The organism is Bacillus paranthracis (assembly GCF_001883995.1).
Lineage (GTDB): Bacteria > Bacillota > Bacilli > Bacillales > Bacillaceae_G > Bacillus_A > Bacillus_A paranthracis.
In genome coordinates, this window is sequence record NZ_MACE01000083.1 from 1 (window position 1) to 57,671 (window position 57,671).

66 protein-coding genes, 3 pseudogenes and 1 riboswitch (1 of these 70 running past the window's edge) are annotated in these 57,671 nt (G+C 34.4%); of the genes and pseudogenes, 14 read left to right on the forward strand and 55 right to left on the reverse strand.

The window, feature by feature from the left end:
- Positions 1-261: 261 nt before the first annotated feature.
- From BAQ46_RS27540 to BAQ46_RS27600, 14 genes and pseudogenes are all read right to left on the reverse strand, one after another.
- On the reverse strand, positions 262-807 hold the full coding sequence (locus BAQ46_RS27540; RefSeq protein ID WP_071743245.1) for a SecY-interacting protein Syd: 546 nt from the start codon (positions 805-807) through the stop codon (positions 262-264).
- A gap of 18 nt (positions 808-825) precedes the next feature.
- The gene (locus tag BAQ46_RS27545) at positions 826-1,497 is read right to left on the reverse strand and encodes a hypothetical protein (protein WP_071743247.1); all 672 of its coding nucleotides are present in this window, start codon (positions 1,495-1,497) and stop codon (positions 826-828) included.
- 274 nt (positions 1,498-1,771) lie between these two features.
- Positions 1,772-2,263, reverse strand: coding sequence for an immunity protein YezG family protein (locus tag BAQ46_RS27550; protein ID WP_016124921.1), 492 nt, complete (start codon positions 2,261-2,263; stop codon positions 1,772-1,774).
- A gap of 7 nt (positions 2,264-2,270) precedes the next feature.
- Positions 2,271-2,825: a DNA/RNA non-specific endonuclease gene (locus tag BAQ46_RS27555; protein ID WP_061130286.1), complete on the reverse strand. Its 555-nt coding sequence runs from the start codon at positions 2,823-2,825 to the stop codon at positions 2,271-2,273.
- 427 nt (positions 2,826-3,252) lie between these two features.
- On the reverse strand, positions 3,253-3,762 hold the full coding sequence (locus BAQ46_RS27560) for an Imm6 family immunity protein (RefSeq protein WP_000526867.1): 510 nt from the start codon (positions 3,760-3,762) through the stop codon (positions 3,253-3,255).
- 15 nt (positions 3,763-3,777) lie between these two features.
- Positions 3,778-4,290, reverse strand: coding sequence for a hypothetical protein (locus tag BAQ46_RS27565; protein ID WP_154644202.1), 513 nt, complete (start codon positions 4,288-4,290; stop codon positions 3,778-3,780).
- 20 nt (positions 4,291-4,310) lie between these two features.
- Positions 4,311-4,506: pseudogene (locus BAQ46_RS31780) on the reverse strand (HNH endonuclease); the annotation flags it as partial.
- Positions 4,507-4,563: 57 nt separating this feature from the next.
- Positions 4,564-4,753 (reverse strand): annotated as a pseudogene (locus BAQ46_RS31785) (hypothetical protein).
- Positions 4,754-5,073: 320 nt separating this feature from the next.
- Entirely contained in the window at positions 5,074-5,529 is a 456-nt protein-coding gene (locus BAQ46_RS27575; protein WP_000428102.1) for a DUF4274 domain-containing protein, read from the reverse strand.
- Between the two features lie 24 nt (positions 5,530-5,553).
- Positions 5,554-7,266 carry an AHH domain-containing protein gene (locus BAQ46_RS27580; RefSeq protein WP_071743249.1) on the reverse strand — a complete coding sequence of 571 codons (1,713 nt, stop codon included), beginning with the start codon at positions 7,264-7,266 and terminating at the stop codon, positions 5,554-5,556.
- A 32-nt stretch (positions 7,267-7,298) separates the two neighbouring features.
- Entirely contained in the window at positions 7,299-7,625 is a 327-nt protein-coding gene (locus BAQ46_RS27585) for a hypothetical protein (protein ID WP_016718043.1), read from the reverse strand.
- The gene (locus BAQ46_RS27590) at positions 7,625-8,344 is read right to left on the reverse strand and encodes a DUF5081 family protein (protein ID WP_016718044.1); all 720 of its coding nucleotides are present in this window, start codon (positions 8,342-8,344) and stop codon (positions 7,625-7,627) included. Before BAQ46_RS27590 ends, BAQ46_RS27585 begins: the two co-directional genes overlap by 1 nt.
- A gap of 22 nt (positions 8,345-8,366) precedes the next feature.
- Entirely contained in the window at positions 8,367-8,672 is a 306-nt protein-coding gene (locus BAQ46_RS27595) for a WXG100 family type VII secretion target (RefSeq protein ID WP_016134989.1), read from the reverse strand.
- Positions 8,673-8,698: 26 nt separating this feature from the next.
- Complete coding sequence (locus BAQ46_RS27600; RefSeq protein ID WP_000883453.1) at positions 8,699-9,121, reverse strand: hypothetical protein; 423 nt, start codon at positions 9,119-9,121, stop codon at positions 8,699-8,701.
- A gap of 366 nt (positions 9,122-9,487) precedes the next feature.
- Here BAQ46_RS27600 and BAQ46_RS27605 point away from each other — a divergent pair, with 366 nt between their 5' ends.
- On the forward strand, positions 9,488-10,570 hold the full coding sequence (locus BAQ46_RS27605) for an S-layer homology domain-containing protein (protein WP_061130540.1): 1,083 nt from the start codon (positions 9,488-9,490) through the stop codon (positions 10,568-10,570).
- A gap of 147 nt (positions 10,571-10,717) precedes the next feature.
- Here the strand turns inward: BAQ46_RS27605 and BAQ46_RS27610 are convergent, their stop codons facing one another.
- Positions 10,718-11,167: a VOC family protein gene (locus tag BAQ46_RS27610; RefSeq protein WP_061130539.1), complete on the reverse strand. Its 450-nt coding sequence runs from the start codon at positions 11,165-11,167 to the stop codon at positions 10,718-10,720.
- A gap of 265 nt (positions 11,168-11,432) precedes the next feature.
- Between BAQ46_RS27610 and BAQ46_RS27615 the strand changes: the two genes are divergently transcribed.
- Entirely contained in the window at positions 11,433-11,843 is a 411-nt protein-coding gene (locus BAQ46_RS27615; RefSeq protein ID WP_061130538.1) for a DUF4279 domain-containing protein, read from the forward strand.
- Positions 11,844-11,942: 99 nt separating this feature from the next.
- Here BAQ46_RS27615 and BAQ46_RS27620 read toward each other — a convergent pair whose 3' ends face one another.
- The 4 genes and pseudogenes from BAQ46_RS27620 to phaZ form a co-directional block, all read right to left on the reverse strand.
- On the reverse strand, positions 11,943-12,143 hold the full coding sequence (locus BAQ46_RS27620) for an NETI motif-containing protein (protein WP_000166303.1): 201 nt from the start codon (positions 12,141-12,143) through the stop codon (positions 11,943-11,945).
- Complete coding sequence (locus tag BAQ46_RS27625) at positions 12,127-13,323, reverse strand: MFS transporter (protein ID WP_000027642.1); 1,197 nt, start codon at positions 13,321-13,323, stop codon at positions 12,127-12,129. Before BAQ46_RS27625 ends, BAQ46_RS27620 begins: the two co-directional genes overlap by 17 nt.
- 114 nt (positions 13,324-13,437) lie before the next feature.
- Positions 13,438-13,665, reverse strand: a complete 228-nt coding sequence (locus BAQ46_RS27630; RefSeq protein WP_000546480.1) for a hypothetical protein — start codon at positions 13,663-13,665, stop codon at positions 13,438-13,440.
- Positions 13,666-13,725: 60 nt separating this feature from the next.
- A pseudogene (phaZ, locus tag BAQ46_RS27635) lies at positions 13,726-14,629 on the reverse strand (intracellular short-chain-length polyhydroxyalkanoate depolymerase).
- A 190-nt stretch (positions 14,630-14,819) separates the two neighbouring features.
- Between phaZ and BAQ46_RS27640 the strand changes: the two are divergent.
- The 3 genes from BAQ46_RS27640 to BAQ46_RS27650 all read left to right on the forward strand — a co-directional run bounded on the left by BAQ46_RS27640 (position 14,820) and on the right by BAQ46_RS27650 (position 17,811).
- Positions 14,820-15,236, forward strand: a complete 417-nt coding sequence (locus tag BAQ46_RS27640) for a MarR family winged helix-turn-helix transcriptional regulator (RefSeq protein ID WP_000343680.1) — start codon at positions 14,820-14,822, stop codon at positions 15,234-15,236.
- Between the two features lie 15 nt (positions 15,237-15,251).
- Positions 15,252-16,451, forward strand: coding sequence for an MFS transporter (locus BAQ46_RS27645; protein ID WP_001190334.1), 1,200 nt, complete (start codon positions 15,252-15,254; stop codon positions 16,449-16,451).
- A gap of 100 nt (positions 16,452-16,551) precedes the next feature.
- On the forward strand, positions 16,552-17,811 hold the full coding sequence (locus BAQ46_RS27650; RefSeq protein WP_071743251.1) for a serine hydrolase domain-containing protein: 1,260 nt from the start codon (positions 16,552-16,554) through the stop codon (positions 17,809-17,811).
- 420 nt (positions 17,812-18,231) lie between these two features.
- Here BAQ46_RS27650 and BAQ46_RS27655 read toward each other — a convergent pair whose 3' ends face one another.
- The 3 genes from BAQ46_RS27655 to BAQ46_RS27665 are packed head-to-tail and all read right to left on the reverse strand — an operon-like array spanning position 18,232 to position 20,158.
- Complete coding sequence (locus BAQ46_RS27655; RefSeq protein WP_071743253.1) at positions 18,232-19,020, reverse strand: ABC transporter permease; 789 nt, start codon at positions 19,018-19,020, stop codon at positions 18,232-18,234.
- Positions 19,017-19,922, reverse strand: coding sequence for an ABC transporter ATP-binding protein (locus BAQ46_RS27660; RefSeq protein WP_071743255.1), 906 nt, complete (start codon positions 19,920-19,922; stop codon positions 19,017-19,019). Before BAQ46_RS27660 ends, BAQ46_RS27655 begins: the two co-directional genes overlap by 4 nt.
- Positions 19,919-20,158: a PLD nuclease N-terminal domain-containing protein gene (locus BAQ46_RS27665; protein ID WP_001175969.1), complete on the reverse strand. Its 240-nt coding sequence runs from the start codon at positions 20,156-20,158 to the stop codon at positions 19,919-19,921. Before BAQ46_RS27665 ends, BAQ46_RS27660 begins: the two co-directional genes overlap by 4 nt.
- Positions 20,159-20,283: 125 nt before the next feature.
- Here BAQ46_RS27665 and BAQ46_RS27670 point away from each other — a divergent pair, with 125 nt between their 5' ends.
- Positions 20,284-20,826 carry a transcriptional regulator gene (locus tag BAQ46_RS27670; protein WP_071743256.1) on the forward strand — a complete coding sequence of 181 codons (543 nt, stop codon included), beginning with the start codon at positions 20,284-20,286 and terminating at the stop codon, positions 20,824-20,826.
- Between the two features lie 161 nt (positions 20,827-20,987).
- Here the strand turns inward: BAQ46_RS27670 and BAQ46_RS27675 are convergent, their stop codons facing one another.
- From BAQ46_RS27675 to alo, 4 genes are all read right to left on the reverse strand, one after another.
- A complete protein-coding gene (locus tag BAQ46_RS27675; protein WP_001080897.1) occupies positions 20,988-21,407 on the reverse strand; it encodes a YvaD family protein in 420 nt (139 codons plus the stop codon).
- On the reverse strand, positions 21,404-21,766 hold the full coding sequence (locus tag BAQ46_RS27680; protein ID WP_001198611.1) for a DMT family transporter: 363 nt from the start codon (positions 21,764-21,766) through the stop codon (positions 21,404-21,406). The genes BAQ46_RS27675 and BAQ46_RS27680 overlap by 4 nt, the downstream gene beginning before the upstream one ends.
- Positions 21,767-21,780: 14 nt before the next feature.
- Entirely contained in the window at positions 21,781-22,338 is a 558-nt protein-coding gene (locus tag BAQ46_RS27685) for a TetR/AcrR family transcriptional regulator (RefSeq protein ID WP_000813654.1), read from the reverse strand.
- A gap of 332 nt (positions 22,339-22,670) precedes the next feature.
- Complete coding sequence (gene alo, locus BAQ46_RS27695) at positions 22,671-24,209, reverse strand: anthrolysin O/cereolysin O family cholesterol-dependent cytolysin Alo (RefSeq protein ID WP_000576714.1); 1,539 nt, start codon at positions 24,207-24,209, stop codon at positions 22,671-22,673.
- A 408-nt stretch (positions 24,210-24,617) separates the two neighbouring features.
- Here alo and BAQ46_RS27705 point away from each other — a divergent pair, with 408 nt between their 5' ends.
- A complete protein-coding gene (locus BAQ46_RS27705) occupies positions 24,618-25,964 on the forward strand; it encodes a short-chain fatty acid transporter (protein ID WP_046198436.1) in 1,347 nt (448 codons plus the stop codon).
- Positions 25,965-26,004: 40 nt separating this feature from the next.
- Here the strand turns inward: BAQ46_RS27705 and BAQ46_RS27710 are convergent, their stop codons facing one another.
- The 4 genes from BAQ46_RS27710 to BAQ46_RS27725 form a co-directional block, all read right to left on the reverse strand.
- On the reverse strand, positions 26,005-26,358 hold the full coding sequence (locus BAQ46_RS27710) for a group-specific protein (RefSeq protein ID WP_071743257.1): 354 nt from the start codon (positions 26,356-26,358) through the stop codon (positions 26,005-26,007).
- A complete protein-coding gene (locus BAQ46_RS27715) occupies positions 26,355-26,930 on the reverse strand; it encodes an NAD(P)H-dependent oxidoreductase (protein WP_061130530.1) in 576 nt (191 codons plus the stop codon). Before BAQ46_RS27715 ends, BAQ46_RS27710 begins: the two co-directional genes overlap by 4 nt.
- Positions 26,931-26,953: 23 nt before the next feature.
- Positions 26,954-27,343 carry an SWIM zinc finger family protein gene (locus BAQ46_RS27720; protein ID WP_048556804.1) on the reverse strand — a complete coding sequence of 130 codons (390 nt, stop codon included), beginning with the start codon at positions 27,341-27,343 and terminating at the stop codon, positions 26,954-26,956.
- 252 nt (positions 27,344-27,595) lie between these two features.
- On the reverse strand, positions 27,596-27,853 hold the full coding sequence (locus BAQ46_RS27725) for a hypothetical protein (protein ID WP_000171478.1): 258 nt from the start codon (positions 27,851-27,853) through the stop codon (positions 27,596-27,598).
- Between the two features lie 100 nt (positions 27,854-27,953).
- A riboswitch (SAM riboswitch) is annotated at positions 27,954-28,052 on the reverse strand.
- Between the two features lie 122 nt (positions 28,053-28,174).
- Here BAQ46_RS27725 and BAQ46_RS27730 point away from each other — a divergent pair.
- On the forward strand, positions 28,175-28,366 hold the full coding sequence (locus BAQ46_RS27730) for a hypothetical protein (RefSeq protein WP_071743259.1): 192 nt from the start codon (positions 28,175-28,177) through the stop codon (positions 28,364-28,366).
- Positions 28,367-28,398: 32 nt separating this feature from the next.
- Here BAQ46_RS27730 and BAQ46_RS27735 read toward each other — a convergent pair whose 3' ends face one another.
- The 7 genes from BAQ46_RS27735 to rraA form a co-directional block, all read right to left on the reverse strand.
- Positions 28,399-29,121 (reverse strand): YwiC-like family protein, encoded by a 723-nt coding sequence (locus BAQ46_RS27735; RefSeq protein WP_071743261.1) that lies wholly within the window; start codon positions 29,119-29,121, stop codon positions 28,399-28,401.
- A 183-nt stretch (positions 29,122-29,304) separates the two neighbouring features.
- A complete protein-coding gene (locus tag BAQ46_RS27740) occupies positions 29,305-30,006 on the reverse strand; it encodes an ECF transporter S component (protein ID WP_002170204.1) in 702 nt (233 codons plus the stop codon).
- On the reverse strand, positions 29,979-31,640 hold the full coding sequence (locus BAQ46_RS27745; protein WP_071743263.1) for an ABC transporter ATP-binding protein: 1,662 nt from the start codon (positions 31,638-31,640) through the stop codon (positions 29,979-29,981). Before BAQ46_RS27745 ends, BAQ46_RS27740 begins: the two co-directional genes overlap by 28 nt.
- Complete coding sequence (locus BAQ46_RS27750) at positions 31,613-32,491, reverse strand: energy-coupling factor transporter transmembrane component T (protein WP_061130527.1); 879 nt, start codon at positions 32,489-32,491, stop codon at positions 31,613-31,615. The genes BAQ46_RS27745 and BAQ46_RS27750 overlap by 28 nt, the downstream gene beginning before the upstream one ends.
- 22 nt (positions 32,492-32,513) lie before the next feature.
- On the reverse strand, positions 32,514-33,332 hold the full coding sequence (locus BAQ46_RS27755; protein ID WP_071743265.1) for a DUF4430 domain-containing protein: 819 nt from the start codon (positions 33,330-33,332) through the stop codon (positions 32,514-32,516).
- 57 nt (positions 33,333-33,389) lie between these two features.
- Positions 33,390-35,195: a DUF4430 domain-containing protein gene (locus BAQ46_RS27760; RefSeq protein WP_071743266.1), complete on the reverse strand. Its 1,806-nt coding sequence runs from the start codon at positions 35,193-35,195 to the stop codon at positions 33,390-33,392.
- Between the two features lie 338 nt (positions 35,196-35,533).
- Entirely contained in the window at positions 35,534-36,013 is a 480-nt protein-coding gene (rraA, locus tag BAQ46_RS27765; protein WP_071743268.1) for a ribonuclease E activity regulator RraA, read from the reverse strand.
- A gap of 201 nt (positions 36,014-36,214) precedes the next feature.
- On the opposite strand from rraA, the gene BAQ46_RS27770 reads away from it, so the two are divergent.
- Positions 36,215-37,645, forward strand: coding sequence for a YfcC family protein (locus BAQ46_RS27770; RefSeq protein ID WP_071743270.1), 1,431 nt, complete (start codon positions 36,215-36,217; stop codon positions 37,643-37,645).
- Between the two features lie 101 nt (positions 37,646-37,746).
- Here the strand turns inward: BAQ46_RS27770 and BAQ46_RS27775 are convergent, their stop codons facing one another.
- The 8 genes from BAQ46_RS27775 to ybaK all read right to left on the reverse strand — a co-directional run bounded on the left by BAQ46_RS27775 (position 37,747) and on the right by ybaK (position 45,443).
- The gene (locus BAQ46_RS27775; protein WP_071743272.1) at positions 37,747-38,172 is read right to left on the reverse strand and encodes a DUF2262 domain-containing protein; all 426 of its coding nucleotides are present in this window, start codon (positions 38,170-38,172) and stop codon (positions 37,747-37,749) included.
- 365 nt (positions 38,173-38,537) lie between these two features.
- Positions 38,538-40,157: an S-layer homology domain-containing protein gene (locus BAQ46_RS27780; RefSeq protein WP_071743274.1), complete on the reverse strand. Its 1,620-nt coding sequence runs from the start codon at positions 40,155-40,157 to the stop codon at positions 38,538-38,540.
- Between the two features lie 435 nt (positions 40,158-40,592).
- On the reverse strand, positions 40,593-41,609 hold the full coding sequence (locus tag BAQ46_RS27785) for an alpha/beta hydrolase family protein (protein WP_071743276.1): 1,017 nt from the start codon (positions 41,607-41,609) through the stop codon (positions 40,593-40,595).
- Positions 41,610-41,618: 9 nt separating this feature from the next.
- On the reverse strand, positions 41,619-42,743 hold the full coding sequence (locus BAQ46_RS27790) for a helix-turn-helix domain-containing protein (protein ID WP_071743278.1): 1,125 nt from the start codon (positions 42,741-42,743) through the stop codon (positions 41,619-41,621).
- A 358-nt stretch (positions 42,744-43,101) separates the two neighbouring features.
- Positions 43,102-43,548 (reverse strand): NUDIX hydrolase, encoded by a 447-nt coding sequence (locus tag BAQ46_RS27795; protein ID WP_001092198.1) that lies wholly within the window; start codon positions 43,546-43,548, stop codon positions 43,102-43,104.
- A gap of 188 nt (positions 43,549-43,736) precedes the next feature.
- Positions 43,737-44,099 (reverse strand): hypothetical protein, encoded by a 363-nt coding sequence (locus BAQ46_RS27800; RefSeq protein WP_012644491.1) that lies wholly within the window; start codon positions 44,097-44,099, stop codon positions 43,737-43,739.
- Positions 44,100-44,166: 67 nt separating this feature from the next.
- Positions 44,167-44,289: a hypothetical protein gene (locus BAQ46_RS31485; protein WP_256460985.1), complete on the reverse strand. Its 123-nt coding sequence runs from the start codon at positions 44,287-44,289 to the stop codon at positions 44,167-44,169.
- Between the two features lie 677 nt (positions 44,290-44,966).
- Complete coding sequence (gene ybaK, locus BAQ46_RS27810) at positions 44,967-45,443, reverse strand: Cys-tRNA(Pro) deacylase (protein ID WP_000710877.1); 477 nt, start codon at positions 45,441-45,443, stop codon at positions 44,967-44,969.
- A gap of 337 nt (positions 45,444-45,780) precedes the next feature.
- Here ybaK and BAQ46_RS27815 point away from each other — a divergent pair, with 337 nt between their 5' ends.
- Positions 45,781-47,094 carry a histidine--tRNA ligase gene (locus BAQ46_RS27815; protein ID WP_071743281.1) on the forward strand — a complete coding sequence of 438 codons (1,314 nt, stop codon included), beginning with the start codon at positions 45,781-45,783 and terminating at the stop codon, positions 47,092-47,094.
- A gap of 74 nt (positions 47,095-47,168) precedes the next feature.
- Here BAQ46_RS27815 and BAQ46_RS27820 read toward each other — a convergent pair whose 3' ends face one another.
- On the reverse strand, positions 47,169-47,648 hold the full coding sequence (locus BAQ46_RS27820; protein ID WP_071743283.1) for a hypothetical protein: 480 nt from the start codon (positions 47,646-47,648) through the stop codon (positions 47,169-47,171).
- Between the two features lie 311 nt (positions 47,649-47,959).
- Positions 47,960-48,343 (reverse strand): winged helix-turn-helix transcriptional regulator, encoded by a 384-nt coding sequence (locus BAQ46_RS27825; RefSeq protein ID WP_000340660.1) that lies wholly within the window; start codon positions 48,341-48,343, stop codon positions 47,960-47,962.
- A 128-nt stretch (positions 48,344-48,471) separates the two neighbouring features.
- Between BAQ46_RS27825 and BAQ46_RS27830 the strand changes: the two genes are divergently transcribed.
- Together BAQ46_RS27830 and BAQ46_RS27835 are read left to right on the forward strand one after the other, a co-directional pair.
- Positions 48,472-49,155, forward strand: a complete 684-nt coding sequence (locus BAQ46_RS27830) for an NAD(P)H-dependent oxidoreductase (protein ID WP_071743285.1) — start codon at positions 48,472-48,474, stop codon at positions 49,153-49,155.
- A gap of 147 nt (positions 49,156-49,302) precedes the next feature.
- Entirely contained in the window at positions 49,303-49,584 is a 282-nt protein-coding gene (locus BAQ46_RS27835) for a DUF1292 domain-containing protein (protein ID WP_001997837.1), read from the forward strand.
- Between the two features lie 46 nt (positions 49,585-49,630).
- Here BAQ46_RS27835 and BAQ46_RS27840 read toward each other — a convergent pair whose 3' ends face one another.
- The 6 genes from BAQ46_RS27840 to BAQ46_RS27865 form a co-directional block, all read right to left on the reverse strand.
- Positions 49,631-50,701, reverse strand: a complete 1,071-nt coding sequence (locus tag BAQ46_RS27840) for a pyruvate kinase (RefSeq protein WP_073536287.1) — start codon at positions 50,699-50,701, stop codon at positions 49,631-49,633.
- Between the two features lie 81 nt (positions 50,702-50,782).
- The gene (locus BAQ46_RS27845) at positions 50,783-51,493 is read right to left on the reverse strand and encodes a hypothetical protein (RefSeq protein WP_071743287.1); all 711 of its coding nucleotides are present in this window, start codon (positions 51,491-51,493) and stop codon (positions 50,783-50,785) included.
- Between the two features lie 338 nt (positions 51,494-51,831).
- Positions 51,832-52,590 (reverse strand): SDR family oxidoreductase, encoded by a 759-nt coding sequence (locus tag BAQ46_RS27850; protein WP_071743288.1) that lies wholly within the window; start codon positions 52,588-52,590, stop codon positions 51,832-51,834.
- A 56-nt stretch (positions 52,591-52,646) separates the two neighbouring features.
- Entirely contained in the window at positions 52,647-54,305 is a 1,659-nt protein-coding gene (locus BAQ46_RS27855; RefSeq protein ID WP_000036873.1) for a putative ABC transporter permease subunit, read from the reverse strand.
- The gene (locus BAQ46_RS27860; protein WP_000570055.1) at positions 54,298-55,023 is read right to left on the reverse strand and encodes an ABC transporter ATP-binding protein; all 726 of its coding nucleotides are present in this window, start codon (positions 55,021-55,023) and stop codon (positions 54,298-54,300) included. The genes BAQ46_RS27855 and BAQ46_RS27860 overlap by 8 nt, the downstream gene beginning before the upstream one ends.
- An 86-nt stretch (positions 55,024-55,109) precedes the next feature.
- Entirely contained in the window at positions 55,110-55,304 is a 195-nt protein-coding gene (locus BAQ46_RS27865; protein WP_000935861.1) for a hypothetical protein, read from the reverse strand.
- A gap of 179 nt (positions 55,305-55,483) precedes the next feature.
- On the opposite strand from BAQ46_RS27865, the gene BAQ46_RS27870 reads away from it, so the two are divergent.
- On the forward strand, positions 55,484-55,843 hold the full coding sequence (locus BAQ46_RS27870; protein WP_000859221.1) for a DUF3796 domain-containing protein: 360 nt from the start codon (positions 55,484-55,486) through the stop codon (positions 55,841-55,843).
- Positions 55,831-56,034 carry a helix-turn-helix transcriptional regulator gene (locus BAQ46_RS27875; protein WP_000896292.1) on the forward strand — a complete coding sequence of 68 codons (204 nt, stop codon included), beginning with the start codon at positions 55,831-55,833 and terminating at the stop codon, positions 56,032-56,034. The genes BAQ46_RS27870 and BAQ46_RS27875 overlap by 13 nt, the downstream gene beginning before the upstream one ends.
- Before the next feature lie 54 nt (positions 56,035-56,088).
- On the opposite strand, the gene BAQ46_RS27880 is transcribed toward BAQ46_RS27875, so the two are convergent.
- Positions 56,089-57,051, reverse strand: a complete 963-nt coding sequence (locus tag BAQ46_RS27880) for a tubby C-terminal domain-like protein (RefSeq protein ID WP_071743290.1) — start codon at positions 57,049-57,051, stop codon at positions 56,089-56,091.
- A 172-nt stretch (positions 57,052-57,223) separates the two neighbouring features.
- Positions 57,224-57,671 carry the 3' portion of a YjjG family noncanonical pyrimidine nucleotidase gene (locus BAQ46_RS27885; protein WP_000875919.1) on the reverse strand. 263 nt of this gene lie beyond the right edge of the window, so only the last 448 of its 711 coding nucleotides appear in the window; its start codon lies beyond the right edge, outside the window; the stop codon is at positions 57,224-57,226.

A 57,671-nucleotide genomic window follows, 5' to 3' on the forward strand; every position in this document is an offset into this window, starting at 1 on the left:
TAGCGTAAATTTCTAAGTTTTGTAGTAACAGTATGACACCTTGTGTACATCATGACAAATACTATCTTAAAACTTACGAGTTTGTACAAGTTTGTACGAGTTCGTTAGTTTCATATACATTCCATGTGTTTATATTTATCGCCCGGTAAAATGTCATCTCGCCTAAGCTCGTACTTTATTTTCTATTCTATCATTGCACGTAATACTAATTTTTTATCCATATCTAAATTCTTCTTTATCACCTATTCAACGTAATACCTCTTAAACTACCAATTCTACTTTTAAATTATTTATCAATTCAGCAAGTGAATTAGCAAGAAATTCGTTTTCTTCCATTTCAAAATTCTCTATCAATATCTGTCCTGTTTTATTGTCAAAGATAATAGCCATATCTTCTGGAAAGACAAATCCTATTTGTATATATCTAAATTCTCTTCCATTGTTCTCTTCATATTGTTTCATTACTTCAAAAAATTCTAATATAGATTTACACGGTTCTATGGGTTCAAGATTAACTAATCTTGAACCGTAAAAGCCTTGTAAGCTTAAGAACCAATACGAATTAAAGTATTCTTTCATTGCATGGTGAATATTCATACCCAGCTTTTTTTCAATTTCTGTAAAATCATCTAAATCAACTTTTTCAATAGGTTTCCAATATACATATTCTTCTTCATCTGGATTACTTAAATACAATCGAGGATCAATCTCTTCATCCCACGGTGCTTTAGGATATGTACCATATTTTGTATCCCATACATTTATGAGTTCTTTAAAATAATGTTCTAATGCTTTTTTTATGTCCATGTTATACCTCCAAAAAGATTACTTAATAAATACTTGAAGACGTTCAGCGTTTTCTTGATCTTTTCCCCATATACCTATTTGTTTCTCTATATTATGGATTCCTCCACTCCCTGGATGCAACGGTTGTGGAATAGCCATTGCTTGTCCCCCACCACCAATATGATGATGTACTAAAGGTTTTCCTTTTAATCCCACAATATCATATTGAGGGAAATGTCTCCTAAAGACCGCATCATTTACAATAGCCCATCCATTATTAAGATTTTTGATGTTAGCATCGCTAAAATACTCAGGATGTAATTTATATAGTTCATTAAAATAATACTTGTTATCTCTTAGCCATCCTTCTGAATTTGTACTTTGCTTCCCCTTACCTATATAAGGCATATCCACAACAAGTTTTTCATCTGCTACTATTTTAGTAACAAATGTTCCTTTTCTAGTAATTATTTCATACTCTTTATTTAAAACGGTGTCGTCAATATCACGGTATACTCTCACTGGATGGTTTGTATTACCCGTACCCTTAACCCCACCACTCTCCAAATTCGAGATCCTACTCTGAATGCTCGCCTTTGAGGAATCATGGGCTTCTTTTACGCTTTCACTGAAGTTCGTTCCACCGTATCTACGTACGCTTCCATCAAGTAATACTTCTTCACCTCTAATGAAGGCGGTTGTTTCGTCCACACCTTTTGCTAATGTAGTTCTAGTTATATAATACTAGTAATTTTTGTTGGCTTTAATTCATAAAAATAATTTCTTTAAATTTATAGTATATCTTTCAATAAAAAAGTACTCATTGCCTGTAGTCGACAATAAAGTGCTTTAACTTCATATGTTCTATAAGTAACATTAATCCGTCACTATTCTTCTTTCAATAGTCCAACTAAAGCTAGTTAATTTGGATATTTTACATATTTACTCGCTAATAATACATTCCTTAATTTAACAAAAAAATATTTTAAGATTTATTTTGCTCTTCATATTCTTTCATCTCTTCGAATTTTCTTCGCTCATTTTCATTACTAGGTTTCTTCCCTAAATATTTATATTCAAAATAATCCACTCGGTCATTCGGTCCAAAAGTAGATTGATACCATTTAGTATACCCATAATGAATTTTTAATTTCCCCTCAGATGTCACAATCATATCAAAAGAATACCAAGGTTCCTGATTATTTTTTATAAATATTTCCTGTAACTCTACACTTAAATGAAATAATTCATCATATGTCTTATCATATTCTTTTTCACTCACATTAAATACATCTGGTATATCATGGGAATATATATATTCATCCGATCTATCTGGGGTATTGAAAAAGAATAATACCCCACCCTCTTGGTTATAAATCTCTGCATTAAAATAAAAGATATCCCATTCTACGGGAATTGTATCATTTATTTTTTGCGCTATATTTTGATAGATTTTATTTAATTCTAATTCGAACACTTTTACATCAACCTCCTGTTTTATTAAGTATTTCACGTATTACCTTACGTTGGCCTTCAATTTGGTATTTTATTTTAAATGAGTTTGGTCTTAGCGATGAACCTAAGTATACTGGTTCAATTTTTACTGTCACTTTTTTAGGAGGCTTTCCACCTAATGCATTAGCCCATTCTTTCTCCATGTTATACCATTCTCCACCCGAACGATTAATTTGTTTATTTTGAGCGACTAAATTATCAATATCACCGGATCCATGGAATTGCGTCCCTATCAAATGCCCACCATCATCATCCGGTAATCTATCTTCTCTTCCTGCAGCCACTTGCATTCCTGTGTTTCGTTTTCCTTTTTGAAGTATTAATTCTCCTGCCTCAACATCTACTATTCTACCAAGCTCATCTGTTGTATATTTATAACCATCCTCAGTAATATAACGCACGTTTGGCGCAAGTTCTTTCCTTCCATTTTTCCCTTTAATAATGTGCTTCCCAAGATCTTTCTCTTTTATTTCAGTTATCTTAGGAGTTTCACCCGTACCCTTAGTACCACCACTTCCCCGTATCTCCGCAAGCGAAGCTCTAACACTATCAATCTCATCTTGTATCTTCTGATTACTATCAATGCAGTGCCCATGTACCCAGCCTTCTACGTTAGTTCCAACACGTTCGAGAGTTCCGTTATCATTTGTTCTGTAAACAGGAACTTTGACACTTGCTAAGACAAAATTAAAAGGAATGAATCCTACACAATACAAGATTCATTCCTCACTAGATGCTTATAATATTTGTCTAACTTTTTGGGTTCACTTCACAATCAAGTGTTTTTTTAAACTTTAAGTGCAGTTTAACAAAAAAATATTAAGAAACCTATATCAATTTATTACAAATAGCAATGCTCTATATGTCTAATATATGCAAACTAGCTTAATTATTCTTTATAAACAAACCAAGAGCTAAATATTATAAAAAATCCCCAAATTTATTACTTACTTAAAATATATTTATAAAATCTTCTCTTTTTGTTGGAATTTCAGTATTTGTACTCGAGTAATTATTAATAACTGTTTCCATTTCTTTGATTTCCTCTACAGTAATAAAGCTGGTTTCCACTGCACTATTTAAGAAAATTGTAATACTATCGGTAGTAATACTTTCTAATGACTGTGGTAAATATTTTACTTTTTCATTTTTATAGGCTTCCCAAGAAGTATAAGCGACAGCATCAACTAATAGTGACCAGATCCTAGCAATATTCAAATCTTCTTCTTCCTCTGCAAATTCTGAAATTCCTGTAAAGTCTGCGTTATCAATAAGCTCATATAATTCATCCCCAGTAACAGCATGAGATTCAATCCATAACCAACATTTGTCCAAGGCTTCCCTTCCATCCGGATATCTTTCATCATCCTTGCTGATTATAGAAAATACTCTTTCAGCAACTGCTAAAACAAAGCCTACTTTAACTTCTTTTTGTAAATTCTCGATTAATATATTACCCATGATTTCCTCCTTAAATTATTCAATGATCTTTCCATCTTTTAAAACAAAAGATAACAATCCATTAGTTTTAACACTGCCATCAATCTCCGATGTTACTTCTATTGTTAAGTTAGGATATTTTTTGCTAGCTTGATAAAATATACCACTCTTTTCAATAGGATGTGGTTTCAGCAATCCTTTGCTACACTTATTACATACACCTCTTGGGTTAGATTGATGAATTCTAAGTGTACCCGTTACTTCCGTTGGTTCGATTCCTGCTTTTTTTATAGCATAATCAAACTCATTTAAAACTCCTTCTTCAGCATGTCTTGTAAACTGTGCTAACTTAGGATTTTTTAAATGGTCATATGGAGCCCTAATCTCCCTATTTGGTAAGATTGTATCCAATGAAGGCAGTCCAGCTTCTTTTCTAACTTCTGGAGACCCTCCTTCAAAAGCCAAATCCCTAAGGCCTTTTACATATGTTTTACCAACTGCTATTGTATTAGTCTCTGGAACATTCCACTTTTTCCGTAAAGCATCCAAATCTTCTTTACCTAATTGGATTTTACTATTACCCGTACCCTTAACCCCACTACTCTCCAAATTCGAGATCCTACTCTGAATACTCGCCTTTGAGGCATCATGGGCTTCTTGGAATTTCCCGCTATAGTTCGTTCCAGTTCTAACGACACTTCCATCTGGCAGTATTTCTACACCTTTAAAGATTGGGGATATGGAGTCCGCACCTTTTGCTAGTTTAATTTCAATTATATAATACTAGTAATTTCTGTTAACCTTAATTCATAAAAATAATTTTTAAACATTTATAACATGCCTATCTAATAAAAAAGCGCTTGTTGTCTTTCGTAGACAATCAAGCGCTTTAAGTTCATTTGTTTTTAAATAAAGTTTTGTAGTAACAGTATGACACCTTTTGTACATCATGACAAATACAATCTTAAAACTTACGAGTTTGTACAAGTTTGTACGAGTTCGTTAGTTTCATATACATTCCATGTGTTTATATTTATCGCCCGGTAAAATGTCATCTCGCCTAAGCTCGTACTTTATTTTCTATTCTATCATTGCACACAGTACTCCATGATGGTACAACCATCATGGAGTACATACTTTCAAAAACCCTTTTATTTTTTCTATCTACTTCACATATACTTTATTTTTTATTCATATATACTTATGCGTATTTAAATTTAGCACCGCGAACTTTATCATATTCGTACATAAAATATAATTTAGTATAGTAAGCTTTATAAAATCACTATAACTAAACTCATTTATTTACTGTAATGAGTTTTTAATGTTTATTTATATTTTAGGAATATCAATTATATTTCCTGGTGACTCATTAATAAGAATATCTGAAATACTTGGGTTCCTTTTTTTCAACTTGAATATTTGAATTTTTGTTAATTCAGGGCTAAATGATATATTTTGTGTTTTAAACTCCAAATTCATAATTTTATTTTGAAGTTTTAATATAAAAACCTTCCATTCTTGTAATGGAGAATTCGAAACTTCCTCCGGACTTTCTAATAATCGATATCCATCTGCATAATGAAACATTAGTAATCCCGTTCCTAAGTCACAATCTTTGTTTTCAAGAATTGCATTTGGTATATCAAATCCACTATTCCAATTATAATTTGCTGCAAAACAATGAAGGAGTATTGGATTATCTATATTCTTTATTCGGCTAATTGTATCCTCTTTATTTGTATTATAAAGTAATTCTTCAAGCAAACTAATATCTTTATTTTCCATTACACCTTACCACCTTACTAATATTTACTTATTTTGTATTTCCAATTGTTTTAGCTTTCTTTCCCAAAGTTCTACTGTTGCACCTTGGCTTGGGTACAATGGTAAACCATTCCCCTGTAATTTTCTTAAATTTTTTTGCAGATCATATACCTGCTTTTGTAAACTATCAATACTTTGGTTAATATCCATTTTATTTAATGCTCTTGCAACTACTTCATTGTAAACAGAATGATATCCTCTGTGTCTAGCCATTGTACTTATATTATCATCTGGTACTCTTAAAAAAATACCGTTTGATGAGTCATCAAAGTTCATACCTATCTTTTTAATTACGGGATTATCTGCCATTTCAGAAGGAATAATATGCTGTGCTTGATATCCACTCCATTTAGTTGAACGTCTAAGCCCCATTTCTGTCATCATATTTTTTCCTAATTTAGTAGAATTTCCTCCTGTTACAATACCCGGAGTACCAGGAATAATCCTACTACCTTCACCCGTACCCTTACTAGCAAGAGAAGCCTCTACACCCTTAATCTTATCATCTATAATCTTATTACTTTCTGTATGATGCTTATTCACCCAGCTTTGGAAATCTGTACCACCTTGTTTAGATATTAGTAAGCCATTTCCGTCAACTTCAAAACTTGCCGATTTGGCTGTCCTATCATCTATGCTTTTGGCTATTTTTTCGCCAAGTTGATACATCTTTTCATTTCCGGATTTCTCCATTTTAAGGCTTGCTAGTTTCAAACGGTCAAGCATAATAGCTTTATTATCACGCAATGATTGTACCACATTTTTACCCAAATTTGGATTAAAACCAGGCATTCCTTCTTTGAATTTTAATAATTTGGCTAAATCAGCTAATTCACTCGTGCCTTTGAATGCTTTTACTCCTTTTCCTACTGCTCCAACAACTGGGATTGCGTCTAATCCGCCAAAAATGATGTTTCCTACCCGCTCTTCTTGGCTCAATTTCCGGTGTGTTCCCCAGTCTTCTCCGTCGATACCACTTTTGATTTGTACAGCGCCGTATACAACTGCCGCAGCGGCCCCGAGTGGTGGGCAAAGGATTGTTGTGATGATGATTCCTACGCCTATTCCTATGTCTCGCACCATTTCTAGTTTTTTCTGTTCATCTTCTATTGATTTGTATTCAAATCCTCGTGTGGATGGGACTACTTTCTTGTATTCTTCATAATTTAGTTTTGCATCTGGATTTTGTTTTTTTAGTTCTTTGTATTCCCCTCTCAGTACTTTATCAAATGCAGGTGAATCTTTAAAAATATCTTCTACTGTTATTTTATCTTTCTTCTTCTGTATTGTTTGTGGTACACTTCCGTACCCTGCGTGCGCATCTGGTAATACTGTCGTTGTTGTGGAGCCAATTCGGTTATCTGTTTCGAAACTGAGAATAGATGTATCTCTCATTTTTTGAGCGAATTTATCCATTTCTACTAAAAAAGGTTTATCTATATGTTCAGAGACCAATCGCCCGGCTTCTCCGCAATATTTTTGTAATGTCGAATAGCTATCAAGTAATTCTCCTATTTTTTGCGATTGATCTTTTGGGTTAAAATGTATACTGCCATCTGAGTCTAAATCTCGTATTCTTCCATCAATTTTTTTCAATAATTCATTTGCGCGCTGTAATTTTATGAGTGCATCTTTTGTAATTCGATTCATACCATCCCCCATGTTTTGCCATGGTTCAGGTCTATATTTCACATCCATTTCATTTTCATCCCCCAGCCGTATGGTGATTTCTACAACTTACTTAATATTTCACGTAATTGTTCGTCCTTGTTAAGCATTTCTACACATACGTTCCCTACAACTGTCGCCGACCTCGAATAGTGTTCAGCCAGTTCAAGTGTTTTGTGTAATATATCAGGATATTTTTCAATTACTCTCATCGCTTCACCTTTTTGATAAAAATCACTGCTTAATAAACTCTCAATATTCGTTCCAATGACGTCTACATGGATTTTATATATATCTTCTAATTTCATTACTATATCAAGTAGTTCTTGAAAATTAACTAATACTTCTTCTCCACCACCAGAACCACCATCTCCCATTGATACTTGCATTATTCAATACCTCCTAACGAAAATTGTCTCGGGTCAATTAATTTTTTATACGGCATTTTTAACACGTCATACAATTTCTTATTTACCGCATAGAGACTCACCCAGTCATACCGATTACGTTCTACATCAATTTGAACGAAATCTTCTCCTTCAGTGAAATATAAGAAACATTCCCATTTTCCTCCTCTATTACTCCGAGGCCTCATATACGTTTCTATCGCTATAACATCTTTATTTGATAAATCTTTTTCCTCAAATGTTTGTTGTTCTTCTTCTGTCATTCTCTTTGAGAAAAATGTATCTTCTATTTCCCTCGGTTCTCTCAATAAGAAAGGGATGCGTGTTAATAAGGAAAAATATACGTCTGGCTTTGGTATGTAGTCGATCTCGTATTTTTTATTTGGTTCTATTTCTGTTAATACAGCCACTCGGTCTTTATCCTCTTTCAAAAAGCCAATTAATACATTATTCATTCTCGCGTATTCATGACAATTTTCATATTCTTTTAATAGCTCAATCATTTGAAAAGCTGCAGGGGTAATTCCGTTTTCATTTGTAAGTAAGCCTTTTTCTTTTAAACTCGTAGTTGCTTTCGTGACACATTCTTCATCAAGTAAAATAATTGCGTCACGGTTTGGCAATCCAAATATATCGGTAACCCCAGCTGCACCTGCGAGAACATATAATTCAGCAGGTGCAAAAATCATTTCTTTCCCCATTCTTTTATTCCTCATTTCTTCATCACAATTTTTTTATCGCCCTTACTTCCGGTATATCGCCATACGTTTGAATACTTTTCTCTAACTCTTTCAAAGCTTTCGTATGTCCTTCAAATGCCTCTACCATTTCTGAGTTGTATTGAATGATTAAATCAAGATAACTTAAAAAGGCATCTCTCGTTTTTCCATTCCACTTCGCACATGTAACGTACGCTTTTAAGTTTTTCGCTTGATTTAAAGAATCTTTCATGCCGTTCTCTATGTTTTGTGCGTAAGAAATGGCACTTGCAGTGTTACTTCCTATAATTTCAACCTCTTTACCACTCATATTAGTTCCCTCCATTCTTTGTATACTTAATGGATAAGTTTTTCAATTTCCTTTTTCTTTTCTTCAAAAGCTCTGGTCGCTGCAGCGTATGCTGACGCTTTCTCCGCTTCTGCTTTCGCTTTATATTCCAAATACTTTGCATAAGCTGTACCTATCGCAGATCCAACATTGCTTAATTCACTTTTAAAATAGGATAGTACTGTATTTAAGTCTTCATCCTTTTCATGACGTTTTTGTTCAAATTCCACTGCTGGAATTTTATTTGCTTCTAAGCCATTACTTTTACTCTCATAATCTCTCTTCGCTGATTCAGCCTCTTGAATGTATTGCTTTAACTCTCTTTCTTGATCTTTTAAATAATCATGTAATGTATCATACTGATCTCGTTTCCTCGCGCTTTCTGTAAAACCCGATGCATTTAAAAAAGCATTATACAATTCATCTAACATCTTTCTCCTCCTTTATTACAATAACTATGTAGTTAAATTCGTATATTTGAACATGAATATTCATTACATTGAGAATTTATAAATAATTATTTTTGCATATTGCTATTTTATCAAAGGGGTTTTAACATTTCCATATTTTATAAAAAGGTTTCGCATTTTTCTTCAATTAAATAACAATGAATATTTATTATCTAAAAATTGTAGTTTCATATAGATTATTGAAATTTTATCCACATTAAGGAAATGAATAACAAATAACCATCATTTACATGTTATAATTGCGATGTATACATTTAATTGTATTAAATGTATATGTGTAATACGTATGTTTAATAAAGTTAAATTAAACTGGGGAGGCTTTCGCAAATGGGTAAGAAAACAAGCAAAGCTAAAAAAATTTTCGGATTCGTAATCACCGCAGCTCTAGTAACTACAACGATGGTAGGCACAGCAAACGCACAAACAACTACGAATAACTATAAAGTAGCTGGCAATGCGAACACTGTATTTACAGATGTACCAAAGGACCACTGGTCAAAAGATGCTATTGATTACTTAGCAGCAGCAGGACTTTTTAACGGATATGGAAATGGAAAATTTGGTTTTGGGGATCATATTACTAGAGGCCAGGTAACTTCTTTAATCGCTCGTTATTTAGGTTTAACAGCAAACAATGAACAGAGCAATATGTTTAACGATATTAAAAATCATATGTTCGAAAAGGATATTAAAGCCATTGCGCAAGCTGGAATTATGACAGGTGATGGAACAGGTGCTTTTCGTCCAGATGATGCATTAACTCGGTATGAAATGGCAGTAGTATTACAAAAAGCATTTCAATTACAATCAAAAGGACAAAATAACTTTAAAGATGTACCTCAAGATCATTGGGCTTATAAATTTGTAAATACGCTACGTAGTAACCGAATATCCTACGGTGATGAGGCAGGTAATTACAATGGCAACACGCTTGTGAAACGTGAGGAGTATGCACAATTTTTATATAATGCAATAGCAAAAAACAGAGATTATAATTTCAACATCAATACAAAAGAAGAAATGAAACAAATGTTAACAACAGCTTTAGAGAATGGGACGTTTGGTCCATTTAAATTAAATTCATTGGGTAAAGAGCTATCTGACGTAAAAAAAGAATATGGAGTGCCTGATGTTTTGAAAAAAGCACCATGTACAGAATGTGATGCACCTAATACAGCGGTATACGGCGATTATAATATTGATATGTACCCTTGGGACGCTAGATATATATGGGTGAAAATGGATATCCCTATCAATGAATTAAAAGAGTGGTTTGGTGAGCCCGATTTAATCGGAGAGGATATGACTAGCGAAGGCTTTATATATAATCGAGGAAGCTATTCTCTTTATTTCAGCTTCTCTGATGGTTATATTCAACGCGCTGAAATATCTAAAAGTGAACACCATTAATACGTTACAAGCAATATAAAATATATAAAGCATAAAAAAATCCTTCAAGAACGTGCCTTTTCTTGAGGGATTTTATTTTGTTCCTACCTATTTAACATAATACAAAGCTGTAAAACCACTACTGATTAAAGTTCCACTTTATTTTTCTTAGCGCTCCGCATTCCATTCACTTAAATACGTTGCATATTCTAATTCATCTGGATCATCATCTAGTATAGAAATAAACTCTAATTTATTTCCATCACAATCTAGAAAATATACACTTGCAGCTGGCATCCACCTTTGGACAATTGGCTCTTCATTTCCTTTCCCCTGACTCCCTACTACCTCTATTCCACACTTCTCTAACCACAATTTAGAAGTCTTTAAAAACTCTAAATCTACACGAAAAGCGAAGTGTTTCGTCTCAAAATTTTCATTACTATGTACTTCCCATAACCCGAGCATTTGCTCTTTATTTTCTCCTACCCAAAAGAATGCAACTCGTCTTTTCGATAGTCTTTTTGCTAATGATAAACCTAATTTATTTTGATAGAAATCTATTGCCTTTTCTAAATTTCTTACATATAAATGCGTTTCATATATGCTTTGTATCATATTATATTTTCCCTCCTCTACATTCTGATTTTTAAAATATATTTTGTTTTTATCATACAAATATTTATATTTTTAAGCATCCTACTTTTGTATCATTGTTCTTTCCTACAAAGGTATATATCTAGCTTTATCATTCATATACCAACGCCAAAATTCAATAAAAAACATATTTACATTCTAGCAAATACATTCATAAATTTTTATAATGTAATAAAAGTAACATCTTAATAATAGAGGAGGAACCATTCTGGATAAAACCAAAGTTATGGCTTATTTTAGTGCAACGGGTGATGTGTTTCCTGTTGAAGCAATTACCAATGCCCTAAGTATCGAGCCTACAAGAACTTATAAAAAAGGTGATGTTGTTGCAAGACGTGATAATCCGAATCTTGTATCCACCAAAACCCTATATAGAAAAGAAACTAATTGGACTTTAAGCACTGGCTATCAAGAATCATACGATATAAATAATCAGTTACATGTTATTCTACAATCCCTTGAAGGAAAAACAGAACAATTAAAACATCTCAAGAAGAAGTATAGTTTAGAGTTTCTTTTTATGGTAGTGATTCAAGTGGAGAATAACGAATCACCCACGATATATTTACAAAAAAACATTATTGATTTTGCTAGTTCCATTCAAGCAGAAATTCATTTTGATCTATATATTTGTTAAAAATAAAAACGCTATTGATATTGAAATCAGTAGCGTTCTTATGTGACCATATGTTTTATCTTACTTGTACCCAAAAGCACATTCTTTTTATATAACGTATTACTTCAATTTCCCCTCAAAAACAATCTTCCTACCACACGGTTCAACTACTGTTTTACCGTCTTTCTTCACTTCATGAAAGATTGGCTCTTCCATGCGACGAGACGGTGCGTAGCCTTCTTGTTCCATACGTGCTAAGCAGTCTGTAATTGTTTCATTTTCGAGTACTTCAAATTTCTTTTTATTAGGTTGTTTTGTCATGCCCTAACCTACTTTCTATTTTTCTTGATGCGAATTGATTCTTCATGTAGATCATATATAACATTGCGAGAATTCCTATTATAATCATAACCGCAATAAAAAAGCTTGTATACTGTATTTTTTCTATAAATACGCCTCCTAATACAGGTCCCAGTATACTTCCTAAACTAAAGGCAATTCCAGATAATATATTACCTGCTGGCAATAAGTGTCTCGGTAATAAATCTGTCATAAATCCAAGTCCTAACGAGAAGCACGATCCAATGACCATACCCGCTAACAACATGCAGGCAAAGACGATCCAATAATATTGATCAAATACGGCTGCAAGCAAGAAAATGCCCGTACTTATGCAGAACGTCCACGTTAAAATACGATCCCTTCCGTATTTGTCACTTAATATACCGAGCGGAATTTGTGTAATAATGCCCCCAACTGCAAATGCTGGTAATAAGAAGGATACTTCTGAAACAGACCATCCTTTTCGAAGCGCGTATACTGGTAAGTTACTGTTTAACATTGCTTCCAGTACGCCATATGCAAGTGGTCCCAGCAGTGCAATCCATCCTAATCCAACAACTTGTTTATAACGAGAAAATGATGATTCACTCTTCACTTCTCTTTCATCTTGCGCCGGGAATGCATTTTTTGTTGGTAATAGTAACAGCCAACCTATTAGACAAAGTATAGTAGATATAATAAATGGCGTTGCAAGACCGTACTGAACTGTGCTTGCTAAATATGGACCGACGGCAAAACCAATTCCGAAGAATACACCGTATATCGATACTTGTCTACCTATTTTACTCGGATCCGATGTTGTCGTAATCCATGTTTGTGTTCCGACATGTAGCATATGATCTCCCACGCCAACTAGAAATCTAAGGATAAACCATACCCAAAACGAAAATGTTTGTGTAAAAAAGAATAATGAAATAATAACGAGAAACCCACCAATCACGATAATTGGCTTCATTCCAAACTTTTGCATCGGTTTTTCAAGAAACGGTGAGATCACTAATATCCCAATGTATAGTGCTGTCGCATGAATACCGTTAATACTTGAACTAACCCCTTCTTGTTCAAAAATCATTGCAATGGCCGGTAAAAGCATTCCTTGTGACAAACCCGAGATTGCTACAATCCCAACCATAATCCAAAAAGTAAAACGTATCGACATTCCCTTTCCCTCTCCTTCTCACGCTTTCCACTTCTCATTATAAACTGTTTCTGCAAATGCGTGTACGAATATTCGCAATAAAAAAGAAGCTAAAAGAATGAATCTTTTAGCTTCTTATCCTTCCCAAACTTGTGCTTTCACATTGTTATGGAATTGCTTGAAATACGGATGTTTATAAAAAGCAGTTTCATACAAATAATGATGCGAATGAACAATTGGTGGCTGTTGTATTTGTAACGGAACTACAACTGGTGAAACTTGCATATACAGCGGAGCTATCATCATTTTTGTATACACATGATGATTATATGGAGAATGCGCAATGAAGAACGGATGATGCATGGATAATCTCCCCTTTTACCTACAATGTTATAGTATATGCAATACCTTTCATTTCGGGGATTATTTCTGTTCTAACCAATCCTCTACATGCTTTATAAATACATCTAAACAATCAATAAACGGCGAATGACCGCAATCTTCTAATACCTTCAACTCTGCATTTGGCAAATGTTTTGCTAACTCCTCACCGACTACTTGTGGTACGACATAATCTCTGTCACCTTGTATGACGAGTGTTGGTGCTTTAAATATGATGAATTTGCTTACTTCCCTCTACAACCCCATTATGTTCATCTGAAATATTAAATGTAATGAGCGCATAATTCACATCTACGAAATTACGTTGCGTTAACATATCGTCTAAATACTTTTCATAACGGTCTGGTTCAGGTTGATTATGTGTATATATTAATAAATTCCATACTGTACGGTAATATAATTTATTCATATTTTTTATCGCATCTAACACTGGTGCAATCTGTACAGGATCTTGTGCAATTTCTTCTTTCGTCTTTACTAAGCTTGATACGATTGGTTGCCCGTTTATATCCTTTTTAAAAATCGGATACCCTTTCATGCCCACTGATTCTACTAAAATTAACTTTTCTACAAAAGTTGGGTGATTCGCTGTAAATTGCATTGCAACACCACCGCCCATTGACCAGCCCATTAATGAAAATTTCTTTAGTTTTAACCCGTCGATAAATAATTTTACATCTTCTGCAAAGTCTTGTATTGAATCTATCGCTTTATTATACGTTGATTGACCAAATCCCCTTAAATCGAGAGCGTAAATATGGTATTGATCTTGCAGCTTTTCAATAACTAAATCAAAGTGTTGTGACGATGTCATGTTCCCGTGAATAAGTACAAGAATTTCTGCATTTTGCCTTCCAACTTCCTGATACGCAATCGTTTCTCCGTTCGATAGTGAAACAAACTTCATTGTTGCAGGCTTAATCATCACAAGTTCCCCCATTCTATTTAAATAGAAAGAAAATTCTTTACTTACTTAAAGAATAGCACGTAGAATATACGTTCGCAACATAAAACCTATAAGAATTTTTTACATAAATCAACATGTCTATTACTAGACAATTATAATAAAAAAGTATATAGTTAGCTAGGTAACTAATTTGAAAGGATCAACATACATGGACGAAAAACAACATTTTTTTCACATTGTCAGCCAGACTTCTCGCAAGTTTACGAAGAAATTTAATGAACGCGTATCTCCCACTGGGTTATTTAGTGCGCAATGGGCTGTAATTTTCCGTATTAATCAAACTGGTTCTTGTACGCAAACAGAATTATGTCAGTATTTAAATGTTGAATCACCAACGATGACTCGTACGTTAACACGTATGGAAACGATGGGATGGATTATTCGTACTGAAGGAAAAGATCGCCGTGAGAAGCTCATTTCTTTATCAGAAACAGCGATAAAAATGATTCCGGTATGGCAAGAAGAAGTTGATACTTTTGAAGAAAAGACGCTAGAAGGTATTAACGAAGATGATTTACATCAAGCATTTCAAGTGTTACAACAAATTATTAAAAACTTAGATTAACTTGGAGGGATGACCATGCAAAGTGAGAAACTTTGGACGAAGGATTTCCTCGGAACTTGTTTTAGTAGTCTATTTCTCTTCTTAACATTTTATATGCTTATGACTACTTTACCCGTCTATGTAATAGACGGCCTAAAAGGAAAACCTGAGGAAATTGGTTTAGTTGCAACTGTTTTTCTTATTTCATCTGTTTTATGTCGACCATTCACAGGAAAATGGCTCGATGATTTAGGAAGAAAGAAAATATTATTTATTTCACTTTCACTATTTTTAGCCGCTACCGTTATGTATTTCGGTGCACAAAGTTTATTTTTATTACTAGCCCTTCGCTTCTTACATGGTATTGGGTTCGGTATGGCAACAACTGCAACTGGTACGATTGTCACAGATGTTGCGCCAGCTCATAGACGAGGCGAAGCACTTGCCTATTTCGGCGTATTTATGAGTCTGCCGATGGTAATTGGTCCTTTTTTAGGTTTAACAATTATTTCTCATTTTTCGTTTACTGTATTATTTATCGTTTGTTCCGTATTTTCATTACTTGCATTTTTATTAGGACTACTTGTCAATATTCCGCATGAAGCACCTGTAAGCAAACAAAAACGAGAAAAAATGAAATGGAAAGACTTACTTGAACCATCTTCTATTCCAATCGCTCTTACAGGATTTGTTTTAGCCTTTTCTTATAGTGGTATTTTATCCTTTATTCCTATTTATGCAAAAGAGCTCGGTTTAGCTGATATTGCAAGTTACTTCTTTATTTTATATGCACTTGTTGTTGTCATTTCTCGTCCATTTACAGGTAAGATTTTTGATCGCTTCGGTGAAAACGTACTTGTTTATCCAGCTATCATTATTTTCACAATTGGGATGTTCATTTTAAGCCAAGCACAAACTTCATTTTGGTTCCTTGGCGCAGGTATGTTAATCGGTTTAGGTTATGGAACATTAATTCCTAGCTTCCAAACGATTGCGATTTCTGCTGCTCCAAACCATCGACGTGGTTCTGCGACAGCTACGTACTTCTCATTCTTTGATAGTGGTATTGGCTTTGGTTCTTTCATTTTAGGTATCGTCGCAGCGAAATCAAGCTATCATAATATGTATTTTATCGCAGCTATTATCGTTGCGTTCACTTTACTTTTATACTATGGATTACACGGACGAAAACAAAAATTCAAGAAACAACGTACAGACGGACAAATATCCGCTTAACGTAAATAAGGAAAGTAAACTTCCCCGTTTACTTTCCTTATTTTGTATTTCTTTCAATAGACGCGTATACTAATAGTAGAAATAAAAAGGAGGGACCGATATGAAACTTAAAAAATCTCCCCTACTCTTACTCATAATCACATTCATATTTGTAATTACAGGGCTCGGTTTTACATACTTCAAACATAATAAAACAATTCCGTCGAAAAATAATGTGACGAAAAAAAATTGGTTAGATGATCCGTACTTACGTTGGTCGTATACACATATGAAAGAATTCACTTTAATTAACGAGGTGAAAAATAACCCGGATCACGTTTTTCACTTCTCTACCGCATTGCAAAACTTAGACGATTTTGCTGTAGAGCGTAGATTTGGAAATACAACTCCTCTAAAAAAACTTTTAGATGATAACAAAACAGATGCGTTTGTCGTTGTACACAATGGACAACTTGTTTATGAACGATATTTCAATGGATATAACGAGAGCGAACCGCATGGTATGGCGTCATTAGCAAAGGTATTTACCGGAGCAATAATACAATCTCTCGCTGAAGAAAACCGTATTGATTTAGAAAAAACAGCTGACACATATATAAAAGAATTAAAAAATACACCGTTCGGAAAAGCAACACTGCAGCAATTAATGGACATGCAAGTTTCTGTGGAATACCCCACTCACGGCTATGAACACCCAGCGTTAGAAAATCAAGATGCACAACTATACTTGGCAAGCAATATTTTACCTCGAGGTAAAAATTACGATGGTCCCATGAAAATTTATGATATGTTACAAGAAGCAGAAGAAACTGCACCGCCTGGTTCTGTCTTTTCTTACAATAACGGATCAACAGAAACACTCGCTTGGATTATTCGAACGATCACAGGTAAATCATTAGCTGAAAACGTTAGTGAGCGCATATGGTCTCAAATTGGTATGGAAGAAAACGCGTATTACGTAACAGATGAAACAAAAGTTGAACAAGCAAGCGCTGGTTTAAATGCAACTGCTAGGGATATGGCGAGATTCGGACAATTATTATTAAATAACGGGGAATATAACGGAAAACAAATTCTCCCTTCTTCTATTACTGAAGATATAAAAAATGTTCAAGAAGGTGAACTTGCAGTTGGCCCTGGAGCTTCCATTTCTTATCATAATCAATGGTGGATTCCGCACAATGAACAAGGTGCTTTTGAAGTGTTAGGTAGTTACGGACAAACACTTTACATCGATCCGAAAGCGAATATGGTAATTGTCCACTTCTCTTCTAACGCTACGCCAAGTAATGAAATCCACTCCGTTTACTCTAATATGTATATTGATATTGCACATCATTTAGAGAAGCTTCCACAGTAGTGGAAGCAGGAGTTTAAACCTTACATGTATGACTATTTAATTGAACACACAATCTGTTGTGTTGAAACATAAATATATCTAAAAAAGGAGCTCTCTTCATAAAGAGAGCTCCTTTTTTTATTTCTTCTTCTTTTCTGTCGGTTGACTTTGTTTAGCGAAATTAGATGAATCATCGAAATTTGGTTGCTTTTTACCAGCATTATTACTTCTACCTTTTCCCATATGTAATACACCTCCCCTCCTCCTTACTATTCCCAATAAAAAAATCCTCTTGCATCCAGAATTTTTTTATTGTCCCTTATTCATATGGCACTACTGTTCTCGTAGTACTTCCAACACTTTCAGTTAGAGAAGCTTCCACAGTAGTGGAAGCTTTTTCTTGTTGGGGTGTTTTACTTAAAACCATTACCCTCATCACGGTTATTCATCATTAAATTTTTTATTAGCAATCCAATAATACGTTACGAAGAGTGTCAATAAGATCCAAACTATAGTTAGTACTCCTGTAATTATTGCGTTTGAATGTACGCCCCCCGTAACTAACGTTTCCATTGCATCCTTACTCATACTTGCTGGATTAAGCAAATCCATTATTGGATTCAAACCGACGATTACTCTACAGGCTAAAAGGAAAACAATTGAAATTAATGCAATCATACCTTGACTGTGAAAAATAGTACTTATCATTGTTGTGAAAGATACGATAAAAAGAGTCCAAATTAGATACAATAGTAATCCAGTAATTAGGTGCGCAAATGGAACGGCAGTAAAAAGAAAATTTACATATAGATAAGAAGTAACGTATCCAATTGTTACACTACAAGCTACCATTAAATAGTTGGCCACTATTTTCCCACCTACATATGAAGTAACAGTAACGGGTCTTGTTAAAATAAAAGCCAACATACCATTGGCTTTATCTGTTTGAATAGTACCCATCATAGATATCACTAGAATCATAAGTCCGAGCTGATCAAACTGGGATCCCAAAGTACTTGCTAATACTTCGCCTCCTTTTTGTGTTGCCATATTTGGATCAATGATAATTCCCTGCCCTCCACCTAATGCTTCTAGAATGGATGGTAAATAATGAGTTACTATCGGTTGTGTCGCGCCTAAAAATATAAAAACAATTGGTAGCCAAATGATCTTAAAATCACGTAACATTTGAACATATTCTTTTTTTATCAATACAATTGAGTTGTTCATTTTTGCACCACCAATTTCAAAAAAATTTCTTCTAAAGTATCGTTGCTCATTTCAAATTTAACAATGTCCACCTTATGTTCGATTGCATTTTGCAGTAACATATTTTTATTTATTTCAATACTTTCAACCTTTACTTTGATTTTAAGCCCAACCACTTCTACGTCCTTCACATACGGTAATTTTTTTACAACTTCAATCCACTTTTGATCTTTAGCTGTTATTTCAATCATTAATTTATTTTCACTATTACGGTGTAAAAGCTCCGTAATCATTGTATCTTCTATTTTTGTTCCATCTTTTATAATGACAAATCGTTCACAGATTTCTTCTGCATCGCTTAAGATGTGGGTTGATAATAAAATGGTTGTATCTTTTTTTATTTCTTCAATCAGATTCAATACTTCTCGCCGGCCGATTGGATCTAATGCGGATACCGGTTCATCCATGACAATAAGCGAAGGTTTATGCAATAATGCTTGTGCAATACCAAATCGTTGTTTCATTCCACCAGAAAATGTACTAACCTTTTCGTTTTCTTCCTCTTTTAGTCCAACTTTCTCTAAAATTTCTGGAATTGACTTTGACAACTCTACTTTATTCAATCCCGAAAGTTGGCCCATAAACATAAGCGTTTCTCTCGCTGTCATCCAATGAAAAAAATTAGGATATTGAGGTAGATAACCAATTTCACTTTTCATTTTTGATATTTTTATCCCATTCAATAAAACTTCACCAGCAGTTGGATTAGTAATATCCGAAATTACTTTTATTAATGTAGATTTTCCTGCTCCGTTTGGTCCAACTAATCCGACGCATTCCCCCACTTGCAGTTCCATCGAGAAATTATTGACAGCAGTTTTTCCTTTAAATGATTTTGTTACATTTTTAATCTCTAGTTTCATAATTTCTCACTGTCCTTTCTCCCTATAACGAAGTAGAAAATAGGTCCCAATACATTAACGAAAAGAATAATGAACGTCCATACAAGTACATTTTTTCTTGTTTTTCTATGTCGGTATAAATCAATGAATGCAATAAAAACTAAAAGTGCCCCCACTGCAATAACTGGCAATATAATAGGTAGAAAAGTCATAATATCAATGTCTTTAAGATCATTCAATCCATAATGTAGTTGCATTATTCTCATTCCTCCCTAAATTCATTCTCATTATTGATAATGATAAATCATAAACGAATGAATTGCAAACATTATTCTCATTATTTATAATGAGAATAAAAATATATGATAAATAAGGTGAGCGAATGAGTAATAAAGTTGAAATTTTAATGCATCCAGTAAGAATGAAAATTTGCCAAGTGTTAATGAGAAATAAGGAAAATGGGCTAACACCATTAGAAATGGTAAAAATCATTAAAAATGTACCACAAGCTACACTATATAGACAGCTACAAACTATGGTTGATTCTGGTATCGTCCATGTAATTAAAGAAAAAAAGGTAAAATCTGTTTCTGAAAAATATTATGCAATCAATGAAGAAGATGCAAAAATTGAAGGAAGTGAATGGAAAGGCTTATCTGATGATGAAAAATTAAACTACATTTCCTATTATCAGTTATCACTTATGACACAATATCAAAGTTACCTTAAGAAATTAGAGGAACAAAACAGTCAAGAAGATACTGCTACTTTTTCTGTAGTGGAATTAAAGCTAGATGAAGAACGCTTTGGAAAATTTCAAAGCGAACTTAACGAATTAATGATTAAATACTACAATAGCCAAAATAAAGATGAAATAGAGGCTCCGGTTCGGACTGTCGCTATTACAATTATTCCAGAAACGTGAACTCACTCAACATACATAATACAAGCCGATGATTCCTTACCGTAGGAATCATCGGCTATCTTCATTTTGACTTTTGCTGTATGGCTGGCGAAAAAAACGGATCTAGAAACTGAAATGTTTTAAAATCTAGAATTCGAATGTGCTTAAAGTTGCTATCTATATTACATGAATTCTTTTCTCGTGTTAATCTCATACGATCCACACTCTCTCCAAAAACTTTTAAAAAAGAAGCATGGGTAAACTAACAAATATAAATTAGGGATCCACCAAGACATATCAAAATCTAAACGAATTGTCCAAAATGCTAGAGCTTGTAACCCTGAGCAAAAAGTTAAAATTAATGATAGAAATGCAAAGTGGCTCCAAGTATGTTTTTGTTTAGAATGCAAATACAAACTTAAAAATCCCGTTAACGAGATTAACAAATCTAGAGGCAGGAAAGACCAATTCCATGCTACTAAAATAGGATCTTCATAATCTTTAAACAAATATTCTTGCGGAATCATATGAAAAATTGTTATGAGCCAATATATAACAAACCCAACATCAGTAATAAAGAAAAAATACTTTAATCGATTCAATGTATACGTTCCTCCACCATTTCTTTTTTCTTCGCTTCATGTGCCGTACTATTAAAATTTAATATTACGACTCCAACTAAAATAAAAAGAATTGCTAGTATCTTAATTATATTGATACTTTCTCCAAAATAAATAAAACCAATTGTTGTAATCGTTACAATTCCCATACCTGACCACACCGCATATGCTACGGACATTTCCATCCCTTTTAATGCAAATGACAGAAATACAAAACTTACTACATAAAATACAAAAATAAGAATGCTTGGTACAAGTTTCGTTAATCCATCAGATAGTTTCATCGCAGTTGTACCTGCTACCTCAAATAAAATTGCTAAACATAAATAAATCCACTGCACTACTCTCCCACCTTCTATTTCGAATTAGAAATGCCATATAGTAACATGTCCATAATCGATTCAAGCATACTTCCCAATGTATAATCACTCTTTTCAATAAACATAGGATCATATATGCGATTCAGTGCCCCTAAATACACTTCAATAAAAAACGGAATTTGAATTTTTCTTATGCTACCTTCTCTCATTCCCTCTTCTATTAAACCAATTACAGTAGACCAGCCTTCACGTAAAAACTCATCTAATTTTAACCATTGGTAATAATGATGTTTTTTTAGTTCTACTAATAAACGTGCATCCATGAATGTAAATTGTTGTGGAATGCAAATTAAGATGAGTCTTATTTTTTCAACTATTTGTAACGTATCATCTTCAGCGATATTTTTTTCCTTTTCTTGAATACTTTCTATTACATTACGAATAACTTCATCTACTATTTCATCTTTTGAAGAAAAGTGCTCATAGATTGTCCTCTTACTGACAGCTAATTGTTTTGCTAAATCACTAATTGTAAATGTAAACCCCTTCGTTTGAATTTGATGAATGGTTTCTGTTACTATTCTTTGTTTCATAATCCGCCCCCTAAACCTTTGGTACCAATTTAGTTTTTTTGGTACCATTCCATTTTACAATATTTAACACAATGTATACAACTAACATTTCAAATTTTCTTATTTTTAGCTCAAAACAGGTAAACATAAGAGCGTTGAGAATCATACCTGCATATTTAACAATCAAGTGAATGTATAAAATAACACTCATACATGAAAGTTTAACTAAAGTTAAATGCAATTGTATAAGGCTATGTTGGTAAATATTCTTTTTTAGCTTGATGGGGAGAAACGCCGATCTACCTTTCACCTAATTAAAAAAGCGCCCTATAAACAGGGCGCTTTGCTCCAACCTAATGACTAATACTAGCCGTTGGATATAATGTTGTTCCTCCAATTGAAACCTTTATTTCATTTGTTAATGGAACATTTTGTTCATTAATAATGGTTCTCCACCATTCCCATGCAAGACCTGTACATTCTCTTGCTACGATTTTTATATTTTTTGAATTTGGTGGAAGAGGGATTACTGTAGAGTAATGGGCTGTTTTGTCTTTGCCACTACCTTCCCATGTTTTATGTGTTAGTACTTCTTTCCCATTTTGATCAAATGTGAATTCATCCCAAGATACATCAAATTGCGCAACGTAAGCACCGTAATGATCAAGTGTCATTTTTGCACTTGAATATTCTGTAGTTGTCGTCTCGATATAATCTGTATTGTTATGAACAGCAGCAGTTGCATTATCTTTTAAGAACGTGCTTGTATATGAAATTGGATATGCTGGATTTTTAAAACTTAATTCAGCATTATCTTTAATGATATTTCGGATTTCATTGAAATCTTTTGTAACAACCTTGTTATGCTCTTTCGCATCTCCACCTAATACGACAGCAGTAAAGGTACTTTCTTCAAAAATATCTTTGTACTGTCCACTCGTTTCGACGCTGTTATTCTTCAGTAAAGCTTTAAAAGCAGCTTGTACATCTTTACTCTTAGATGTTGTTTCTAATTTTACATAAACCGTTCTACCATAAGCTACATTTGAAACCATAACAGGTGGAGCCGAATTACTTACTCCTTTACGAGTTAGCTCATCAAAAGTAACACTATTATCAAAGAGATCAGATGGATTATTAGGTAGTTCAGCACTTACAGTATAAAATATTTGTTTATATGCCGCCACCATCACTTTCTTTTCTCCATTTGCAACTGCATTAAAGTCAATATTTAGACTGTTATCAAGATATTTAGCATTAACATTAAGAGCACTTGCGATTTGTGATTTACTATAAACCATAGATTCTGTATACTGCATTCTTGCAGGTAACGTATGTGTTGCGGAATACTTTTCATTCCAAGTAGATACTAAATCATCTACTGCTCCAGCCACATTACCATATGTCGGATTTTGGACAGTGATTGTATTTTCTTTTCTCATACCAGGTAAGTCTATACTAATATTCAAAGGCTTTCTCTTAGCCACTAATAAACTCGGTTGATTGTCTGCAAAAGCTTTATTGGCAAGTTGTACAGCTCCTGGATACGTACGATTCGCTACAGAATCAATAATCGAAATATCGACTGGTGACGTTGTAAGTGATTTTTTCTCACGTTCCACTACTACAAATTTACCATTTGAATTGATACTTTCTTTCGGAACAAAACTCTCTATTTTATCACCATTTACAGCTAAAACCTCTTGATTATTATATGTAAGATTCCCTATACCAGTATCAATGCTACTAGCATTTTTAGTTATATTAGTTGCATGACCGATTTGTGTTTCTGCGAAAGAAATAGATGAATAATTAAGAGTGCATAGACTAACTAATACACATGTAAGGAACTTTCTTTTCTTGGTATTTTTCTTAATGTTCAGAAAAATCACCCCGTTCTTTTTTTAGTAAGATATAATAATGATGGATATATGATAGCTAACGAATAAACTTACATAAACGCTTTTAAAAGTTCTTGAACTAAAGGAATTACTCCACCTAAAAATTTTAAAACTGCCATTGCGATTTCCATATTCCTTCCTCCTCTTTGCTGTATTAAGATGTGTTGTATATTTATGCTTTCATTATAATAAGCTTTTACATTTGCATCAATTCATTTTTATATGCAATATTTCATATTAGGGAAAAAGCAACTTTTTCTGTCAGGGTGATGATGCTACCACTCTTCTTGAACATATTTCAATCCTTCTAAAAATATCAGAATTTTCTACTTTTAAGAGGTTATGAACGAAACAACCTCGAATAATTGTAATACATATACATAAGGAGGTTGATCTATTTTGTTTCGTTCTTTTACTAATGGTTGCGTCGCCTTAGTGCAACGCTTCTTGCCAGAACCGTTTATTTTATCATGTTTATTAACTGTTTTCGTTATCTTCTTTGGTATGTTTGCAACGCATCAAACACCTGTGGAAATGATTAATCACTGGGGTAATGGCATTTGGGGACTTCTCGCCTTTTCTATGCAAATGGCACTTGTACTCGTGACAGGATCTGCTTTAGCAAACGCCCCTCTTATTAAAAAAGGATTAACGAAAGCGGCAAGACTACCGAAAACGAATGGACAAGGTATTATTGCCATTTCAATCGTAAGTTTACTAGGGGCGTACATAAACTGGGGATTTGGTATTGTTGTATCTGTTTTATATGCAAAAGAAGTAGCAAGACAGCTGGAAGGATTAGATTATAGACTGGCAATTGCTTCTTCTTACTCTGGATTTCTCATTTGGCATGCGGGGCTTTCTGCTTCTATCCCTCTTACGTTAGCAACAGGCGGAGAAACGTTAATGAAAACGACAGCTGGAAGTATTAAAGAAGCGATTCCAATCACTGAAACGTTATTCTCACCATACGCCCTCGTTCCAGTTATTATCTTTTTAGTTACGATGCCTCTCATTAATAAGGCGATGCATCCAGATGAAAAACATACGATTACAGTAGACCCTAGCGTGTTTCATGAAGAAGCTGCCGCTCAAGAGGTAGGGAAAAATACGTTCGCTGAGAAAATGGAAAATAGTATCATTATTACACTTTGCGTTGGATTGTTAGGTCTCATTTATATTTTCAACTACTTTTATACGAAAGGCTTTAACCTTACGCTAGACATCGTTATTTTTATGTTATTAATTGCTGGACTCGTTTTCCACCGTACTCCGATTCAATATATTCGCGCTTTTTCAGACTCTACGAAAAGCGCTTCTGGCATTCTACTTCAATTTCCGTTTTACGCAGGAATTATGGGGATGATGATTGGAGCAAATAGTGAAGGCCTTTCACTTGGAGGAGCTATTTCGAATTTCTTTATTAGCATTTCAAACGAAACGACTTTCCCGCTCTTTACTTTTTTAAGTGCTGGCATCGTTAATATTTTCGTTCCATCTGGTGGCGGTCAATGGGCTGTGCAAGCACCCATTATGATTCCAGCTGGCGCTGAACTTGGTGTACCTGCTGCAAAAACAGCAATGGCCATTGCGTGGGGCGATGCTTGGACAAATTTAATTCAACCTTTCTGGGCATTACCAGCATTAGCGATAGCTGGTTTAGGTGCTCGTGATATTATGGGATTTTGCGTTGTGAACTTACTATATGCAGGTTTTATCATTAGTCTATGTTTCTTATTTATTTAAACGAAAAGCTAGTTTTATACTAGCTTTTTTACATAATAAATCATTTATTTCCCACGCAATTTATTATGGTCTTCCACTCTATCTCCGTAAGATGTAATGCCTCAAATGCAAAAAAATCTTCACATACTTTTTCAATTAAATGTGGATTGTTCTTAAGGAAATCCCACTGTAATACTTTAGGAAGAAAATATGTATCATATTCTTTACTTCCCCTTACTACTTCATCCACTTCTCTTTCACAAATTCCTCTTATCAAGTAGTCATTTCTTAATTGTATTTGAATTTGCTGAAATGTTTCGCTACATTTCTTCAATTGAAGTAAACATGTAATATACGTTCGAAAAAGTTCGTTATCATACCCACAACAGTTTATAATACGTTCCATTTCATTCATAATGTACGAGCCTTTTCTTCTATTTGTAATAACCACTTTTCCCGCTTCTCTCGTTTACTCGTTTTTACAGATTGAAATACTGACCGTTTTATATCGCGAATGCCGCAAAAACGTAAAACACCTCTCTTCATTATAATCCAATCTGCTGATCGATATAATAGTGCGACGTACCATAACGGTGAATCTAGCGTATTAATCACCCACGCCTTCTTCCCTTTCAATAACCCTTTAGGCAGAGCACCTTCATATTTATAAGCAAATCCAGCAACGAAAATACGATCAATAAATCCTTTTAAAATAGCTGGCATCCCCCACCACCATATCGGATAGATGAATAGAAGCATATCCGCTTCTTCTACTAATGTCCTATACCGAGCTGTTTCTTCTTCATTTACTAAATCACGTCTTTTCTTCTCTTCATTAAATACAAGGACTGGATCAAATTGCTCCTTATATAAATCAAGTACGGTAACTGAATGATTTGTTTCCTTTAGTCCTTTTTGCACATACTCTAAAATCGCCGCGTTAAAACTTGAAGAACTAGGATGAGCGTATACAATGAGTACATTCACTACAAAACAACTCCCTCTATAAGTTAAAGTTTCCCCTTCTTTAACATCTTCTCTACAATTTGCACGTTTTTTGAACTTTGCAATAAACGATTTAATACTGTGAGTAACTCTTCCTTTTCTAAATCTTTCAGTTTCTCTTTCACCTTACTCTCACCAGCATCTTGCATATCATAAACAACTGCCGCCATATGCTTACAATAATTTTCATATGGACATTCACAATTACTTTCTGAAAAATCTTCGAGATCGATGACCACTTCATAATCCCCTGCATTTCCAGTTACAAATGCAAATACTTTATTATTATGTATTTCTACATCTTCTACATGTCCATCTTCATAATATTCATATCCTCTATCAATAATATATTTCGGAATATGCCTATATAGTTCTTTTATTAAATAAGCGTACATAACAACACCTCTTCCTTTAATTCCCTTTTGACTTCTAGAGCCACTGCATGTTATTCTAATAACTGTCAAATAGCAAGTCTATATGACAAAACGACTGACACCTATTCGGCGAAGGTGTCTCTTTTCATTTGCAGCCGATATGAAGTGCCTCTTTCAGGCACATTCAATCTTTGACACTACACACTCAACACCATTCCCTGTATCAGGCTGCTTAAGCAGTCTTTTACTCTACATACTTCAAAAAAAGAGAGCTTAGCTCCCTTTTCTCGCCTTATAAAATACCCCTTTTTCAGTATAGAGATATTCATCAGCTAATGTAATTTTCCCATCCAGTTTCAGTTCATCTAATAGTCTTGATAAATAAAATTGATGTAACATCTTTTTCGTGAATTTTCCTTCATGATGCGAAACGATATGTTCTTGAATATCTAACAATGATATCGGCTTATCTTGCTCTATCATATATTCATAAACTGTACTACGCAGTTTTACGTATTTTTCGAGTGTCACAGTAACGCGCAACCCCTTTCTTCTTAATATAAATTTTCGTAATCGGTTTTTTTGCAATAAAAAAACCTCTCCGATAAGAAGAAGTTACGTATATATCTTCGTCTTATCTCCCAGAACAAATATGTTCTGCTGGAATTAGCACCTGCATCGCGGTTGCTGGGTTTCATCGGGCCAGTCCCTCCACCTCTCTGGATAAGAAAATATTCACTTAATTCTTACTATACGTAATTTCATTTCAATTGTCAAACAAATATAACAAATTATATTTTCTTCTTTACTGTTCATACTATACATATATGAGTATGCAAGGAGGATTATGAAATGCACGAAAATGCCCGCGGATATGTCCAAGACTCTTTTCAATCATTACAAGAAGCAAAACAATGTTTAGAAGAAGCATTACAGACTGTTGAAAAAGATTTTAATCGCGCTCGTATTGAGCAATCCCTTTATGCGATCGAACAAGCTATTCAACGCTGCGATTACACCGTTCATATTTTAGAACAAGATTGAAAAAACTTCCCATCATAAGGTGGGAAGTTTTTTCAAATGGCATACTTCATAATTATTGCCGTTATGATTAAAAAATATACAGAATTCACAATTTCTAAAATCCCTACTTTTATAATAGAAATTTTTTTGCCATACAATATAATGGCTCGAATGACACTTGGTATAAAAATAAGAGAGCACCACGGATTAATAGCAAATACGATGACCGTTAACATGATATGATAACCCCAAGATATATAACGATACTTCGGATTATTTTTCTCACGTATCATCGTTTTCACATAAAACGTACTTCCTAAAAAATATAAAAATGAAATAAGCGCAATAAATAATGCTGTTTTATCTATCAGTTTCATTGAAAAATAATAACTAACTAAACCACCTATACAGAAAACAATAATTGCACTAACGTCATTTAATAATGCTCTTTCATTTTTTTGACGAGCGTAATACATATTTACTATAAAGAATGGAATCATGACTATTACGAATAAAAGAATGCGCCATTCATATAATAGAGAAATCATCCCAAATATGAACGCAATAATAAAATATACAATTGAAGCATGTAAATACTCTTTTTTCCGTTTTTGTTTTATGTACATAAGAAATGGATACGTAGCTAAATAGATAAAGAACCAAGCTAAAAACAATGGAATATGATACATAGTAGGTTTCCCAAGTATGACACTTAATAGAAATGGTATAACAAGCATCGCCCATGCACCATGTTGCTTCGGAATAACTAACTTCATTAACTATACACCTCCCTTTTGAAAATAATTCTCACCTACTATTATACAAATAATTTTATATAGTAACGGATATATATTGGACTATTTTTTGACAATAAAAAATGCTCCTTACAATATGTAAGAAGCATGAAAGAGGCAAACGAATATGTAAGTCGCGACCCTACCTTATATGAGTATGCTTTTCTATACCATGTTATGCTTATCCAATATGCCATATTTCTTTTTAAATCTTGTAAGAATCGTAATCCAAGACGTACTAAATAATAGTAAGAAAACAACATTCGAAATTGCATGGCTCAAATCGAAATAAAAACTTGCGATATAATACGAAATGACTGTTTCCCACGTTGCCTCTCGTATAAAACCGAGAAGTCCCCAGAAATTCATGATCCAGCCAAATAAAAATCCAACAAACAATCCGTATAGTAGTCTTCCCCATAGCTTTTTCATTAAGAACGTATTACGTAATAATCCAGCTATAAAACCAATCATACCCCATGAAAACATTTGCCACGGCGTCCACGGACCTTGTCCTAAAAAGATATTAGACACAATCGCCGCTGTTGCCCCGATCATAAATCCAGTTTCACTTCCGAACACGATTGCAGAAACGATAATAACAAAAGAAGTCGGTTGTACACTCGGTAAAATAGAAAATGGTACGCGGCTCACTGCTGCAATTGCTGCTAACACGGCAACGAGAACAATTTCACGTGAAACAAACGCCTTTCTTTCAAAGCGGATATAGAAAGGTAACATAATAACGACTAATAAAAACAAACTACTTAACATGTAATACCCATCCATGATAAGTGTAGTAAAGAGTAATGTGCCTATTATTACTGCAAAAATACATATTATGAATGCAACATATCGTTTGGACACGCTTCGTACACATCCTCCCACGTTAATGCATATGGCAATTCTTTTCGAATGAATCGATTGATAGATGTTGTATAAAAGAAGTTGCCACTAAAAAATTCTTTCGGTGCATCATTCATAATGACTGCTCCATCAAATAACATCATACATTGATCCACGTATTTCGCTGCAAACTCAATATCATGCGTTGCCATTACAATTGTTGTACCTTCTTTTTGCAGTTTCCTAAATAACTCTCCTACTCTCTCTTTCTTCCATGGATCGAGTCCCTTTGTCGGTTCATCCAGTAATAATAAAGTCGGCTTTGATAATAACGTTGTACATAATGCAAGTAGTTGTTGCTCTCCCCCGCTACAATCATGTGGATGGCGTTCTTTAAGTGCATATAGCCAAAACTTTTTAAGCTGATGTTCTGCTATTTCGTTTCCTTGTTCTCCATATAATTCACGCGCTCGTTCATACACTTCGTCCCACACTGTATCAAATGTAAAATGATAATACGGATGCTGTGATACATACCCAATACTTTTAAATCGTTCTTTCGAATCAACTTTATGTATCACTTTCCCATTCCACTTTACTTTCCCTCTTCTCGCTTTTTGCAATCCAGCTAAAAGCGTTAACAGTGTAGACTTCCCTGTCCCATTCTTTCCAACGAGAGCTACCCATTTTCCTTTTTCAATCGATACTGTTAAATCTCGTAAAATGAGCGGACTATTTTTTTCATATTGGAATGAAATATGCTCGGCACTTAAAATGACTTCTTGCTTTTCACTTTGTGCTATTGGCTCACTTACATATGACATCGCTGAAAAATCATTCATTTTCATTTGCGCTTCTCGCACTGTAAACGGAATATCTTTCGTATTCCACTCTAAAAACAATCTTGGAATTTGCGGAATAAATGGCCGGAACTTTTCTACTTCCCACATATTTGCTACAACCGTTTTCGGACTACCGTCATACACGATTTGGCCGTTACTCATACAAATAACGCGCGTTGCAAGTGGTATTACTTCATCTAAACGATGTTCACTTAAAACGATCGTAATTCCAAGTTCTTCATTAATACGCTTTAACAATCCTAAAAACTCTTTTGCGGCAATTGGATCTAACTGCGCTGTCGGTTCATCTAATAATAACAATTTCGGTTGCATTACTAATACGGCAGCTAAATTAACAAGTTGCTTCTGTCCGCCAGATAACGTATGAACAGATTGATGCAATAAATCTTGAAATCCTAAGAAACTAATGAGCTCTGCTATTCTTTTTTGAATAATATGTGATGGTAATCCAATATTTTCTAAAGAAAACGCTAATTCTTGAATTACTGTATCCATTACGAGTTGATTTTCTGGATTTTGAAATACCATACCAATTTCTTGAGCAGATAACAAATCCGGTACATTTTCTAATAAAGTACCATTATAATATGTATCCCCAGTACGCTTACCGATTGGAAGTAATTCCTTTTTAAAATGTTTTAATAAAGTCGTCTTTCCAGATCCTGATCCTCCAGCAAGTGCAATAAACTCTCCTTTTTGAACAGAAAGAGAAATATGCTGTAACGCTTCTTCGTTTTCATCAGCATATACAAATGATAAATTGTTTATTTCTGCATGCGCCACCATACCCATTCCCTTCCTTCCATTATGATTGGTAAACTAATAAACATCGTAAATACAACAAACATCATCCCATCGTATTGCTGAAATAAAACAGATTCGACTTTCGGATAAATGATTAACTTTCCTCCGCCATAATTGCTACATATAATAGCAATTATAAATAAAATACTTAAATAACTGAGCGTGTACCAATCGCGTCTTTCCATTCTATACCGAATATATGTCGTACGCTTCGTTACACCAAATCCACGAGCTTGCATAGAATCTGCCGTTTGCAGTGCATCTTCTAATGAACAAATTAATAATACTTGCAATAGTTGCATACCATTTTTCACACGTTCCACAATGGAACCTGCATCTACCTGTACACCTTTCGTCTTTTGGACGAGTGTTATTTTCTGTAATCTTCTCATAAACAAAGGAACAAATCTCACTGTAATCATCGTTAACAATGCTACTTTCGGTGAAATTCTAGAAAACAAATATAAAAATTTATGACTTGAAATAATATCATTATACGAAGCAAACGTAAACATAATCGCAACTAGTAATAACCCCATTACTACTCCAAACATAATTGCCTCAAGTTTAATACGGCTATCACCTAACCAAAATAACGTAGTTCGGCCTCTATGTGTTAATAGCGAATTAAATAAAATGACCATAAAAAAGAAAACGATTGTGCTCGGTAACATCTTTCTTACCTTTTCGCTATTCCCTTGCATCACATTTAAAATAACAATTAATAGTATTGCTCCAATTAAAAAAAGAGGATGAAGACACATCATACATAGTATCATCACCCCGATATAATAGAAAAAATTCACAAAAGGATGTAAAGAAGAAAAACTTATTTTCATAGTCCTTTACCGAATGCCTTTCTTATTTTAATACAAACACCCACTCGATTGTATCGCCTGGTTTTACTGTAACTACACCTGCACTATGGTTTGGAAACGCACCGTTCACACGATATTTCCATCCACTAGTAGCGGTAATATCTTTTTCATATAAATCATTAATACCTTTTACATAAACTCCATCTTTAGAGCCCATTGCATCCACATCTAATCCTGTACGCTGCAATACTTTATAAACTGTATCGCCTTCTTGTACATCCACCTTTTTTGCACCTAATAAATATCCTTCATTACCTTTTACTGAGATCGTAACTTGTTTTGCTTTAGGTACTGGTACTGGATCTGGTTTTGGTGGTTCAGGAGTTGGTACTTGCGGAGTCGGTATCGTTTTCTCCTCTTTATTCGGATCAATCTTCTGCTCCTGCTTCGGTGTTTCTTTCGGTTGATTTACAACCTTCGCTTCTTCTTTTACTTCTGGTGCTTTCGGTTGTTGCTCTTGTTGTTTCTCTTCTTGTGCTTTTTGTTGTTCTGGTTGTTTATTAACAGCAGGCTGTTCCTGAGGTTTTTCTTCCTTCTTTACTTCCGGCTGTGCCTGCGGCTTTTCTTCTTTCGGCTTCTCTTCTACTTTTTGTTCTTGTTTCTCTTTCTGTTCGTCTTGCTTATTTTGCTCTTGTTCAGCTTGTTTTTCTTCCGGCTTCGCTTCATCTTTTTTCTCTTCTTGTTTTGCTACTTCTTCTTGCTTCGGTTCTACTTTCTTCTCAGGCTTTACCGCTGCCTCTTCACATCCGGCAAGTAGCCCAAGTGAAAGCAGTAAAGAAATAAACCATTTCATCTTACTCATGTTGCCTCTCACCTTTCATATTAAAAATTAGGAGCAAATGATTGCTCCTAATTTTTGTTAAGCTGCTTTACGTCTCCATAATACATATGCAGAAGCAATACATAATACACCCATACCTACTTCTGCCGCTGCACTATGAGAAGATGCTCCTGTTTTCGGTAATGTGCTACCGTTTCCGGATTTTTTATGTTTAACCGGTTCGTTATCCACAACAACTTTTAAAGTGTCATCTTTCGTTTCTTGTTGTACTTGTTTTTGTTCTTGTGGCTGTTCAATAACTTCTTTTTCCACTACAACATTTTCTGAATCTACATTTGGTTTTGGATTAATTTCAGTAACAGATTCAGTTGACCAGTCATAAATCGATTTTCCAAGGTCTTTAAACTGAAGTAAAGCTAATAATGCTTGCTCTGTTGCCATTCCGCTACCGGTTTGATCGCCTGGTAACCATTTAAATTCACCATTTGGAAGTTGATATGACAATAGATTTTGCACTGCCTTATGAAGACGGTTTTGATCTACATCTTTCACAAGGGATAATCCAATAATTGCTTGCGCAACACTATTAGAATTCTCTTGTCCATCAGCAGAGAAACCGCCATTTTCTAGTTGTTCATTATATAAGTATGCGACAGCCTTTTGCACAGCTGGTTTCACATCTTCACGGTCTTGATAAGGAGCTAATGCTGATAAAACCATACCTGTTACATCAACGCTACTCGCGCTGTCTTTACTGCTTGCACTATCATAAGTCCAGCCGCCATCCGTATGCTGCGCGTTTAAAAGTGCATCTACTAAAGCAACTCGATTCCATTTTGAATCTACTGGAATTTCATATTTTTTCGTATCAAATGCAAGTAAAGCAAATGTATAACCTGTAACAGAATTCACTTTATCTGATTCGTACAATTTTTGAACTAAATTATGTTCGCCTACCATTTTTGGGTCTGCATTCATTGCATTCATCATAATAATCGTTCTAGCTAAATCTGTCGCTGAAAAACGATTAACGCGCTTTTCTACCTTTTCAGTTACAGCCTTAACATAATTTAATTTCGCCTCGATTGGTATATTCTTTCCAGAACGAGAAAGACCTAGCGCTACCCAATCACTTTCAATTCCATCTTGTAACATCTTTTCAGACGTCTTAGAGATCGCGTCATTTACTTGTGCTGCTGGAATTTGAATGTTCTCTTGCTTTGGTTGTTCTGGTTTTTCTTGTTTTGGATCATCCGTCTTCGGTTCTTCTGGCTTTTCTTGTTTTGGATCATCCGTTTTTGGTTCTTCTGGCTTTTCTTGTTTTGGATCATCCGTCTTTGGTTCTTCTGGTTTCTCTTGCTTTGGATCATCCGTCTTTGGTTCTTCTGGTTTTTCTTGTTTTGGATCATCTGTTTTTGGTTCTTCTACAGTTTTACAAGTACCAAATTTATCTAATGTTTGTTGTAATGTTTCTTGACTCATATTGTTCCAGTCTGAAACAAAGCGGAAAACAACAACATCTCCAGATTTTAATTTATAACTATCCGCTCCAACTTCTGCAGATTGATCATTTACATCATACAGCCAGCCACTTGTAGCCCCGGCCATTAGCCCATCAATGCCTTTTACATACGTTCCAAACGACATCGTTTCAGCTTCTACTTTGTCCCCCATGACTTTTTGTAGCAAGCTTAAAGCTGTTTCCCCATCTTTAATTTGCTCTTCTTTCGGACATAACATAATGCCCTTTTGTGATTCACCAATAATTGCAAGTTTTGCTGTATTTCCTTCAGCAAACGTAATATGTACTGTATTCGCAAAAGAAACAAATACAAGTGTAACTGCCATTAACGACGTAAGCAGCCATTTTTTTAATATTGCCATCCCAAAATTTCCTCCCTTACTACTATTCACACAAAAAAAGGCCCTTCAAGGGCGTGCAATTGACACTCTTTTTTTGTAAGTGTCGAACAAACTGTGCAACACCTCCTACCCGCATCATTCGCGGCTATATTTGTATAGGAAAAATAATTTTGTTCATGAACGTATCATTGTGATAACATTCACTTTTCTAGGCACAACTTACTTCCATTTAAGTTATCGTAAAACGATAAACCTATACATTCTGTTAATTTTAAATTTCTGTATTATTTTACTATTGACAAAGAATTTTGTCCATGCTTTATCGGATTTATTTTCTAAGAATAGTAACTTACTAACCTTTAACGATGCAAACTCTTTTCACTAATAATGACGCCATCTTCATCCACATACACATATTCATTCGGCTTCCATTCAACTTGCCCAAATTGCAATGAAATATTTCGTTCTCCTTTCCCTTCTTTTACACTTCTATTCGGCATTGTCCCTAACGCTAAAATACCTATATTTATATTCTTTAGTTCACTAGAATCACGAACGTATCCATATACAATAATTCCTGCTAGCTTTCTTTCCTCCGCAATAGCTGCTAAATTATCACCAAGTAACGCACAATTCGTAGAGGCTCCACCTTCAACAACTAATACCGTTCCTTCTGGTAATGTTTGTAATCCCTCCTTCACTAGTACATTATCATCCTTCACTTTTACCGTTGCAATTTTCCCGTGGAATTGTTCTTTCTTCCCAAAAGATCGAAAAGATTGGCGACATATTTGTAATTCCCTTTCAAACTCATCACATAGATCCGTAGTTTTCCACATCTTTTTCCCTCTTTTCCTTTTATTTTCTATTTAACATATTCTTGGATTATTTCCGTTTCCCTGTCTAATGTTGCAATAATTTGTATGTGTGGGAAAAGGACAGAAAAACTATTGCCTTAAGAAGCCACCTTTATTATAATCTATTTCACAGATAAATTTCAGAATATTAAAAATTAACCAAGTGAAAAAAGGAGGAGTTTTATGCAATTACAGACCGAGGCAAAAAAACAGCCTAGTAAACGAAAGTTTAAAATGCCTGACGCGTACGTACTACTATTTTTTATTGCCTTACTTTGTGCCATAGCTACATATTTCGTCCCTGCTGGAGAATTTAAAAGAGTTACAAACGGTACTGTTACAACGACAATACCAGGAAGTTACCATTCTGTTCCGCAATCACCGGTAGGATTTGTTTCTTTTTTTACTGCTATTGAAAAAGGAATGACACTTGCTGCTCCGATCATCTTCTTAATTTTATTTACAGGCGGTGCCATTGCGATTCTTGAAAAAACCGGTGCTCTTGACGGTTTAATCTATCATGTTATTAACAAGTTTCGTAACCAGCAATTACTTTTTATATGCATTGTCGCCGCACTCTTTTCTATTCTCGGAACGACTGGTATTATCGTTAACTCGGTTATCGGCTTTATCCCCATCGGCATCATCGTTGCACGCACATTAAAATGGGACGCTATCGTCGGCGTAGCAATTGTTTATTTAGGCACTTATGCTGGTTTTAATGCTACTATATTATCTCCTTCACCTTTAGGCATTTCACAAAAAATCGCGGAACTCCCAATGTTTTCAGGAATTGGTTTACGCACAGCAATCTATATATCTTTTTTACTCGCTACCATTTTATATATTAGTTGGTATATAAAACGCTTAAAGAAATCGAATAAAGGAAGCATTCTCGGCGACAACTGGTTTCCAAGTAATGCTCTTTCAAGTGGAAAAGAGGCGCAGAAAACAGAAGTTCCTTGGACAATACGTCATAAATTAATTTTACTCGTTTCAGCTTTATCATTAATTGCATTTTTAATCGGTGCTTTTCGTCTACATTGGACAGACGCAGAAATGACTGCTACTTTTATTTTCATAGCAATTACAGCCGGAATAATAGGTGGAATGAAAGCAAACGATATCGCTTCTACTTTTCTAGCAGGCTGCCAAAATCTCATATATGGTGCTCTAATCGTTGGAATGGCTCGTTGTATTTCAGTCATTTTGGAACAAGGGAAATTACTTGATACAATCGTTAACCAACTCGCACAGTCTCTCGAAGGACAAAGCCCTGTATTTGGCGTTATCGGTATGTATGTAAGTAGTGCCGCATTACATTTCCTCATTTCATCCGGGACAGGTGAATCTGTGATTTTCATTCCGATATTAGCTCCATTAGCTGATTTTATGCACATTACACGCCAAGTTACAGTACAAGCTGTTATGCTCGGAGAAGGTGTAGTGAACTGCCTCAATCCAACTTCCGGTGTTTTAATGGGAGTACTCGCGGCGAGCGGTATTTCTTACGGAAAATGGATTCGATTTATGGCTCCTCTTGCATTCATCTGGTTTATTATTGGACTTATTTTTCTTATTGTTGGCGTGAATATTGAGTGGGGACCGTATTAAAACTATGCAACTCTCTACCTATTTATTTCACCGTTACCTTATAATAATGACAAAAAGGATTGATTATAGTAATCAATCCTTTTCACTTTCATCTCTCAAAACTAAATCTCTGCTGCTAATAAATTGTACTCATTGTCAAAAGAAGCATGGATTCTATGTCCTCCAAACAAATCTCCATCATTATACTCGCAATATATATCATTTTCCCTAATTACAATGTCCATAAGAGTAATAGATTGCTCAAATGTTTCTTTCGTCATATCATATTCTCCTGCATCTACAGCATCCCAATCTAAATGTTCATCATTCTCATCATATTCAGGCCAAAAATCATTTTTATACTCTATTAATTCTTCCACTATAGCAAGCTTAGCTTTTTTATCAAATTCCTCTAAACATACATAAAGTTTTTCTGCCCTTTTCATCATTTCATGTACTTGTACATGCTCATTTCTAACGTCCAATTCCCAATGTACTTTTCCTTCGTTTTGTTCATATGTATGTAAAGTTTCATTAAAGATAAACATTCCAATTCATTCACTTTTTATTGATTTTTCCATAATTTCATTTCCTTTCTATTCCCAAAAAAGAAACGGCTATATTTTAAGTAGTTATAGCCGTTGACTTTCATATTATATAAAAACTGCATTATGGAAAAAGTAAAGCTTTAATTGGATTGCAATATCCTATATTTCACCCCACTCTGCCGATAACAAATGAAGATAGTGTAATAACAAAAGCTCTCGTTCACAAATACAAAATTACGAAAAAACTGAAAAAACTATATACTAAACTAACCTAAAACGGTCAATGTTTTACAGGCAATGGAGAAAATGCTGTCCATTGCCTGGGAATACATGAGATATGTGATGTATGACTTACTCGTAACTATTTAATTTTTATCTTTCGTATAGACGATGTAGCTAGGCTCATTATAAACCCACTCACCTGTACCAATTCTTAGCCAACCATTCTTTTCTTCGTATACTGTAGCTTTTTCACCTTTGCTTGCTTTTCTAACAACAGAGTAGCTAGATCCTGCTCCGCTGCGAACATTTACTCCAATACCATTTATTTCAACCGTACCAATTCCTTTTTGAACATTCCCAGTTTCAATAACTTGAAGCATGTTTAAAATGAATGCTGCAGTTTCACCACGAGTTGTTGTTCCTTTAGGGACATATAGGTTATCTCCCATACCTGTTACAATACCTAAGCCGTATAATCTTTGTACAGCTTCTTTATAGATAATTTGACCTTTATCTGTAAATGGTAAGTTTACCAATGGTCCATTTATTCCTTTGTACTGTAAAGCTTTATTTACAATAACCGCTGCTTCTTCTCTTGTAATAGGTGTGTTAGGGTCAAAATTACCGTCTCCTCTACCAGAAATGATGCCTGCACTTGCAGTACGTTTAATACCATCTCGTAAAGTTGAATTTACATCATTTAAATCTTTAAACGTTGCATCTCCAGCTGGAAGACTTAAAGAATTCGAGATTAATTGCGCAAACTCAGCTCTTGTTACAGATCTATTAGGCGCAAAAATGCCGTTTCCTTCTCCTACCATAATACCTCTTCTGTTCAAATCACGAATAGCCGATTCATACCAACCTCCTGTTATATCGTCTGTCGGTTGATAAAATTTATTATAATATCCTTCAATGCCATTTACGAATGGTACCCATTGTCCACTATTAATCAACATATCGGGACAGTTTTTACCACTCCATTTTTGATGTTTTACGATGTTGTTTAATGGTACACCCGTTTCTTTCATTAAATAAGCTGCAAGTTTCTTAGCGTTATCGACTGCCTTATTGTAGTCACCATCACTATTAACTGCAATTTCAATTGCAATAGATTCTCTATTACCCGGCCCATCACCATCTCCTGCGTGCCATCCATTCTCGTTCAATGGTAAGTGTTGATAAATTTCTTTATCATCTACTGTAAAGTGCCATGATGCAGCTCGGTCTGTTTCTCCTACTGCTTGGTTATATAAGTATTGAGCGTGGCTTTTAGCTCCTGCTCCTACGCTTTTATTATCAGTCTCATGAATTGTAATATACTTTGGAATCATATGATTTTGAGGGCGAATATTATCGTTACCTGTTGGAACAATCCATTCCGTGAATGGAACCCCGTTTATCGTACTAGAAACTGTAGGTGCTGAGAAAGCAAGACTACGCTTTGTTCTATTTGAATTGTGAGGAACCGTTAATGTACCCGTTTCTTCATAAATACCTTCTGAACTTTGAAGACTGTCCACTTTCTTATTATTGATAGTACCTCCACCGCGTCCATCTACCCCTTCAAAACTTTCTTCAATACTTTTTAAAACTTGTTCTTCTGATACTTGAAGTTGATCTGTCCCGCTTTGTTCCTGAATACTTATAGATTGATGGTTATTTACAGATGGCTGTTCTTCTGCGAACGATACCATCGATGAAGATAATACTGTTAGTCCTGCTGTTAATGCTACTACTTTTTTATTCAATTTAATACTCATATTTAATTTAGTATATCTTGCTATTTTAATAGATATACCTTCCTCCTCACACTTCTTCTAATGTACATCCTAATAGTTACATAACACCTTCATTTTTCATTACATATAATCAATCGAAATCTATACATTCTCCCAGATAAATCAATATGTAAGAACATTTCAAACAATTATAAAAGAGAATGATAGAAACTATACATGACATTTTACTTCATATGTCGTTCTTTTTCTATAAAATTCACATTTTTTTATCTTTATTATAAATTAAAAAGAAAAATTTCTTATGATAGGTTCTTTCAAGAATCATTGTGATGAGGGTGTATCGGCTTCTGTAATAGAGTTAGTTGAAGAATGCTGTTTCCTTCGTGGGATTGAAACGACAATTACAAAAAAGCCCGATTGGTGTAGGATTCATAGGTACCCACACCAATCAGGCTTTTACAAGCAGTTACTCTCCCTTCTAACGCAGATTTTTAAGGTGGATGTCTTACTGCCAGCATACTGCGAGATAAAATACGTATCCATCCAATTCGCAATTATTTCTTCCAGCTCTGGATGAAGTGGCTTTCCCGCCCCTTCTTCGTAATTCTTTTTAAACTCTAAAGCTTTAAAATCCCCCTCAAAACTTTTCAAACTATGATCCATATCTTTTATTACATGTACCTCAGAATCACCTTTCACATAATCACCAATTCGCTTCGCTTTTTCAGGGTCAGCCTGAATATCTTTATCACCAGCAATTGCTAGCACTGGACATGTTACTTGTTGTAAGTCTTTATAAATGTCATGCTGAAAATGCTCTCTAAACCATTTTGCGTTCATCGGTTTAAAACCAACTTTAATCGTATCTTTTTCTGTATTCATCATTTTCTCTTTTATTTTTTCCATCTGCTTTTCTCCACGTTTCTCCACCTTGAGAAGGCGCATTAGTTTTCCCTTTATTCCTTTTTGTTCTTTTAATTCTTTATAAGCAATTTCTCTTTGTCTTTTCGTAGCCTCTTCTAATGATTCCGCAGCTCCTGTAAGAAGGATAAGCCCATTAACTGGTGTTCTTGCGTTTACTACAGTTGCCAACATACAACCTTCACTATGACCAGCTAAAATGATATTTTCCGGATCAACAAATGGTTGTTCTTTTAAATACGTAATCGTAGACTCTATATCACTAACTAAATCCCACATTCCAGTCTTTAGAAATTCTCCGTCACTCTTTCCTACTCCGCGCTTATCAAAGCGGAGCGTCACTACCCCAAGTCTCGCCATTACATGCGCTAAATCTTTATATATGTTCGCCTCAAGCTTTAGCGGTACGATTGTTCCATCACGGTCAATTTCTCCAGATCCCGCGATAATGACAACAGCCGCATACTTCCCGTCAGCTTTTGGCTTTGTAATCGTACCTTGCAAAGTTAATTCACTCTTTATCGCTACTTCATATTCGTCAAAGGTCATCATTTTGTCCCCCTATTCTTTTATATCCAATTTAAATTTCAAACTCGTTATTATATTTTTATACTCTCTTATATCTTTCATTGGAGCAAAAACTGGATTCTCTGCAATACTTTGTAGCATGCTTCGCTTTATAATCTCTTCATTTCTAACTGTTTTAGCGCCGAGCGGAAACTCTGCAAACCATCCATCAATCGCATCAAAATAGGAATCACCGTGTAAATGCAGACTATTTACTGTGAAGCTTGCCGCACAAACTGCTACATATTTACGTAACATTTCTAATGCTCTTTCAAAATTCCCTTGCATACAATATACTTGCGCAGCAGCATAGTATACTTTTAAAGTCATATTGGGATGTAATGTTTCTATTTCATATATATCTATTAACATGTAAGCTCTATTTAAAATTACCTCTACCTTTTCAGCGCTTGAGGCATTTACTACTACATAATTCGGTATTGTCGCAACGAGTTGTATTAAATGTTGGTACATGCTAATTTGCATTATTTCATTTGCCTTTTCAGCATTTCCAAGCATTTGATATGCTTGGGCAATTAAATCCTCTTCTGGAACGTTAGGACGTATCGTTCCGCCAAGCAATTTCAATACTCCATTCGGTTTATTGAGTATAAGATAGCAAGTTGCTTGAAACGATACCGCCTCTTTCACAAGAGAAACATCGTCACTTTCTTCCTGAACCCTGCTAAAGAGATTCATTGCTTCTTCTAAAATTTCAATTCTTCTATCCGTGTCCTCCGTTAACATGTGATGATTAATAAAAAGTATTCCTATTTGAATTAATAATGGAAAGCAAGAATAATATTTTTTTACGATTTCCCTACACTCCATCATTACTTCATCAAATGGTTTTTCACTAAAAGCTTCTGCTAGTCTATGATATAAATCCCTAATATCTTCTGGTTCCATTTGCGGTGTATAACAGATTAGTTCATCTATACTTATATTAAAGTACGATGCTAACAGTGGTAAAAATGTAATATCCGGATAACTCTGCCCTGTCTCCCACTTAGAAACAGATGCCTTCGTAATACCGATATACGCCGCTAACTCTTCTTGCGTAATTCCCTTTTCTTTTCTCTTATCCGCAATTACTTTATGAATGTTTATCTCCTTCACATCATCACCTCATACTTTTATTATATGCTTTTATTTCAAACAAAATATGGATTTGAAGTCGACTTTCGTTAACAAAATCAACTGTTAGGAAACACGTCTCTAAAATCAAAGGCAGGGACATATTTGATATGTCCCTGCCTTTTTATTGTGGGGTACCGATACATAGCCATCTAGCTAAGAGTTTGAAGTGCTTCAAAATCAAACATTTCATCTCACCATAGTTTTCTATGGGAATCCATTGAACAGCTTATTTACATAACTTTCGAAGTCGGAAGTACAAATTATCTTTTTTGATAGATACAAGAAATTAAGAACTGATCCTTATTCAAGAAAAGCACCCGTTAATTCAATAACCATCTCACATAATTTTTTTCAATACCTTTACCATAAATGGTGTCTTTAATGTCTCTTTTATTAGTGAATTTTTGTGTTTCATAAAATTATTGATCTGTTTTTTTCTATTTGGAACCATTAAAAAAGGTAATCTACTAGGATTAAACCATCCAATTTTTGCAGTTTCAGGTCCATTATTTATTGGTTCTCCTCCTAGTAATTTTCCTGAAAATATATGTTGCATATCATTGTATTCAGGCTGGTGATATTCTCCTATTTTACGTTCAATAGCAATTATATAGCCCGTTTCTTCTTCAGTTTCTCTTATAGCGCATTTATCTAACTGTTCGTTCTCTTCTAATCTTCCCCCAGGCAAATCCCAGATAGGATAATCATTTCGTTTAACTAGCAATATTTTGCCTTCATTATTATCAACAATAGTAAAGCACCCTGTGGTTTTTATAGTATTCATTATAAATATAATCTCCTTAACTTACTCAATTGCTAACAAACTTGTATTTCTCTATGTCTAATAAATTTTCCTTTTTGCTGAATTAAACTGGCCCTTTAATGGAACAACATAAGATGAATATTCTATACATGCTCGGTTAACATAACGTCTCATTAGCGGAAGTAATATATAGATAGGTGCAACAATAATTAAAAATCTTTTATATGTTTTCTAATATCTGCGGCTATTTTGGTAGGATCATCAATCTCAAAAAAGATATATTTATATTTTTCATGACCTTCTAATTCAATCATTACGAGAGGGACTCTATTTTCATAAGAGAGAAAGTACCATTCGTCAGCATATTTAAAACTTCCTTCAAAAATATTGAGAGAAGAAATTGATGTTCCAGGCATACGAAGCATCCATTGTGGAGCATCAAAATAGTCAACATAGACACTCTTGATCGTGTTATAAGGCATTTTTAATTTTAGTTTAAATGCAAGTAATCCTGTTACCCCATTTAGCTTTAGAATCACACCTTCATTATCAAACAGTATTTCTTTCCCCATAATTCCCCTACCTCCTCCTATAAAATAAAACGCCATAGCAATCCCCCATTATTTAAGAGAAGGTTTACTATTCTTTATATTTTTCTGGATCATTAATAAAGAAACGAACTTCTCCACATTTGGAACAAACATATGGAATTACCTCACTATACGTTGCATTTACAACAGCATGTTGGGATGGTTTATTCAAAATACCAACACTGCCTCCCACAGATTTCAGAAGGGATTTTGTCAATGATATTCCGCATTGATTACAAGTCTTTTCTTTCATATAGTTTCTCCTTCATATCTAATCATTTTCCTTATTGTACCATTTGAGGTAACTGATTTGTTCATATTTTTAGATGTATATTCTATACATATCAGGTTAACATAACGTCCTATTATCAGTAGCATGAAAAAAGGAGAACCCTGCTCTCACAAGGGAACCTTCTTTTTTAGTTCTATGAATCTATACATATTCTATACATTCCTATTCTGGTATCGTTTTATGGTTCTTGTTTGTTACTCGATTAGCCAAAAAACTGTATAAAATCTTGCATACTCTTATGCGTGGGGTTTTTCAAAAATACTAGCATTACCAATATATGCTTTCTTATGGGTATTTCTTGAAAACTCATTAAAACACTCTCCAGTCCTTTTGCTATCTTTAAGGGTAACTCTTGTTTATTTAAATTCCTTGTAACGAGGCATTGTCCTCCCCCCAAAGCCAAACAAATGATTCATATTACAGTCTGTTTCAAACTGAATATTCAATATTTAATCATTTTAATATAGACATATAAATAAAAAGGATAATCAGCCCCATAATGGACTAATTATCCTATAAATGTTTATCTAAACTAGAACTTCTTTCCCTATGTATATTTATTTCGTTACCTCACCAAACTGCGCTCTCGTCACTTTCACCAAGTCATCCACTTTCAGCTCAATTTGTATACCTATTTTTCCGCCGCTTACTATCATCGTTTCAAGTAATTGGGCACTCGCATCAATACATGTAGAAAATAACTTCTTCATTCCGACTGGTGAACAGCCGCCGCGAATATATCCTGAAACTTTCGTAATATCTTTAACAGGAATCATTTCAATTTTCTTTTCACTTACTGCTTTTGCGGCAGCTTTTAAATTTAGTTCCTCATCTACCGGGATGATAAACACATGATAATTTTTACTGTTCCCTTGAGCGATTAACGTTTTATATACTTCTCTCACTTCTCGTCCAATTTTCTCGGCTACTGATACGCCATCAATTTTCCCATCGTCTGGATTATATGACATCATCGAATATTCAATTTTCTCTTTATCTAATATTCGCATCGCATTTGTTTTATCTTTTTTCATAGTGATCTCCTTAAACGGTTATTTCATATTATTAAGTTTTATTATACACCCTTTTCCATTTCTCCTACATAACTTCACGTATATTTCAAAACTAAAAATATTGATAATTCAAAAATCATTTGATATAATTTGGAAAAACTTATTGTTAAGGAGAGATTTGTAATGCAAAATTTTAATATTTCTTTCCAACTTCATCATCATACGTAACGCCGTGTATCCGAAGAAAAATTTTTCTTCGTGGGTACAGGGCTTTTCCTGTTGACCCACGAAGCGTTCATAAAGCTATGTGGGTATTTTTATACCCGCATAGCTTTTTTTAATTTAAAAAGGAGTGATTATGGTGGAAATGAGAAATGTAAAAGGAACGAAAGACTATTTACCAGAGGAACAAGTACTACGAAATAAAATTAAAAGAGCGTGCGAAAATACATTTGAACGATACGGATGTAAACCGTTAGAAACGCCGACATTAAATATGTATGAGCTTATGTCTTACAAGTACGGCGGTGGCGATGAAATATTAAAAGAAATATATACGCTTCAGGATCAAGGAAAACGCGGTCTTGCCTTACGTTACGATTTAACTATTCCATTCGCAAAGGTTGTGGCAATGAACCCGAACATCCGCCTTCCTTTTAAACGGTATGAAATTGGGAAAGTGTTTCGAGATGGCCCTATTAAACAAGGGAGATTTCGTGAGTTTATACAATGTGACGTTGATATAGTCGGTGTTGAGTCTGTCATGGCAGAAGCTGAACTTATGAGCATGGCGTTTGAGCTGTTCCAAACGTTAAACTTAGAAGTAACAATCCAATATAATAACCGCAAATTGTTAAATGGTATTCTTCAGGCCATTAACATCCCTACTGAATTAACAAGTGACGTCATTTTATCATTAGACAAAATCGAAAAGATTGGGATTGATGGCGTACGAAAAGATGTATTAGAGCGCGGAATTTCTGAAGAAATGGCTGATACGATATGTAATACCGTATTATCTTGTCTACAGCTTTCAATTGCTGACTTTAAAGAAGCTTTCAATAATCCACTCGTTGCCGATGGAGTAAACGAATTACAACAATTACAGCAATATTTAATCGCACTTGGAATAAATGAAAATGCTATATTTAATCCGTTTTTAGCGCGAGGACTCACAATGTATACAGGTACCGTATATGAAATCTTTTTAAAAGATGGATCAATTACATCTAGCATCGGTAGCGGTGGTCGTTACGATAATATTATTGGAGCATTCCGTGGTGATGATATGAACTATCCAACAGTCGGTATTTCATTCGGTTTAGACGTTATTTATACAGCACTATCACAGAAAGAAACAGTATCATCTACAGCGGATGTATTTATCATCCCGCTCGGAACAGAATTACAATGCTTACAAATCGCCCAGCAATTACGTTCTACCACTTCCTTAAAAATCGAACTTGAACTAGCGGGACGCAAATTAAAACGCGCCCTTAATTATGCAAATAAAGAGAATATCCCTTATGTGCTTATTATTGGGGAAGAAGAACTTAGTACAGAAACTGTTGTGCTGCGGAATATGAAGGAAGGTAGTGAGGTAAAGGTTCCGCTTTCTTCTTTAAAAGACAATACACTAAATAAGTATTTTAATACGCCTACTACGTTATGATTGTGAAGTGTTTTCAAAATGTAAATGTTAAAATAAAAAACTCCATTAAAAATAATGGAGTTTTTTCGCACAATTTAATTTTGTTTAAATATAAATGTCTGTTTATACTTTCTTTCCGCCTCACAGTCTTTTTGTCCATTTTCCAACACTTTAGAAGGCTTTTCTTGCCAAGTTATAATAACTTCAAGTTCATTAGACTGAACGGATATAGGAAAATTCGCATGATTAAAAGCAATTTCTTTACTTAACACATGATCTTTTTTAGAAGTGAAAAGTTCATACTTCGTTTGAGAATGTGGTTCATTTCGAAATACTTCAACGGTTACATGATAAGCGTCCTTCCCAATATCTTGAACCTCGAAACCATACGTATCAAAAACATCCTTTTTAGATGTAACTAAACTAGTTTTTTTATCAGGTTTCTTAATTTCTATTTTCCATCGATCTGACGTTTGAGAAACCGGCAACTGCTTTGGAGAAAAAGCATGAACAGTGAAAGAACTTCCAATTACGAAACAAAATATACAAAAGAAAGAAAAAAGTACTTTTTGCATTAGTATAACCTCCATTGTTTTAAGTTTTGAATTACTGTTCCCTAAAAGCAATGGATGTATTATGTATTAAACTAAAAGTGCCTTCCTACCATTATAGAATTACGTATACAAGTTTTTATATAGATGAGAGCAACTCAATAATTAGTTTACATAAAATAATTACGCTCTACTCAAAACTACGCGTATTTAATATATTTGTGAAATTTGATAATAACCACCTGAAAACGCCAATAAAAAGAGGAATCAGCAGTGCAATAATATTATTTCTTAACATCACTTCTCATCCGTTCTCTCTACTATACCAAATTCAACTATTTACTATTATTTTGTGCATTCCTACTCTCCAAAACTTTCTCCATATTATGAGTCGCCCACTCCATCATTAATAGAATCATTGGACGAAGCGATTCACCAAGCTCCGTTAACGAATATTCTACTTTTGGAGGTACTTCACGGTACACTTCACGATGTATGATACCATCTGCTTCAAGTTCTCTCAGCTGTAATGTTAACATTCTTTGTGTGATATTAGGTTTTAATCTTTTTAATTCATTAAACCTCTTCGTCCCATCTAATAGATGATACAAAATTACCCCTTTCCATTTCCCTCCAATGACCTCAACCATCGCTTCCACTGGACAAGAATATTTATTTAAAAATGGGTAATTTACATTATTTTCGTTTGAACAATCCATAATAAATCCCTTCCCTTAACATTAGTATCTTTTTTGATACTATACCACATAAATGTGCGTACTTGTTTCTATGTTACTTTAAAAATATAATTTGGTTACAAAATAAATTAATGAAAAGAGGAACTTTTATGACAAATACAAATCAAATTACAAAAGAAAAAATTATGGAAGCTTTTCATTTCAGACATGCATGTAAAGCGTTCGATCCTATGCACAAAATTTCAGAAGAAGATTTTAAATTCATTTTAGAAACAGGCAGATTATCCCCTTCTTCTTTCGGATATGAACCTTGGAAATTTGTTGTCGTACAAAATAAAGAAGTAAGAGAAAAACTACAACCATATTCATGGGGCGCTGGTGGGCAACTTGCAACAGCTAGCCACTTTGTCATTGTTCTTTCAAGAAATATTAAAGATATGCATTATGATGCAGATTATATTAAACATATGATGAATGATAGTATTGAATTACCTGAAGACGCGCAAAAAATTAGATATGAATTCTTCAAAAAGTTCCAGGAAACAGATTTTAACTTATTACAATCTGATCGTGCTGTATTTGATTGGGCATCTAAGCAAACTTATATTGCTTTAGGGAATATGATGACGAGCGCAGCTCAAATCGGGATTGATTCTTGTCCAATAGAAGGATTTGATAAAGAGAAAGTAGATTCTTTACTTCGTCAAGAAGGCATTATCAATGGAGATAACTTTGAAGTATCTGTTATGGTTGCCTTTGGTTACCGTAAAGAAGAGCCAAAACGTGATAAAACAAGACAGACTATGGATGCAATTGTTGAATGGATTGAATAAGATAACATGCGCTCCTTATAGCTGCATACCCATAAGAAAGAAGTAGAATTTGATTTTTCCTATGTATGAAATTGATTTTTCATGGAAAGATATATTAGTATGTATGCAGTTTAAACACTCTATTTATTAGAGTTGGACAGGAGGAGAATGAATATGTCTGATATTGAAGTTGGCGAAGTGTTTACTCTTAGTGATGAGAATAACGAAGAGCAAGAAGTAGAAGTGCTTGGAGCGATGGATGTCGAAGGCGCTGAATATATTGCAGTTGCCTTTGTTGAAGATATCCAAACAGAAACCGAGGAAGACATTGATATTTTCTTTTTAAAAGTAGAAGAAGATAGTGAATTCTCATATATTGAGAATGACGAGGAATTTGAAAAAGTATCTGCTGCGTTTGAAAAGATTTTGGATGAGCAAGAGCAGGAATAGAATGAAACACACGAGGACGGATACATATCCGCCCTCTTTTTATTTTTCACTCATCCAAAGATTTATGCAGCAATTCCAGTACATCTTTCATCACAAAAGGACCGTCTTTTTTTACATGCTCAGCAAATTCAGAAACGAGACGTAGTGTACTCACACTTTCAACCGGATGCTCTCCTGAAGCACTTTCAGCAGAAAGCATAACAGCATTCGTTCCGTCCAGTACAGCTTGAAACACATCAGTTACCTCTGCCCTTGTTGGAATAGAATGATCTACCATAGATTGAAGCATTTGTGTTGCTGTAATAACATATGTATTCGTTCGATTACATTCCTGAATCATCATTTTTTGCAAGAGCGGAATAAATTGAAACGGTAACTCAACTCCTAAATCTCCCCTTGCAATCATAATTCCATCTGCTTCTTTACATATATCTTGAAAATTTTCAATCGCTTCCATCGTTTCTATTTTGGCAATTAAATTAGGTGACGTTTCTTTATATTGTTGTATGAAATCTCGTATTTCTTTTATATGACTAGGTTTTCTTACGAAAGAACATGCGATAAAATCAACACCTTCTTCTAAAAGAAACTGAATATCTTTTTTATCTTTCTCTGTAATAGCTGGTAAACGAACGATTGCGCCTGGTAAGTTCACCCCTTTATGAGAGGAGATATTACCACCTGTTTTCACCTTCGTTTCTATTTTATCCGTACTTACTTTCTCAACGATTAACTCAACTTCACCATCATTAACTAAAATTCTACTTCCGACTTTCACATCATTCGCGATTCCTTCATAATCAACACTTGCTTCCGTACTACTCCCTGTAACTGGTTGCGTATGCAAAATAAAAGAATCTCCCGCCTGAAGTGTAATTTGTTCTCCTTTCATTTCACCTAACCTTATTTTAGGACCTTGTACATCGCCTAAAATTTTAATAGAATCATCTAACGATTTCACTAAACGAATGATATCTTTATGACTTTCATGCGTCCCATGTGATAAATTTAGCCGAACAATTTTCATACCATTGCTTATTAACTGCGCTAACGTTTCTTTATTATTACTTGCTGGCCCAATTGTACAAATTCGATCGATTGTCATTTTTATCACCATCCTTTTTCATTATGATTCCCATAAACTTTCATTACACTCTCAACATAAAAAAAGCCTACTCCCACAAGTAGGCTTTTAAAACTACGAAAGTTTTGTTAATAATTGATTTAAATCTTTTTTCGTTTTCGTCGTTAAGGACTTCATTTTAGTAATATCTATCTTTTCTTTCTCCGCCCCTACAATTAACGGATACATACTTTGTCCAATTGTTTTATATTCAGCTGGGTGTGATGTTTCTAACTCTTTCTCAATTACATCCCACTTTGCATTAATTTGTTTTCCAAGTTTATTTACTGTTTCTAATTTCGGATTAGCAGCTAATTGCTTGTCTAAGCTATCAATTAATGCCGCAACTTCTTTTACATTTGTTTTCACCGCTACACTTTTCTTAGGATCTTTCGTTGTTTTTCCGTCTGAATTTGTACTTGTACTTTGATCTGTTGTTTTCCCGCTAGTCGTTTGATCATTCGTTTTTCCTGTCGTCTCTTTTTCTTTTGTTTTTACATTCTCGTTTTGAGCTGACGTTTTACCGTTACTTTCTGTTCCTGATGATTCTTTCGTGTTTTTTGCATCTTTATCTGTTTTTTCGTTGGAAGAAGTATTTGTTTCTTTGTCAGTATCTTTCGTTGTTTTTGACGTTTCATCTGTACTTGTCGTTTTTACTTCTCCTTCATTTTGCGCAGTTACTTGCTCTTTCTTTTCTGTTTCTTTATCTGCTGACGGACTACACGCTGCCATAGTAAGCATTGTACCAATTGTTATCGATGCGATAGCGACCTTTTTCATTTTCATATAAATCCCCCTATGTTTACGTAATTTATCCTCCCCTTTACGATTCGATTTCCCCGTAAAAAATCCCTTTTCATACGAATTATCATTTTTCCGACAGTAATCTTCATAATAATACGTACAAAAACTGATAAATCAATTTGAATATTCGAGTTTCTTCTACTTCATTTTTCTTCTCTGTAGTAAAAGAAAAAGAGTATATTGTCACATGAAGAATTACGATCTTCATATGACGATATACTCTTCTATCAAATTTTTATCTTTCTTGACATTTTATTTATACAAAAAATTAAAATTTTCTTTCGTTTTTTTGTTTCTCAACAACTGTTAACATAATATATTTATGAGTAACCACCATTCGAATGAATAACTTGCCCAGTAATCCATTTCGCTTCTTCACTTACTAAAAAAGATATTAAGCGCGCAGCATCCACCGGCTCTCCTACTTTACCTTGCGGGAACTTCCATACTAAATGATGCTTCAGCTCCTCTGTAATCCATCCTGTATTCGTCGGTCCTGGATCAACAGCATTTACTGTAATCCTCTTCTCCATCGCAACTGGTGCTACTGATTTTGTAAATGCTTCAATTGCCCCTTTCGTTGCTGCGTATGCCAGTTCATCAGGCATTGGCCCGAGTGACTGTCCTGAAGTAAGATTAATAATACTCCCACTCGTCTTGCTTGCATAATGTTTTATAAATAATGAACTTAATAAAATAGTAGCCCGAACATTAACCGTATAATGTTTATCTAACTGTTCTACATTTAATTCCTCAATTCTCGTATGAGTAGCATACGCTGCATTATTAATTAATATTGATGGATCACCTAACCGTTCTGATACCATATAAAACAAACGATTTGGCGAATACGACTGCGATAAGTTGATTTCTGCCATTTCACATCGAACACCGTAACTTTCAATCTCCTCTTTCAACAAAAAGGGCTCTTTGTCATGCATTCCCCACGGCATCGCTTTATCATGCTGAGACCAGTACGTGAAAAAAATGTCTATTCCTTTTTGAGCAAGCACCTTGCATACAACTGCACCAATTCCATTCAGACGAGTGGCCCCTGTTACAATTGCTATTTTCTTCACCTTTTCTCCTCCACCTATGGATAAATCCTCTGCACGAATACAGAGGATCTATCTTTTTATTCAATATTTGACAATATACGTTCTGCACCTAATTTTAAAATTTTAATAAAGATATAATTTACAATCGTAAACATTACAAATAAAACGATAAACATAACCCACAGTCCGACATGAAGGAAGAAGTATAATAAACTTACTCCCGCTACAATAACTAAAGCTATTAAAATATTAGCTAAAAAATTCCACAAAGTTGTATAGCGGCTCTTAAATAATTTCTGCTCTGTATCCCAATGTATATCTGCAGTTTGTGCATCCCAGCGTGTGCCGATTAAATTAATTAACAATAAACCGTTCGCACTTAATAAGAACCAAAGAACCATAAATACTGGAGAAATTCCCGCTACAACTGCCATCGTAATACCGAACACTGCTAAAATAATTACATTAATTAACCAAGCAGTGATCGCTTTCGCAAAAAAGATATCCGAAGCTTTTACTGGTAAATAACGATTCACAAACCAAGAGCTTCCATCACGTGAGAATGAAGTTGTTGCGATGACGTTACTTCCCATTAAAAATAGAGAGGCACAAAGGCCAACACCAATTGCAAGTCCTGCTGATTTTGGATTATCAATATATCCCGTGATCCATTTTAAATTCCCATCTTGCACGAATAAAATGAAGAACAACATAATCGGCATAACGAAAGTTTGTACGATACAATTTAAGAAGAATTGTGGTGTACGGAATAACGTTTTAAATTCTTTTTTCACATATGCTTTCAAATGTGAACTTTGTACCGTAGATTTCTGTAAGCCTTCTGCTGAAATGACTTCTTTTTTTGCTGTACTCGTTGAAAGTCCAATAACCCCTTTTAAATATGTACGCTCTGCAATGTAATAAAACAACACAAAAAATACAAATGAAATAACTGCAAAGATTATTACGTATAAAGGACCCTTCCAATTTGCATTTTCTACTAATGCTACTGCTCCAAAATATGTAGTTGGAAAATAGTTTGTCATTTGTACTAAAAGAGAAGACTGGTTGTTTGCAAGGTAATCCGCAATTGCATCTTCAGAAAACGAACTTTTATTTTTCCACTGCAAAAACACGTTAATTCCTACAATAAATAGTATACTTACGATTCCGATAAATATATTTCCTCGGTCTTTATTTTTCGCTATATTTGTATACCTCATAATAACTGTCATGAGTAACGAAGCTAGTACTAACGGCACAATCGGGAAGAGTAAGTAAATGAAAATCATATATATGTAATATGTAATAAACGCTCCACTTTTTAATCCGTAAGTAATGAAGATTGGTAGTAAAATAAATGAACTCATTACGTATTGTGTAATTAATACCGTTAAAAATTTGGCTGAAATAATTTGCGCTGGTTTTAATGGTAATGGTAATAACATTTCAATGTCATTGCTGTAGTAAAATACAGTTAAAATGTTCGTAATACTCATTAAAAATACCCATATACTCGCAATCGCAAGTCCCATTGCGATAATCATTCCTGGATCTTGCCCTAAATGTATCATTCCCTCATACATTGCATGCGTGATAGAACCAAACAGTAAAAATCCGACAAATAAAATAGCCGCAAATGAAAATACATACGCCCATCGCTTCTTCTTATCTGTTATAAAATCTGCATAATTTAATTTCAATAATACTTTCGTTAACGTCCAAATTTTACTCATTGCCCGTCATCTCCAAGAACATTTTTTCAAGTGATTCGTTGGATTTAAAATGATCTCTCATTTCATCTAAATTCCCTTTAAACTGCAAATTCCCCTTATTAATAATCGCGACGCGATCACATAATTTTTCTGCCACTTCTAATACGTGTGTAGAGAAGAATACAATCTTTCCTTTATCCGCATGTTCTCTCATCATTTCTTTTAAAATATATGCAGATTTCGGATCAAGCCCCGTTAACGGTTCATCTAAAATCCATACATCTGGCTCATGCACGAGCACACCAATAATAACAATCTTTTGTCTCATACCGTGCGAGTAACTTTGAATTTGATCTGATAAAGCATTATAAAGATCAAATTTCTTCGCTAAGGACTCAATTCTTTCTTGGCGTACTTCTTTCGGCACTTCATACATATCTGCCATAAAGTTTAAATATTCAATTCCCTTTAATCGTAAAAACATATCTGGACTATCTGGGACATAACCAAACGTCTTTTTCGCTTCCATCGGATTTTTCATAATATCTATACCGTTAATCGTAATCGTCCCTTTGTCCACCCCATGGATACCAGTAATCATCTTAATTGTCGTTGATTTACCGGCACCATTTGGCCCTAAAAATCCAAAGATTTCTCCGCTAGGCACAGATAAACTTAAATCTTTTACTGCATAGGTAGAACCATTATAACTTTTTGACACATTCATAATTTCAATCATTCCATCCAATCCTTTCCTTAATTACCAAATAACTATATTAACATTATAGCATACTTATATTTTTATATTTTTGTATTTTTCAGTTTTTAACCTTTAAAATAAATATACAGACCTAACCCAACGATTAAAACGACAGCGAGTATAATATAAATCATCGTAAGTCTTCTAATATTCCCCTTTGTTGCTTTACTATAATTTGCATCACCCTTTCGCCCAATTAACACTGTCGCGACTACAGTAATGACTACAAGTAATACAACGATCATGATCCAATTTAGCATACCTTCCTCCCCCTCCTTACAACCATTTTACAATATTATCCTCTTTATTTCGCAGTATATTTCCTCTTTTTACTATTATTATGAAGCAAACTAAAAAACTATTATTACCATTCCTATCCATATGTCATATATTTATAACATAACGTGATTTATTTCTAACATGATAAGGAGGAACTATCATGAAAACAACTTGGATAAAATATTTAGGATTTCTCGGTTTCTTCGGTTTTCTTGGCTTTTTTTATGAAAAAGGATTGTTTACTATGTTTTGTTTCTTCTCCTTTTTCACCTCATATAGAACGGTTCAACACGATGAACTGTTTGAACAAATCGTCAATAAATCGTGCCGCAATGCCTTTATCGTTACGTTACTAACTACCGCTATCATTATGTTCATTGAAATGTTATTTCCAAACCCGGTGCTACAAGAGATTGATATCGCTCTTATTTTCGGCACGCTTATTCTTACGTTCGGATTCTCTATGTTCTTTTACGATAAACCAGTTGATGAAATGGAAGATGCGCCGTGGCGTTCGTAACGAAAATAAAAGAATACCGCGCCAAATTGAATATGACGCAAGAAGATTTAGCGAAACAAGTTGGTGTACGTCGTGAAACAATTAACCATCTCGAAAAAGGAAAATATAATCCTTCCTTGCAGCTTGCTCACGATATTGCGAGGGCACTTCATAGTACGATTGATGAAGTTTTTATTTTTGAGGATAAATAAAAATACCGGCATTCTTTTCACAAAGAATACCGGTATTTTTCATTTATACAACGATCACCCATACAAAACCGCATGAAATACGCCCAACAGTAAATATTGGTCTTCTATATAATCTTCATCGTATACATTCATCTCGATGTGATACATATCTTCCTCAAGACGAATATTCCAATCTGCAATTACATAGCCTTTTCGTAATAACTTTCCCATCCCAAAAGTAGTTTTATGAACAACAAATTCTTCTCTCTTATATGTAAAGGTAAATAAGAAATTAGCATCCAATAACTTTCCGTCACATACAAGTATTTCATGCTCTGCATCATGATTATCTTTATATGTTACTAAAATCTTTCTTTGGCGCTGCCTACTTACATCCTTTGCAATGACGCGAATATTGTCCTTGCTATCCTTTATTTCATAAATGATATTACTACCGACTTTCGGAATGAAATCTAGCACTCTCATCAACGTATTTTTATAATAGCCTCGTACTGTGCCTACTCTGTCACTTCCATTGTAAACCTCAATAGGCACCGTATCCGCTTTACTATCACACAGTCGTTTGTAAGAAAGCTGCATCACCCGCTCTCCTCTTAAGTACTGATCAAACGTCACAGGATATTCTAACGCGCGCAGTTCTTTATTTAACTCATATAAATAACGCTGAACACTCTCCACTAATGCTGTAGTAGAAATACATTCCTGAACCTCAAATTGTTGCCAACTGGAAGAAACTCTCCATTGATTGTCCTCTTCATAGAAGAAACTAAGAATTGTCTCATCACGGTCAGGCGTTTCATAATTCATATGTACATTCTGCCCGTGCTGCACTTGCTCCATCCACTGCCCTAAATAAATGCCAAGCTCTGCGACCTTCATGCATGACTTTTGAAAAAGCACGCTGTCACTCACGCGAATCGTTACATCCCCTTCGATAAAGCCCTTTGAATAAGCATCATACCGCCGCTCATCTTTCTGTGGGATATTCTTGTCTAACTCAAATAAAAATGTTAACATCTTTCACTCACCTCTAGTTATTACACCGATCGTACCTATAAAATGAACGCAACTCAAATTATATCGACGATTTTGCCAATATATCTACCGTAACTTAAAATATATCAACGATTTTTTCGATATATCGACGATTCGACAAAGAATATCGACTTATCAACAAATATCGACACGATTAAAATGAAACTACCTTTTCTTCCGCCACTTCTACAAGTTCTAAAATTTGCAGTAGACTCTTCACTTCATAAGTCGGCTTAACACTTGCCTTATTCTCTTTCAAACTCGGATTATACCAACACGTATCAATGCCGTAATCTTCTCCGCCTTTCATATCAGAAGTGAGCGAATCTCCAACCATTAGTACACTTGATTTATCCGTAATCCCAAACTTTTCAAATGCATAATCAAAAATCTCACGTGCTGGTTTTTGATGACCAACCTCTTCTGAAATAATAATATGATCAAAGAAATTACATAAAGGCGAATTTCCGATTCTAGATTGTTGCACCTTCGTATATCCATTCGTAATGATGCCTAGCTTGCAATCTTGTAGATTCTCACATAATTGCACTGCACCTTCTATAAGATGTACTTCTTTCCCTAAGTTTTCAAGATATACATCA

Bases quoted from the DNA above. Each gene is read 5' to 3' on its own strand.
- BAQ46_RS27590 (WP_016718044.1), bottom strand. From the start codon at position 8,344: ATGGGGAAAGAAATGATTTTTGCACCTGCTGAATTATATGTTCTCGCA.
- BAQ46_RS27840 (WP_073536287.1), bottom strand. From the start codon at position 50,701: ATGGTGATAAAAATGACAATCGATCGAATTTGTACAATTGGGCCAGCA.
- BAQ46_RS27720 (WP_048556804.1), bottom strand. From the start codon at position 27,343: ATGTACGCTTATTTAATAAAAGAACTATATAGGCATATTCCGAAATAT.
- BAQ46_RS27605 (WP_061130540.1), top strand. From the start codon at position 9,488: ATGGGTAAGAAAACAAGCAAAGCTAAAAAAATTTTCGGATTCGTAATC.
- BAQ46_RS27610 (WP_061130539.1), bottom strand. From the start codon at position 11,167: ATGATACAAAGCATATATGAAACGCATTTATATGTAAGAAATTTAGAA.
- BAQ46_RS27830 (WP_071743285.1), top strand. From the start codon at position 48,472: ATGACAAATACAAATCAAATTACAAAAGAAAAAATTATGGAAGCTTTT.
- BAQ46_RS27745 (WP_071743263.1), bottom strand. From the start codon at position 31,640: ATGGGTATGGTGGCGCATGCAGAAATAAACAATTTATCATTTGTATAT.
- BAQ46_RS27815 (WP_071743281.1), top strand. From the start codon at position 45,781: ATGGTGGAAATGAGAAATGTAAAAGGAACGAAAGACTATTTACCAGAG.
- BAQ46_RS27785 (WP_071743276.1), bottom strand. From the start codon at position 41,609: ATGATGACCTTTGACGAATATGAAGTAGCGATAAAGAGTGAATTAACT.
- BAQ46_RS27825 (WP_000340660.1), bottom strand. From the start codon at position 48,343: ATGGATTGTTCAAACGAAAATAATGTAAATTACCCATTTTTAAATAAA.
- BAQ46_RS27755 (WP_071743265.1), bottom strand. From the start codon at position 33,332: ATGAGTAAGATGAAATGGTTTATTTCTTTACTGCTTTCACTTGGGCTA.
- BAQ46_RS27770 (WP_071743270.1), top strand. From the start codon at position 36,215: ATGCAATTACAGACCGAGGCAAAAAAACAGCCTAGTAAACGAAAGTTT.
- BAQ46_RS27650 (WP_071743251.1), top strand. From the start codon at position 16,552: ATGAAACTTAAAAAATCTCCCCTACTCTTACTCATAATCACATTCATA.
- BAQ46_RS27820 (WP_071743283.1), bottom strand. From the start codon at position 47,648: ATGCAAAAAGTACTTTTTTCTTTCTTTTGTATATTTTGTTTCGTAATT.
- BAQ46_RS27600 (WP_000883453.1), bottom strand. From the start codon at position 9,121: ATGTTAGATGAATTGTATAATGCTTTTTTAAATGCATCGGGTTTTACA.
- BAQ46_RS27685 (WP_000813654.1), bottom strand. From the start codon at position 22,338: ATGAAACAAAGAATAGTAACAGAAACCATTCATCAAATTCAAACGAAG.
- BAQ46_RS27855 (WP_000036873.1), bottom strand. From the start codon at position 54,305: ATGAGTAAAATTTGGACGTTAACGAAAGTATTATTGAAATTAAATTAT.
- BAQ46_RS27775 (WP_071743272.1), bottom strand. From the start codon at position 38,172: ATGTTTATCTTTAATGAAACTTTACATACATATGAACAAAACGAAGGA.
- BAQ46_RS27575 (WP_000428102.1), bottom strand. From the start codon at position 5,529: ATGGAAAATAAAGATATTAGTTTGCTTGAAGAATTACTTTATAATACA.
- BAQ46_RS27560 (WP_000526867.1), bottom strand. From the start codon at position 3,762: ATGGGTAATATATTAATCGAGAATTTACAAAAAGAAGTTAAAGTAGGC.
- BAQ46_RS27655 (WP_071743253.1), bottom strand. From the start codon at position 19,020: ATGAACAACTCAATTGTATTGATAAAAAAAGAATATGTTCAAATGTTA.
- BAQ46_RS27780 (WP_071743274.1), bottom strand. From the start codon at position 40,157: ATGAGTATTAAATTGAATAAAAAAGTAGTAGCATTAACAGCAGGACTA.
- BAQ46_RS27595 (WP_016134989.1), bottom strand. From the start codon at position 8,672: ATGAGTGGTAAAGAGGTTGAAATTATAGGAAGTAACACTGCAAGTGCC.
- BAQ46_RS27845 (WP_071743287.1), bottom strand. From the start codon at position 51,493: ATGAAAATGAAAAAGGTCGCTATCGCATCGATAACAATTGGTACAATG.
- BAQ46_RS27630 (WP_000546480.1), bottom strand. From the start codon at position 13,665: ATGCATCATCCGTTCTTCATTGCGCATTCTCCATATAATCATCATGTG.
- BAQ46_RS27585 (WP_016718043.1), bottom strand. From the start codon at position 7,625: ATGCAAGTATCAATGGGAGATGGTGGTTCTGGTGGTGGAGAAGAAGTA.
- ybaK (WP_000710877.1), bottom strand. From the start codon at position 45,443: ATGAAAAAAGATAAAACAAATGCGATGCGAATATTAGATAAAGAGAAA.
- BAQ46_RS27580 (WP_071743249.1), bottom strand. From the start codon at position 7,266: ATGGATGTGAAATATAGACCTGAACCATGGCAAAACATGGGGGATGGT.
- BAQ46_RS27800 (WP_012644491.1), bottom strand. From the start codon at position 44,099: ATGGGGAAAGAAATACTGTTTGATAATGAAGGTGTGATTCTAAAGCTA.
- BAQ46_RS27540 (WP_071743245.1), bottom strand. From the start codon at position 807: ATGGACATAAAAAAAGCATTAGAACATTATTTTAAAGAACTCATAAAT.
- BAQ46_RS27760 (WP_071743266.1), bottom strand. From the start codon at position 35,195: ATGGCAATATTAAAAAAATGGCTGCTTACGTCGTTAATGGCAGTTACA.
- BAQ46_RS27620 (WP_000166303.1), bottom strand. From the start codon at position 12,143: ATGACAAAACAACCTAATAAAAAGAAATTTGAAGTACTCGAAAATGAA.
- BAQ46_RS27645 (WP_001190334.1), top strand. From the start codon at position 15,252: ATGCAAAGTGAGAAACTTTGGACGAAGGATTTCCTCGGAACTTGTTTT.
- BAQ46_RS27730 (WP_071743259.1), top strand. From the start codon at position 28,175: ATGCACGAAAATGCCCGCGGATATGTCCAAGACTCTTTTCAATCATTA.
- BAQ46_RS27880 (WP_071743290.1), bottom strand. From the start codon at position 57,051: ATGTTAACATTTTTATTTGAGTTAGACAAGAATATCCCACAGAAAGAT.
- BAQ46_RS27870 (WP_000859221.1), top strand. From the start codon at position 55,484: ATGAAAACAACTTGGATAAAATATTTAGGATTTCTCGGTTTCTTCGGT.
- BAQ46_RS27615 (WP_061130538.1), top strand. From the start codon at position 11,433: ATGGCTTATTTTAGTGCAACGGGTGATGTGTTTCCTGTTGAAGCAATT.
- rraA (WP_071743268.1), bottom strand. From the start codon at position 36,013: ATGTGGAAAACTACGGATCTATGTGATGAGTTTGAAAGGGAATTACAA.
- BAQ46_RS27865 (WP_000935861.1), bottom strand. From the start codon at position 55,304: ATGCTAAATTGGATCATGATCGTTGTATTACTTGTAGTCATTACTGTA.
- BAQ46_RS27750 (WP_061130527.1), bottom strand. From the start codon at position 32,491: ATGAAAATAAGTTTTTCTTCTTTACATCCTTTTGTGAATTTTTTCTAT.
- BAQ46_RS27660 (WP_071743255.1), bottom strand. From the start codon at position 19,922: ATGAAACTAGAGATTAAAAATGTAACAAAATCATTTAAAGGAAAAACT.
- BAQ46_RS27795 (WP_001092198.1), bottom strand. From the start codon at position 43,548: ATGAATACTATAAAAACCACAGGGTGCTTTACTATTGTTGATAATAAT.
- BAQ46_RS27625 (WP_000027642.1), bottom strand. From the start codon at position 13,323: ATGTCGATACGTTTTACTTTTTGGATTATGGTTGGGATTGTAGCAATC.
- BAQ46_RS27670 (WP_071743256.1), top strand. From the start codon at position 20,284: ATGAGTAATAAAGTTGAAATTTTAATGCATCCAGTAAGAATGAAAATT.
- BAQ46_RS27710 (WP_071743257.1), bottom strand. From the start codon at position 26,358: ATGAATGAAATGGAACGTATTATAAACTGTTGTGGGTATGATAACGAA.
- BAQ46_RS27665 (WP_001175969.1), bottom strand. From the start codon at position 20,158: ATGCAACTACATTATGGATTGAATGATCTTAAAGACATTGATATTATG.
- BAQ46_RS27835 (WP_001997837.1), top strand. From the start codon at position 49,303: ATGAATATGTCTGATATTGAAGTTGGCGAAGTGTTTACTCTTAGTGAT.
- BAQ46_RS27860 (WP_000570055.1), bottom strand. From the start codon at position 55,023: ATGATTGAAATTATGAATGTGTCAAAAAGTTATAATGGTTCTACCTAT.
- BAQ46_RS27735 (WP_071743261.1), bottom strand. From the start codon at position 29,121: ATGAAGTTAGTTATTCCGAAGCAACATGGTGCATGGGCGATGCTTGTT.
- BAQ46_RS27640 (WP_000343680.1), top strand. From the start codon at position 14,820: ATGGACGAAAAACAACATTTTTTTCACATTGTCAGCCAGACTTCTCGC.